The organism is Pseudomonas sp. GYB4201 (genome assembly GCF_056312595.1).
The window spans coordinates 165,322-222,544 of record NZ_JBWGIG010000006.1 but is presented as its reverse complement, the minus strand read 5'-3'; the positions used below and the strand labels follow the sequence as shown (position 1 = coordinate 222,544).

Here is a 57,223-nt window from a genome sequence, read left to right as displayed (position 1 = left end):
GCGGCCAGGCTGGCGATGCGCTCGCGCATGGGCAGGCGTTTGCCGCCGGCGCGGATGTCTTCGGACAGCAGCGGCACGCTGACCAGCTCGGCGCTGGCGATGACGCTGGCGTCGAACAGTTGCAGCACGATGCGGTCCCACTGGCCCTGGGCGTTGCAGTACAGCGCGTCACTGGCGCTGCACAGCTCGCCGGCGGTGGTGCACAGGCTCAGGGTGGCCTGGGGGAAGCGCTGGCGCAGTTGCCGGGCCACAGCGTCGAGGTCCAGGTGCGGCGAGATGAAACCGGCGATGAACGTGGGCGCCAGCTTCACGCCTTGCAGCGTGCTGCCTAGCGCGTTGAAGGTGCACAGCACGCTGGCGGTCCCGGGGGCGTTCGATGTGGCCTGGCGGAGAAAGCGGAAAGGGTTCATCGGGTTCGGGACCTTTGGGCGGCAGAATGTGGTTGAAATGCCTGATCATTGCATCGACCTGTTGCGCCAGGACTTGACCGGATCAGTACCAAGGTATGACAGCTGGTAGCTGAAACGTTTTACCCGGTGCATCAAGACGACGATTGCCGCTGGCGCGTCACGCATCAACCTTGACAAGAAAGGCTGGAAACCCGCTGCTGGCGCGCGCCAGGCAAGGCTTGTGCGTGTATCAATACGCTGACCGAAGTGGCAACTTCTGCCTCGAATGCTAGCCTCCAGTTCACGGATGCGCCTCGCAAGGAGTGAGGGTGTGAAGGGAATAGCGATCGCCGCGCTGTCGAGCCTGATGCTCGGCGGCCCGGCACTGGCCACGGAGCTGCAGGTCGAGGTGCGCGTGAATGTGCAGCGCGGCTGCGTGCTGCTGGGCCAGGTGCGCGACGCCGGCCCGCAACACCTGGGGCTGCTGGATTTCGGCAGCGCCGCGCGCCTGGATGACCCCGCCGGCCCACTGTCGGCGCAACTGCCCCGCACCCGCCTGCCGCGCCTGGAATGCAACCCCGACACCGCCTATCAGGTGCAGGTCGACGGCGGCCAGCATGGGGGCGTCGGCGACGTGCGTTACCTGGCCAGCGCCGCTGGCAACGCCATTCCCTACCGCCTCTACAGCGACCCGGCGCGCCGCGTGCCTTTTGCTGTCGACCAGCCGCTGAGCGGCCGCGTGCCGGCCACCGGCACCATCGAACTGCCGCTGTACGCCCGCATCGAACCGCTGGCCCAGGTGCCGCGCGCCGGGCAATACAGCGACCTATTAAAGGTGACCGTGACATGGTAGGGCACTGGCTGGCCGCCGTGCTCGCGCTGCCGTGGACCGGCCATGCGGTGGCCGCGGTCAATGGCGTCAGCGGGCAGATCCAGGCACGCCTGGTGATCACCGCCGGCTGCGAGGTGCAAAGCGCCGGCAGCACCCTGGCCACCGGCTCGCTGGGCGCCTTGGATTTCGGCGACCAGGGGCCCACCTGGAACGCGCCCATCGGCGCCAACGTCGCCAACGGCGGCAGCACCCTGCAGGTGGCCTGCAACCCGACGGTCACCGGCTTCAGCGTCACCATCGATGGCGGCGCCAACGGCGACGGCACCACCCGGCGCCTGAGCAACGGTAGCCGCACCATCCCATACCAGCTGTACCAGAACGCCGCCGGCACCGAGCGCTACAGCATCGGCGAGCAGAAGACCTTCGCCGTCAGCAGTGGCGGCCAAATCCCCATCCCGATCTTCGGCGCCGTGGTGGCCAACACCCGCGCGCTGCCGGCGGGCATCTACCGCGACACCCTGCGGGTGACCCTGAACTGGTAACACAAGCACTGGTAACACAAGGAGTGAATCATGCACGCACAGGCTTTTCGTTCTGCCGCCCTGTTACCGGCCCTGGCCTTGCTGGCCGCGCTGACGCCCGCCGCCCAGGCCGCCACCACGGTCACAGGGCAAGTCACCGCCAGCCTGGTGCTGACCAGCAGCTGCCTGGTGAACGGCGTGGCCGGCAGCACCAATATCAATTTCGGTAGCTTGAACTTCGGCACCACCAGCAGCCTGTTCACCCAGGCCAGCAGCCAGGTGCTGGGCGGTGGCGGCGGGGCCATGTCGATTCTCTGCTCGGCCGGCACCGTGCCGGTGGTCAAGGTGCGCGCCGGCAGCCATGACGGCCAGGCCACCGGTGGCGCCAGGGCGCTGGCCGACGGCGCCGGGCATTTCGTGCCCTACGACTTCTTCACCGACACCGGCTTCTCCAACCTGCTGGCCATCGACGGCACCATCAGCCTGGCCACCAGCACCGGCGTGGCGCAGACGGTCAACCTTTACGGCCGGGCCATCGGCGTCGCCGGGTTGCCGGCGGGCACCTACACGGACACGGTCGCGGTCGAGCTGACGTTCTAGCCATGGTCTGGCTCAAGGGGGCGCTGCTGCTGGCGAGCCTGGCGGCGCCCTGGCCGCTGGACGCCGCCACCACCAGCACCTTTCTGGTCAACGCCGCCATCACCAGCGGTTGCCTGGTGGTCGGCGGCGGCAGCAACTACGGCAGCCTCAACTTCGGCAGCTGGTCGGCGCTGGCCACCGGCACGGCGACGGCGGCGGTGCCCGGCACCGGGGTGAAGCTGCAGTGCACCCCTGGGGTGACCCTGAACATGAAAGTGGACGGCGGCCAGAACGCCGGCACCTCGCGCAACCTCAAGGCCGGCAGCGCGCTGGTGGCCTACCAGCTGTTTCGCGACGCGGCCTACAGCCAGGCGCTTGGCATCAGCCAGAGCGTCACCGTGGCGTACAGCGATTCAACCAACATCAGCCTGCCGATCTATGGCCGGCTGAGCCTGCCGGGCAATGTGCCGGCGGGCAGCTACAGCGATGTCTTGCAAGTGGAATTGTCCTGGTAAGCCGGGGCGCCCTCGAATGTTGCCGGTGGAGTGAGCGTATGTGGCGTTGGGGCAGTGTGTGTTGTGGGGTGCTGTTGCCGTTCACGGTGCAGGCGGCCAGTTCGGTACTGATCTGGCCCATCGACCCGGTGCTGGAGGCCGACCAGCAGGCCAGCGCGCTGTGGCTGGAGAACCGTGGCAGCGAGCCGGCCGATTTGCAGATCCGCGTGTTCGGCTGGAGTCAGAGCGGTTTCGATGACCAATACCAGAACCAGCGCGACGTGATCGGCAGCCCGCCGGTGGCGCACATCGCACCCGGCCAGAAGCAGCTGGTGCGGCTGACTCGCACCCGGGAAATACCGCCGGGCCAGGAGCAGGCCTACCGCATCATCATCGACGAGATTCCCGCTGCCCAGGCGCCGGGGCCGGACGGCCAGGGCAAGACTGCCGCGGCCATCCGTTTCCAGATGCGCTATTCAGTACCGCTGTTCGCCTACGGCGCCGGCCTGTGGAGCAAGCCCGACCCCAGCCGCGAGCGCGACCCCAAGGGCGCGGGCGTGCCGGCGTTGACCTGGAGAACGGTCAGCGAGGGCGGCAAGGACTTCGTCGAGATCCGCAACCAGGGCCCGGTGCACGCACGCCTCACGGACGTGGCGCTGCAGCAGGGCGCCCAGCGCCGGGCGTTGGGCGAGGGCCTGCTGGGCTACGTGCTGCCGGGGGCGAGCATGCGCTGGCCGTTACCGGCAACGGCGCAGGTCTCGGCGTTGCACGGCCGGGTCAATGGCAGTGACGCGCCGCAAGCCCTGGCGCCTGCGCGCTGAGCGGCGTTTTCGTGGTTGGCTTGACAAGGGAGATGCCCCATCGATCGGCACGGATGCCCCTCGACACTGACGTGGTTCACCCTGGGGTGGCTGTTGTACCCCTGTGCCACGCTGGCCGGGGAGCTGCCGCCGCCACCCACCGGCCAGGAGGCTGTGCCCGATGCGTCGCTGTACCTTGAACTGGTGGTCAACCAGATGAGCACGGGCCGCGTGGTGCAGGTGCAACAACGGGCCGGGCAACTCTACCTGCCGCTGTCGGACCTGCAGGCCGCGGGGCTGAAACTGCCGGGTGTGGCCGGCCCCGAGGTAGCGCTGGACAGCGTGCAGGGCCTGCACACCGACTACGACAGCCAGGCCCAGCGCCTGCTGCTGGACGTGCCGCCCGACTGGCTGCCGGCCCAGCGTATCGGCAGCAGCCAGGCCTACCCGCGCAGCCAGGCCATGAGCAGCTTCGGCGCGCTGCTCAACTACGACCTGTACCTGAACGACACCGACGACCTGGGCCGCTATTTGGCGGCGTACAACGAACTGCGCATTTTCGACAGCTGGGGCACGGTGTCCAGCACCGGGCAGTTGCGCCAGAGCCTGTCGGGCAATGCCTACGCGGACACCAGCCGTTTCCGCCGCTACGACACCACTTGGCGTTACAGCGACGACGAACGCCTGCTGACCGTGGAGGCTGGCGACCTGGTCAGCGGTTCCTTGCCGTGGAGCAACTCCGTGCGCTTGGGCGGGGTGCAGCTGTCACGGGACTTTTCCGTGCGCCCGGACCTGGTCACCTATCCGTTGCCAGCCTTTGCCGGCGAGGCAGCGGTGCCGTCGTCGGTGGACCTGTTCATCAACGGCTACAAGAGCACCAGCGCGCAATTGCAGCCCGGCCCCTACACCCTCACCAACATCCCCTACATCAACGGGGCCGGCGAGGCGGTGGTGGTGACCACCGACGCCTTGGGGCGGCAGGTGTCCACCACCTTGCCGTTCTACGTCACCAGCACTTTGTTGCAACAAGGCCTGATGGATTTCTCCGTGGCGGCGGGCAGCGTGCGCCGGGACTACGGCCTCAAGGACTTTGCCTACGGCCCCGGCGCTTCCACCGGTAGCGTGCGCTATGGCCTCAGCGACTACCTGACCCTGGAGGGCCACGCCGAAGCGGCGCAGTCCCTGAACCTGGGCGGCGTGGGCGGCAACCTGCGCCTGGGCAACCTCGGCGTGCTCAACACCGCCGTCAGCCAAAGCCGCTACGACGGCCTCGGCGGCCAGCAATACAGCCTGGGCTACCAGTACAACAACCCGCGTTTCAGCTTCAATTACCAACGCCTGCAACGGCGCGACGACTACGCCGATTTGACCCTGGTGGACGCGCCCTACACGCGCATGAGCCAGCGCAGCCAGCAGGCCACCCTCAGCGTCAACCTGGAGCGCTACGGCAGCCTGGGCGCCGGCTATTTCGACGTGCGCGCCGGCGACGATTCGCGCACCCGGCTGCTCAACCTGACCTGGAGCAAACCGCTGTGGGGCAACAGCAGCTTCTACCTGTCGGCCAACCATGAAATCGGCGCCAGCAACTGGGCCGTGCAAGCGCAGGTGACCATCCCCATCGACCTGCGCGGCAACCTCAGCGTTGGCGTCGAGCGCAACCAGCAGGGCCAGACCCAGCAACGAGTCAACTACAGCCGCGCGGTGCCCACCGAGGGCGGCGTCGGCTACAACCTGGGCTACTCGCGCGGCGACCAGCAGACCTACCGCCAGGCCGACCTGACCTGGCGCCTGCAGTCCGTGCAATTGCAGGTGGGCGCCTATGGCACTAGCGAGCAGACCACGCGCTGGGCCGACGCCGCCGGTTCGCTGGTGTGGATGGACGGCAGCCTGTTCGCCGCCAACCGCATCGACGACGCCTTCGTGCTGGTGAGCACCGACGGCTACAGCGGCGTGCCGGTGCGCTACGAAAACCAGCGCGTCGGCGACACCGACCGCAGCGGGCACCTGCTGGTGCCGTGGACCAGCGGCTACTACCGCGGCAAATACGAGATCGACCCGCTCAACCTGCCGGCCAACGTGCGCAGCCCATCGGTAGAACAGCGCGTGGCCGTGCGCCGCGGCAGTGGCTACCTGCTGGAGTTCCCGCTGACCCGGGTGGTGGCCGCCAGCCTGGTGCTGGTGGACGCCAACCAGCAACACCTGGCCCTGGGCAGCAACGTGCTGCACGAACAGAGCGGCGCGCGCACCGTGGTCGGCTGGGACGGCCTGGTGTACCTGGAAAACCTGGCGGCGCACAACAGCCTGGTGGTGGAGCGGGGCGACGGCAGCCAGTGCCGGGTGCAGTTCGACCTGGACGTGCAGCAGCAGGGCGAGGTGCCCCTGTTGGGGCCGTTGGTGTGCCAGTGAAGGCGTGTTTGGCGGGCCTGGCGCTACTGGCGGCCGGCACCGGGGCCCAGGCTGCCTGCGCGATCTCCACGCCAACGCCGCCCACCTTTGGCCAGGTCAGCTCGGTGCTGCTGCGCACCACGGTGCAGTCCACGTCCACCACCAATGGCGCGCTGACCTGTACCGGGTCGTTGCTGAGCCTGCTGGGCAGTAACGATCACTTCTACCTCACCGTGACCTCCAGCCAGGCCGGCCTGCAGGTCGGCAGCAGCGGCGCGGTGATCGGCTACACCGTCTACGCCAACGACAGCACCAGCTACCCGCTGACCCGCGGCGTGGCCTACGACTTTGCGCGCAACTCGATCATCGACGCCCTGGGCCTGCTGGCCGGCTCCTCGCCCAAGTCGGTGCCGCTGTACCTCAAGACCATCATCGGTAGCAACGTACCGGCGGGCATCTACACCGAAACCCTGAACCTGGCGTGGAGTTGGAACTACTGCTCGGGTATCGGCATTGGTGCCATCTGCCTGGGCCGCGACGTCGGTTCGGGCGCCACCACCCTGCAGGTCACCCTGCAAGTCACCAATGACTGCCAGATCACCGCGCCCAACCTCGATTTCGGCAGCGCGCCGCTGGTGCTGGGTTTTGCCACGGTGAACAGCAGCATCAGCGTGGCCTGTACCCTGGGCAGCGCCTACACCGTGGGTCTCAGCGATGGCGGCTACCCCCTGAGCGCCGGCGGGCGGCGGCGCATGATCTCCGGCAGCAACTACCTGGCCTACGACCTGTTCAAGAGCGCCGGCAGCGTGCGCTGGGGCAGCACCGGCGCGGCGCGGCGCAGCAGCAGCGACGCCGAGGTGAACCCGGGCAACGGCACGGGAACGGGGAGCCAGGTGTTCAACTTCAATGGCAAAGTGTACACCGACCAGGTGACGCCGCCGGTGGGGGGGTATCAGGACAGTGTGGTGGTGGATGTGGCGTTCTAGCGGACACCGGTCCCCTTAGCAGCTGCCGAAGGCGCGCGCCCTGACGCGGCCTGTGGCCGCTGCTACAGGAGCCGCGTAGCAGCGACTGTCTTGTGGGAGGACCTGTCTTGAAATGGCGTCGTCTGCATCGCGACTAAAGTCGGCTCCTACACTATTCGTGGTAGGAGCCGGCCTCGGCCGCGATGCAGGCGACGCGGTCTATGGGGTATCCGCATTCGCGTAGCAGCTGCCGAAGGCGGCGTCCGGCCACGCCGCGGTGTACCTGAAACCGCGCGCTGACGCGGCCTGTGGCCGCTGCTACAGGAACCGCGTAGCAGCGACTGTCTTGTGGGAGGAACTGTCTTAAATTGGCGTCGTCTGCATCGCGACTAAAGTCGGCTCCTACACTATTCGTGGTAGGAGCCGGCCTCGGCCGCGATGCAGGCGACGCGGTCTATGGGGTGTCCGCATTCGCGTAGCAGCTGCCGAAGGCGGCGTCCGGTCACGCCGCGGTGTACCTGGAAAACCGCGCGCTGACGCGGCCTGTGGCCGCTGCTACAAGAACTGCGTAGCAGCTGCCGAAGGCGGCGTCCGGTCACGCCGCGGTGTACCTGGAAAACCGCGCCCTGACGCGGCCTGTGGCCGCTGCTACAGGAGCCGCGTAGCAGCTGCCGAAGGCGGCGTCCGGCCACGCCGCGGTGTACCTGAAACCGCGCGCTGACGCGGCCTGTGGCCGCTGCTACAGGTTTTGCAGGGTCTTCGGCGCGATGTCGACCGGGGCCACCACGGCGTAGTTGTACCCAGGGCCCGACCAGTAGTCCGCCTGCAAATTGCCTTCACGCCGCGAACCGCGTGGCAGCAGGTTGTTGTCCGGGCCTGGCGGGCGGATGTAGAAGGTGACCCGCGCACCCTTGCCGTCCTGGTACAGCACCATGGCGGCCGGGCCCTGGTCGGTGCTGAGCAGCCGCGCGCCCACCGGTTTGAAGCCAGCCTGGCTGAGGTCGGGCAGGCGCTTGGCGTTGGTGAAGTTGCGGTCCAGCCAGGGTTGCAGGGCGGTGGCGTCGCTGACCTTGAAGTCAGCGGGCAGCACGTCTTTCTGCGCGAACAGGCGGTAGGCTTGCAGGGCATCGGTCATGGGCGCCACGCTGGGGTGGCGGGCCTCATGGGCCTGCCAGCCGCCCAGGCCGCCCAGGCCCACGGCCAGCACCAGCACGGCGGCGCGGGCCAGGTGTTGCTGGTAGCGGTGGCGGCGGCGCACGCGCAGGGTGGCCGGGTCCAGCGCCGGGTTGTCGGCCAGAGGCGAACTGCCCAGCACCGAGCGCAGCAGGCGCGCATCTTTCTGCCAGCCTTTCACCTGGGCGGCGGCCTCGGGGTGGCTGTTCAGCCAGGTTTCCAGGCGCTGGCGGTCGGCGGGGTTCAGGCGCAGGTCCACGTAGGCGTGGAGGTCGTGTTCGGTTGGCGGCAAGGTAATCATTTCAGTATCCGCAGGGCAGGGCGATGGATCTCGCCTTCGTTGAGCTGGCGCAGCGCCTGGCGGGCGCGCGACAGGCGCGACATGACGGTGCCGATGGGCACCTGCAACACGGTGGCGGCCTCCTGGTAACTCAGGCCTTCCACGGCCACGGCGTGCAGCAGCGCGCGCTGCTCATCACTGAGGCGGTCGAACGACTGCAGGGCCGATTGGGCCATGACCGTGCGCTCCACCGACGGCTGATAGTCGTCGCGGCCGGTGAAAAATTCCAGCAAGCGCGCGTAACGGCGCGCGCGCCGGTGGTTGTCGACAAACTGGCGGTAAAGGATCTGGAACAGCCAGGCGCGCAATTCACCCTCGGCATCCTTGCTGGCGCGCCGGCTCAAGGCCTTTTCCAGGCAACTCTGCACCAGGTCGTCGGCGCTGCTGGGCTCGCGAGTCAACGACAACGCGAAACGGCGCAGGCGCGGCAACAGGATACGCAATTGATCATCAAACTCGTTCATGGCGGCCTGCACGGTGGGGCTCTGTTTCAAGATTAGCAAGACGAATGACGGGGCGTTTTATTCCAGCTTGCCTAACCTCAAATTATTCAGCGGCGGGACAGGGAATAAATCCCGCTGGCCTTCGTCTCATAGCACCCCACCGATTCTGGAGTCGCTCATGCCTGATCCAACGCCCCCACCCTTGACCCTGTTCGACAAGGCCGTGCGCCTGTTGGGCATCGCCGCGATCCTGGCCGTCGCCGTGGCCGCCTTTGCCTATGTCAGCGGGCGCCTGGACCCGGACCGGCTCAAGCCCCGCGACCTGGTCAACGCGCTGCAGACCAACAACGGCGTGCACCCCGGTTACCGTCGCAACCACGCCAAGGGCGTGTGTGTGATCGGCTATTTCGAGGGCAACGGCCAACTGCAGGCGCTGTCCAGCAGCAGCGTGTTCGCCCAGGGCCGCACGCCGGTGGTCGGGCGTTTCGCCTTGCCCAGCGGCAACCCCTATGCGCCGGACAGCAGCGTGCCGCTGCGCAGTTTCGCCCTGCGCTTCAACTTGGCCAACGGGCAGCAGTGGCGCACGGGCATGAACAGCATGCCGGTGTTCCCGGTGGGCACGCCCGAAGCCTTCTACGCCATGCTCAAGGCCGGCACCCCGGACCCGGCCACCGGCAAGCCCAAGCCTGACGCCATGCCGGCGTTCTTCGCCGCCCACCCCGAGACCGGACCGTTCCTGGCCTGGGTCAAGGGTGCCAAGCCGTCGGCCAGCTACGCCACGGAAACCTATAACAGCATCAACGCCTTCTACCTCGACAACGCCGACGGCCAGCGCCAGGCCGTGCGCTGGTCGGTGGTGCCCGAGGCGACCGACAGCACCCCGGCCGGCCCCAACGCCGGCGCCGATTTTCTCCAGGCCGACCTGGCCCAGCGCCTGGCCGGTGGCCCGCTGCGCTGGACCTTGCGCATGACCCTGGCCGAACCGGGCGACCCGGTGGACGATGCTAGCAAGGCCTGGCCCGCCGGGCGCAAGACCGTGGACGCCGGCACCCTGGTGGTGGAGCGCATGCAGCCGCAGATCACCGGCCAGTGCCGGGACGTCAACTATGACCCGACCATATTGCCCAGCGGCATCGAGGCGTCAAACGACCCACTGCTGGCCGCGCGCTCGGCGGCCTACGCCAGCTCGTACCTGCGCCGCACCTCGGAAGTCGATCAACTCAGCGCCAATGCGCCCGCCGCGGAGGCCAAGCCATGAAAGCCCGCCCTGAACATTTCGCCCCGGCTGCCCGGGTATTGCACTGGGTGATGGCGATCCTGCTGATTGCCATGCTGTTCATTGGCGTGGGCATGGTCAGCACCGTGTCCGAGCGCCATGAGTGGCTGCTGCACCTGCACAAGCCCCTGGGCATCGCCATCCTGGCGCTGGTGATCGTGCGCCTGCTGGTGCGTTGGTGCACCCGCCAACCGCCACTGCCGGCCGACCTGCCGGGCATCCAGAAGCTGGCGGCCAAGCTGTCGCACTGGCTGCTGTATGCCTTGATGTTGGTGCTGCCACTGGTGGGCTGGGGCATGCTCTCGGCGGCCGGCGACCCGATAATGCTGGGCGCCTCGCTGCACCTGCCGCCGATACTGCCGGCCGAGCCGCATACCTATGCGCTGTTGCGCAAGGCCCACGGGTTGCTGGCGTACCTGCTGTTCCTGACGGTGCTGGCGCACCTGGGCGCGGCGCTGTACCACGGCTGGATCCGCCGCGACGGGGTGTTGCAGAGCATGACCTCGGGGGACAAGGCCAGTCGCCCATGACGCGGCCTTCGGCCGCTGCTACGAGGTCAATCCCGTAGCAGCTGCCGCAGGCTGCGTCCGCAGTTACCGCAGGCCGCTGACCATTTTCGCAATCACGCTCAACACGTCCTTGCCCAACTGCGCCGAGCGCTTGCCCGACCAGCCGGTGATCGCGTCGGGGTTGTCGTCGTGGTCCTTGAACGGCATTTCCAGGGTCAGCGACAGGCAGTCGAACTTCGCCCCCACGGCGTTGCACGCCAGGGTCATGTTGGCCTGGCCCGGCTCGTCGCGCGTATAGCCGTGTACCTGCTGGAAATCCGCGGTCTGCTGGCACAGCAGGTCGCGGAAGCGCTGCTCGAGCTGGGCGATGCGCGGGGTGTACTGCGGGTTGCCTTCGCAGGCGGCGGTGAACACGTGGGGAATTTCCTCGTCGCCGTGGGCGTCGATGAACAGGTCCACGCCGTACTTCTGCATCTGCTGCAGGGCGAAGAACACCTCGGGGCTGAACTCGGCGCTGGCGTCCTGCCAGGCGCGGTTGAGGTCCTTGCCCTTGGCGTTGGTGCGCAGGTGGCCGTGGAACGAACCGTCGGGGTTCATGTGCGGGATCAGGTACAGGTCGGCTTCGGCCAGCAGCGCGTTCAGCTCGGCATCGTCACGCTGTTTCAGGCGCTCGATGATGCCTTCCATGAACCACTCGGCCATGTGCTCGCCGGGGTGTTGCTGGGCAATCAGCCAGACCTTTTTCTTGCCTTCGCTGCCGTCGCCCTTGCGCAGCAGTTGCAGGTCGCGACCCTCGGCGCTCTTGCCCACCGCCAGCAACTGCAGGCCGGCCTGGGTCACGGCCTCGCTGATCAGCCAGTCGTGGCGTTCACGGCTATAGGGTTCGAAATAGGCGAACCAGGCCTGGGGCTGTTCGGGCTCGAAGCTGAAGGTCAGCGCCTGGCCGTCGAACTGGCTGGGCACGCGGAACCAGGTCTTCTGGTCGTAGGAAGCCACGGCGTTGTAGCCGGCCCAGGCGTTCTTGTAGGAAGACTGCCCGGCGTTGGTCAGGCTGAAGCCATGGGGCTGGCCAGGCGCCAGGCCATCGACCTTGAAATGAAACCACTGGAAATGGTCGCTGTGGGTGTCCGGGCGGATCGCCAGGCGCACCTGCCGTGGGTCGCTGGCGTCGAGCAGCTGGATGTTGCCGCTGTCGAAATCAGCGCTGAAGGTGAGGGGGGCCGCGGCCATTGTTCGCTTCCTTATAAAGTCGAGGACGCTCGTACTTTACACGCAAGCGTGGCGCCAGTCAGATCCAGCCGGCCAGCCCGCCCAGCAGCAGTGCCCCCAGCAGCGCCATGCCCCAGCCCAGCAGGCCGGTGTGGCGGCGGCGATGCTGCCAGCCCGACTCGCCCAGGTGCCTGGCGGCGGCCAGCAGTTGCCGCCAGCGCAGTTCGGTGGCGTGGAAGGCTTGCAGGTGGGTGGCGTCGGCGTCCAGCCAGCGGCGGAAGTCGATGCGTTCGCTGGCGGTGGTGTGCGGGTTCTGCAGCTTCACGTACCAGGCGCTGGCCGCCTGGCTGCCAGCGGGGCTGCGGCATTGTTCGAGCGCCTGCAGCATGTCCCGTTCGACGTGCTCCACGCTCAGGTCCAGGCGCTGGGCGATGGCCGGGTAGGGCAGGTCATCCAGGCGGCTGAGCAGGAACACCTGCTGCACGCGGCGGGGCAACTTCTTCAGGCGCAGGTAGAGCGCATCCTGGCCCTGGTCGACCGGCTGGTGCTGGAAAAGGTTGTGCAGGGGCGTGAGCAGATGGGTCATCGAAACGTCCTCCTGGCCGCCATGGGCCTGGTCGATTGCGGGCTGCGAACGCATCCGTGAGGGGGGCGTCTTCCCTGACGCAGGCGCAGCTTAGTGTATTTGAGAGTTATTCTCAAGAAACGATTTGCCACAATTCCGGCTAAATAGCTGATTTGCTAGCTGAAAATTAGCGATGAGCGCTTTCCTCGAGCAATAGTCCTTTGCTATCATGCGCGCCATCGAATTCAAGCAACACCCTTCTTCATTAGCCTGAAGAAACTAAAAAAAAGACCCGGCAAAAAGCCGGGTCAAAAACCGTGATTAGCCTGATGAGGAGATAATTCGAAAGTCCGACCTAAGGCCTTTCGGATTACCCAACCGATCTCGCGATCAGTTGTCTCAATAATAATCGTTATCATTTGCAAGTCAAATGATTTCTTGCCGCGTTTGTGAAAAATTATTTCGCTCAATCCAGCGGCAGTTCCGTGGTGCGTTTCACCTCGCTCATGGCGATGTTGGAATGCGCCTCCTGCACATGCGGCTTCTGCAACAGATGGTCGCGCAGGAAGCGTTCGTAGGCCCCAATGTCCTGGGCCACCACCTTGAGCATGTAATCCATCCCGCCGGCCATGGTGTAGCACTCCAACACCTCCGGGTAGCCGGTGATCGCCTCCTCGAACTCCGCCAGGTAGCGCCGCCCGTGCCCCGACAACTTGACGTTGACGAACACGGTCATGGTCAAGCCCAGCTTCTGCGGGTTGAGCAGGGCGACCTTGCGCTCGATCAGGCCTTCCTCCTGCATGCGGTGAATGCGCCGCCAGCACGGTGACTGCGACAGTTCCACGCGCTCGGCGATTTCGGCGGCCGACAGGTCGGCGTCGTGCTGGATCAGGCGCAGGATGCGGCGGTCGAGGGCGCTCAGTTTGGACTGCATGATCATTTCCCTTTTCTTGTTTTTGGCGCAACGTTCATGCGCCATAACAGCAGAAATGCCCGAATTTAGAAAGAAAAAGCCTCACTCCGAAAGGCATATTTTTAGCCACTGACTGATGAGTCATGGCCGCCATAAAAATAACAGGAGTGCCGCATGTCCCTAGCCGACGTCCGCCTGGACGACAAGTACCGCCTCGCCACCGGGCACCTGTACCTCACCGGTACCCAGGCCCTCACGCGCCTGCCCATGTTGCAGAAACAGCGCGACGAGGCCCGTGGCTTGAACACCGCAGGCTTCATTTCCGGTTACCGGGGCTCGCCCCTGGGCAACCTCGACAAGAGCCTGTGGGAAGCCCGCGACTACCTGCAGAAACACGCCATCCATTTCCAGCCCGGCGTCAACGAAGAGCTGGGCGCCACCGCCGTGTGGGGCAGCCAGCAGGTCAACCTGTTTCCCCAGGGCAAGTACGACGGCGTGTTCGCCCTGTGGTACGGCAAGGCGCCGGGGGTGGACCGCTGCGGCGACGTGTTCAAGCACGGCAATTCGGCCGGCGTGGCGCCCCACGGCGGCGTGCTGGTGCTGGCCGGCGACGACCATGGCTGCAAGTCCTCGACCATCGCCAGCCAGAGCGAGCACACCTTCATCGCGGCGATGATCCCGGTGCTCAACCCCAGCAACGTCCAGGAGATGCTCGACTACGGCATCATCGGCTGGGAGCTGTCGCGCTACAGCGGCTGCTGGGTGGCCATGAAGACGATTGCCGAGAACGTCGACTCCTCGGCGGTGGTGGAGGTCGACCCGCTGCGGGTGCAGACCTGCGAGCCCGCCGATTTCGTCCTGCCCGAGGGCGGCCTGCACATTCGCTGGCCCGACCCGCCCCTGGCCCAGGAAGCGCGCTTGAACACCTACAAGATCTACGCCGCCCGCGCCTTTGCCCGCGCCAACCAGCTGAACAAGGTGGTGCTCGATTCGCCGCAGCCGCGGCTGGGCATCGTCACCACCGGCAAGTCCTACCTGGACGTGCGCCAGGCCCTGGAAGAGCTGGGCCTGGATGAAAAGCTGTGCGCCAGCGTGGGTATCCGCGTGCTGAAAGTCGGCATGAGCTGGCCGCTGGAACCGGTGTCGGTGCACGACTTCGCCCAGGGCCTGGACGAGATCCTGGTGGTGGAGGAAAAGCGCAGCGTCATCGAGGACCAACTGACCGGCCAGCTGTACAACTGGCCCGTGGACAAGCGCCCGCGCGTGGTCGGCGAGTTCGACGAGGAAGGCCGCTCGCTGCTGCCCAACCTCAGCGAGCTGACCCCGGCGATGATCGCCCGAGTCATCGCCAAACGCCTGGCACCCATCTACAGCAGCCCGCAGATCGAGGCGCGGCTGCGTTTCCTGCAAGACAAGGAACAGGCCCTGCAGGCCCCTCTGCACAACGTGCAGCGCACCCCGCATTTCTGCTCTGGCTGCCCGCACAACAGTTCCACCAAGGTGCCCGAGGGCAGCCGCGCGCTGGCCGGCATTGGCTGCCACTACATGACCATCTGGATGGACCGCGAGACCGATACCTTCACCCAGATGGGCGGCGAGGGCGTGACCTGGATCGGCCAGGCGCCGTTCACCGAGACCGCCCACGTGTTCCAGAACCTGGGCGACGGCACCTATTTCCACTCCGGGCACCTGGCGGTGCGCGCGGCAGTGGCGTCCGGGGTCAACATCACCTACAAGATTCTCTACAACGACGCCGTGGCCATGACCGGTGGCCAGCCAATCGACGGCATCCTGCGGGTCGACCAGCTCAGCCGCCAGGTGTTCGACGAGGGCGTGCAACGCATTGCCCTGGTCAGCGACGAGCCGGACAAATACCCCAGCCGCGCCGGCTTCGCGCCGATTACCACGTTCCATCACCGTCGCGACCTAGACGCAGTCATGCGCGAGTTGCGCGAGTTCAAGGGCGTGTCGGTGATCATCTACGACCAGACCTGCGCCACGGAAAAACGCCGCCGGCGCAAACGCGGGACCATGCCCGAGGTGAACAAGCGCGCGCTGATCAACCCGGCGGTGTGCGAAGGGTGTGGCGATTGCGGGGTGAAGTCCGGCTGCCTGTCGGTGCTGCCGCTGGAGACCGCCCAAGGGCGCAAGCGCGAGATCGACCAGCACGCCTGCAACAAGGATTTCAGCTGCGTGGAAGGCTTCTGCCCCAGCTTCGTCACCGTGCACGGCGGCCAGCTGCGCAAGCCGCAGTTGCCCAGCCGTGACCAGGCCTTCGCGGCGCTGCCGGCGCCGGTGCTGCCGAGCCTGGAGCGCCCGTTCAATATCCTCCTGCCCGGCGTCGGTGGCACCGGCGTGACCACCGTGGGCGCCCTGCTGGGCCTGGCGGCGAACCTGGAAGGCAAGGGCTGCAGCGTGCTCGACCAGGCCGGCCTGGCGCAGAAGTTCGGCCCGGTGGTAACCCACATTCGCATCGCCGCGCGCCAAGAAGACCTGTTCGCCGTGCGCATCGCCGCCGGTGATGCCGACCTGCTGCTGGGCTGCGACCTGCTGGTGGCGTCAGGGCCTGACGCGCTGGCGAAGCTGAGCCTGGACAAGTCCCACGCCGTCATCAACAGCCAGCAGACGCCCACGGCGGCGTTCACCCGCGACCCGGATGCGCAGTTCCCGGCGGCGGCCATGACCCAGGCGATCAGCGACGCGGTGGGCGCCGACAAGACCCATTTCGTCGAGGCCACGCGCCTGGCGGTGGGGCTGCTGGGGGACAGCATCGCCAGCAACCTGTTCATGCTCGGCTACGCCTACCAGTTGGGGCTGATTCCGCTGACGGCCGAGGCCATTGAAAAGGCCATCGAACTCAACGCCGTGGCGGTCAACCTCAACCAGCAGGCGTTCCTCTGGGGGCGCCGTGCGGCCCATGACGCACGGGCGGTGGAAGCGGTGCTCAAGCCAGCGGTGCAGGTGCCGGTGGAGCAGACCCTGGACGAGCGCCTGGCCGCCAACGCGGCGACCCTGCGCGCCTACCAGCACCAGGCCTATGCCGACCGTTACCTGGCGCTGGTGGAGCAGGTGCGCGCCAGCGAAACCCGCCAGGTGCCAGGCCAGCCCTTGGCGCTGACCGAGGCCGTGGCTCGCTACGCGTTCAAGCTGATGGCCTACAAGGACGAATACGAAGTGGCGCGGCTATATAGCAACGGCGAGTTCACCCGCCAGTTGCAGGGGCAGTTCGAAGGCGACTACCGCCTGGAGTTCCACCTGGCGCCGTCGTGGCTGGGCAAGAAGGGCAAGCGCAGTTTCGGCCCGTGGATGCTCAAGGCGTTCGGGCTGCTGGCGCCGTTCAAGTTCCTGCGCGGCACGGCGCTGGACCCGTTCGGCTACACCCAGGAGCGGCGCCAGGAGCGGGCGTTGATCGAGGCTTACCAGGCTGACATCGCCTTGATTCTTCAGCACCTGACCCCAGCCAACCGTCACACCGCGCTGAGCCTGGCACGGTTGCCCGAGCAGATTCGCGGGTACGGGCATGTGAAGGACAAGGCGGTGGGCGTGGCCGAGCAAGAAGCGCAGCGCTTGCGCCAGTGTTTGCGCGACGGTGAGGCTGCGGTGGTGAAGCTTTACGAAGTGGCTGCCTGAAAAGAGACGCGGCCTGCGGCCGCTGCTACGGGGATTTCCTGTAGCAGCGGCCGAAGGCCGCGTCCAATCACCCGGGTTGCATCTCTACCAGCACATCCCCCTCCGCAACCATCTCGCCCTCCTGGCAATGCAACGCCTTCACCACCCCCGCCTCCGGCGCGCGAATGCTGTGCTCCATCTTCATGGCCTCCAACACCACCAACGGCGTACCAGCCTCCACCTGCTCACCGACGCCCACCAGCACCCGCACGATGCTGCCGTTCATGGGCGCGTTCAGTCCACCTTGCTGGCCGTGGCTGGCGTCGGCTTCGGCGATGGCGTCAACGCAGGTCACCGGGTGAACTTCGCCGTTCCAGCGCAGGTACAGGGTGGCACCGCGCAGGAAGGCTGGCGCCGCAGGCGGGGACGGTTGCAGGTGCACCACCTGACGCTGGTCGCGGCACCGCAGGTGCACCACCGTCTGTGCTGGCAAGCCCAGGCGCAGGCCATTGGCCGCGGCCCAGGCGTCACTGCCGGTCGGCCGCACGAACGCGGCAGCCGCGGCTTGCCAGAACGCTTCTGGCAGTTCGGCCGAAGCGGGCAGCAGCTCGGCCTGGTGACGGGGAATGAAGCCGGTGTCCAGTTCGGCCGCAGCGAACGCCGGGTGGCCGATGATGCGCCGCAGGAACGCCAGGTTGGTGCGCACGCCGCCCACGGCGAACTCATCGAGCATGGCCAGCAGGCGCAGCCGCGCCTGTTCGCGGGTCTCGCCCCAGGCAATCAGCTTGCCCAGCATGGGGTCGTAGAACGGCGACACGCTGTCGCCCTCGCTGACGCCGCTGTCCACCCGGCGGCCGGGGCCTGGGGCGCTCTCCTGGTACAGCGCCAGGGTGCCGGTGGCGGGCAGGAACTCGTTGTCCGGGTCTTCGGCATACAGCCGCACTTCCATGGCGTGGCCGTGCAGCGGCACCTGGGCCTGGGTAATGGGCAGCGGCTCGCCCTGGGCCACGCGAATCTGCCAGGCCACCAGGTCCAGGCCGGTGATGGCCTCGGTGACTGGGTGTTCCACCTGCAGGCGGGTGTTCATCTCCATGAAGAAGAACTCGCCGCGGGCGTCCAGCAGAAACTCGACGGTGCCGGCGCCGACGTAACCGATGGCTTGCGCGGCCTTCACCGCGGCCTCGCCCATGGCCTGGCGCAATGGTGGGGAGAGGCCTGGCGCCGGGGCTTCCTCGACGACTTTCTGGTGGCGACGCTGGATCGAGCAGTCGCGCTCGTTGAGGTACAGGCAGTGGCCGTGCTGGTCGGCGAACACCTGGATTTCCACGTGGCGCGGCTGCAGCACGTATTTTTCCACCAGCATGCGCGCATCGCCAAACGACGACTGCGCCTCGCGCTGCGCCGAGGCCAGGGCGCCGGCCAGTTCGCTCTCGCGCTCGACCACCTTCATGCCCTTGCCGCCGCCGCCAGCGGTGGCCTTGAGCAGCACCGGGTAGCCGATGCGCTGGGCGGCGGCGCGGAAGGTCTCCAGGTCCTGGGCCTGGCCGTGGTAGCCGGGCACCAGCGGCACGCCGGCGGTTTCCATCAGTGCCTTGGCGGCTGACTTGCTGCCCATGGCGTCGATGGCCGAGGCGGGTGGGCCGAGGAATATCAGACCGGCCTGTTCGATGGCGCGGGCGAATGCGGCGTTCTCCGAAAGAAACCCGTAGCCGGGGTGGATGGCCTGGGCGCCGCTGCTGCGGGCGGCGGCGATGATCTTGTCGATGGCCAGGTAGCTGTCGCTGGCCTTGCTGCCGCCCAGGTCCACGCGCACATCTGCCTCGCGGCTGTGGCGGGCGTCGCGGTCGATGGCGCTGTGCACGGCCACGGTGGTCAGGCCCATGGCCTTGGCGGTGCGCATCACCCGGCAGGCGATTTCACCGCGGTTGGCCACCAGCAGGGAGGTGAGGGTGGTCATTGTGGTTGCTCCTGCCAGGCCGGGGTGCGTTTTTCCAGGAAGGCGCGCAGGCCCTCCTGGCCCTCGCCGCTGACGCGAATGCGGGCGATGGCGTTCTCGCAGTAACGCCGCACGGCGGCGGTGGTTTCGCCGTGGGCGACTTCACGCAGCAGCTCTTTGCAGGCGCGCATGGCCTGCGGGCTGTTGAGCAGCAGGTTGTCCACCCAGTGCGCCAGGCGCTGTTCCAGTTCGGCGCTGGCGCAGGTCTCGGCCAGCAGGCCCAACTCATGGGCGCGCTGGCCATCGAAGCGTTCGGCGGTCAGCGCGTAGCGCCGCGCGGCGCGTTCGCCGATGGCCTTGACCACGAAGGGGCTGATGACCGCAGGGGTCAGGCCAATGCGCACCTCCGACAGGCAGAACTGCGCATCCACCGTGCCCAAGGCCATGTCGCAGCAGCTGATCAGCCCCAGCGCGCCACCGTAGGCCGCGCCGTGGACCACGGCCAGGGTCGGCAGCTTGAGCTTGCCCAGGTTGTACATCAGCTCGGCCAACTGGCGGGCATCGTCCAGGTTGGTGTTGAAATCCAGCTGCGCCGACGCCTGCATCCAGGCCAGGTCGGCGCCGGCGCAGAAGTGCTTGCCGCGGCCGCGGATCAGCAGGAAGCGCAGGCTGGCGTCGGCGGCCACGCTGTCCAGCGCCAGGATCAGTTCGCGGATCATCTGCGCGTTGAAGGCGTTGTTTTTTTCGGGGCGGTTGAGCCACAGGGTGGCGAAACCGCGCGGGTCGCGGGTCAGTTCCAGGGTATCGAAATCGTTCATGGTCACATCCGGAAGATGCCGAAGCGGCTGGGTTCGATGGGCGCGTTGAGGGCGGCCGACAGGGCCAGGGCGAGGATGTCGCGGGTCTGCGCCGGGTCGATCACGCCGTCGTCCCACAGGCGGGCGCTGGAGTAGTAGGGGTGGGCCTGGCGGTCGTATTGTTCGAGGATCGGCTGCTTGAGCGCCGCTGCTTCCTCGGCGCTGAAGCTGCCACCGGCGCGTTCGCTCTGCTCGCGCTTGACCTGCACCAGCACGCCGGCGGCCTGTTCGGCACCCATCACGCCGATTCGCGCGTTGGGCCACATCCACAACAGGCGTGGGTCGTAGGCGCGGCCGCACATGCCGTAGTTGCCGGCGCCGAAGCTGCCACCGATGATCACGGTGAACTTCGGCACCCGCGCGCAGGCCACCGCGGTCACCAGCTTGGCGCCGTGCTTGGCGATGCCGCCGGCCTCGTATTTCTGCCCGACCATGAAGCCGGTGATGTTCTGCAGGAACAACAGCGGGATGCCGCGCTGGCAGGCCAGCTCGATGAAGTGCGCGCCTTTTTGCGCGGCCTCGGCAAAGAGGATGCCATTGTTGCCGAGGATGGCGACAGGCATGCCGTGCAGGTGGGCGAAGCCGCACACCAGGGTGGTGCCAAACAGCGCCTTGAACTCATCGAACACCGAGCCGTCCACCAGCCGCGCGATCACTTCGCGCACATCGAAGGGCTGCTTGGCGTCGGCCGGGATCACGCCGTACAGCTCGTCGGCCGGGTAGAGCGGGGCGATTGGCGCCTGGCACTGCAGCTGGCCCAGCTTGCGCCAATTGAGGTTGGCGACGCAGCGCCGGGCGATGGCCAGCGCGTGCTCGTCGTTGTCGGCGTAATGGTCGGCCACGCCGGAGACCTTGCAGTGCACGTCCGCGCCGCCCAGGGCCTCGGCGGTCACCACCTCGCCGGTGGCGGCTTTCACCAATGGCGGCCCGGCGAGGAAGATGGTCGCCTGCTCGCGGACCATGATGGTCTCGTCCGACATGGCCGGCACGTAGGCGCCGCCGGCGGTGCAGGAGCCCATGACCACGGCGACCTGGGGGATGCCCTGGGCGCTCATGGTGGCCTGGTTGAAGAAGATGCGGCCGAAGTGCTCGCGGTCGGGGAACACCTCGTCCTGGCGCGGCAGGTTGGCGCCGCCCGAGTCCACCAGGTACACGCACGGCAGGCGGTTTTCCTGGGCGATGGCCTGGGCACGCAGGTGTTTCTTCACGGTCAGCGGGTAGTAGCTGCCGCCTTTGACCGTGGCGTCGTTGGCGATGATCATGCATTCCACGCCTTCGATGCGGCCGATGCCGGCGATCACGCCAGCGGCCGGCACGGCTTCGTCGTACACCTCATGGGCGGCCAGTTGGCCGATTTCCAGGAACGGCGAGCCGGCGTCCAGCAGGCGGTTGATGCGCTCGCGGGGCAACAGCTTGCCGCGTGAGGTGTGGCGTTGCTGGGCCTTGGCGCCGCCGCCTTCGTGCACCTGGGCAAGCAGGCTGCGCAGGGCGCCAACCTGTTCGAGCATGGCCGCGCTGTTGGCGATGAAGTCGGCGGCGCGCGGGTTGAGTCGGGTGTGCAGGGTAGCCATGGGGCGCGCTCCGTCAGCGGGTTTCGTTGAACAGCTCGCGGCCGATCAGCATGCGGCGGATCTCGCTGGTGCCGGCGCCGATCTCGTACAGCTTGGCGTCGCGCAGCAGGCGCCCGGCGGGGAATTCGTTGATGTAGCCGTTGCCGCCCAGGATCTGAATGGCGTCCAGGGCCATCTGCGTGGCGCGCTCGGCGGTGTACAGGATCACCCCGGCGGCGTCCTTGCGCGCGGTCTCGCCGCGCTCGCAGGCCTGGGCCACGGCGTACAGGTAGGCGCGGCTGGCGTTGAGCTGGGTGTACATGTCGGCGACCTTGCCCTGGATCAGCTGGAACTCGCCGATGCTCTGGCCGAACTGCTTGCGGTCGTGGATGTAGGGCACGATCAGGTCCATGCAGGCCTGCATGATGCCGGTGGGGCCGCCCGAGAGCACAACGCGCTCGTAGTCGAGGCCGCTCATCAGCACCTTCACGCCGCCGTTCAGCACGCCGAGGATGTTCTCTTCCGGCACCTGCACGTCGTCGAAGAACAGCTCGCAGGTGTTGGAGCCGCGCATGCCCAGCTTGTCGAACTTGTTGCTGCGGGTGAAGCCGGCCCAGTCGCGCTCGACGATGAAGGCGGTGATGCCGTGGGCGCCTTTTTCCAGGTCGGTCTTGGCGTAGATCACATAAGTGTTGGCGTCGGGGCCGTTGGTGATCCAGGTCTTGCTGCCGTTGAGCACGTAATGGTCGCCACGCTTGTCGGCGCGCAGCTTCATCGACACCACGTCGGAGCCGGCGTTGGGTTCGCTCATGGCCAGGGCGCCGACATGCTCGCCGCTGATCAGCTTGGGCAGGTACTTGAGCTTTTGCGCGTGGCTGCCGTTGCGGTTGATCTGGTTCACGCACAGGTTGGAGTGTGCGCCGTAGGACAATGCCACCGACGCCGAGGCGCGGCTGATTTCTTCCATGGCCACCACGTGGGCCAGGTAGCCCAGGCCCGCGCCGCCATATTCTTCCGGCACGGTAACACCCAGCAGGCCCATGTCGCCGAACTGGCGCCACAGGTCGGCGGGGAACAGGTTGTCACGGTCGATCTGCGCGGCGCGCGGGGCGATCTGGGCGGCGGCGAAGGCCTGCACCTGGTCGCGGAGCATGTCGATGGTTTCGCCCAGGGCGAAATTCAGGGTCGGGTAGCGCATGGGTGGCCCTTCATGGATTGTTTTTATGGAATGAATGCTGACCTTTACGTTAACGTAAACCCGCTGGCGCGGGCTGTCAAATCGGTGCGGTGGGAAGGGGGGGAATAAATCGCGGAAAGCACTGAGGGGAGCCGAAGCTCCCCTCAAGGTCTTGTTGCTTGCTCTTTTTTTATTATTGAGGGGCGGCCTGTTGTTGTTTTTGGCGACCGTGACCCTTTACCGCTGTTTCGTGTGACCCACATCCTGGGTCAAGAGCAAACGTATTTTTTTGAGCGCTGATTCGCCTGTCACCGGTACGTCGCTGCCTCGGGGCAGTTTTGTTGTTCTGTGTACGGTGTGGGGCAAGCCCCGGTGGCGCATCCTCTCCAAAAAAATCTGTTAGCTTCGCCTCTGCCGCGATTGTTCTTGTTATGCCAGAGCCGTTACGTGTTGTTTTTATTGGGTACTGCAGTTTTATTGTTTTTGTTGTACGAGAGATATAGCAGGTCCCGTGCCAACTTTTCAAAACCCAATGAATTCGGGGCTTTCGCCGTTTTCAGGAATTTTTCACCGGGTTTTCACACCCCCAATGTGTTTCCCTGTTACCCGTTTCGTGGGGAAGTGTGCGGGTGAGGTGACACTTTGTCGCACCCCGGTGCGGGATGTCAAATCCGCCCGAACAGCGGCGCACACGGTTTTTCGTAGCAGCGGCCGCCAGGCCGCGCCATGGGCACTGCGGTTCAGCGGGTAAACGGAGGGAGGCGGACGCAGCCTTCGGCAGCTGCTACGGGGGAAGGGAATGCCGGAAAGCACTGAGGGGAGCCGAAGCTCCCCTCAAGGTCTTGTTGCCTGCTCTTTTTTTATTATTGAGGGGCGGCCTGTTATTGTTTTTGGCGACCGTGACCCTTTACCGCTGTTTCGTGTGACCCACATCCTGGGTCAAGAGCAAACGTATTTTTTTGAGCGCTGATTCGCCTGTCACCGGTACGTCGCTGCCTCGGGGCAGTTTTATTGTTATGTGTACGGTGTGGGGCAAGCCCCGGTGGCGCATCCTCTCCAAAAAAATCTGTTAGCTTCGCCTCTGCCGCGTTTGTTCTTGTTATGCCAGAGCCGTTACGTGTTGTTTTTATTGGGTGGTACTGGGTTTTTTGTTTTTGTTATGCAAGAGATAAAGCAGATGCCGTGCCAACTTTTCGAAACCCAATGAAAACGGGGGTTTGGTCGCTCAAAGGCACGCGGGTGTCGGAAAAGGAACGCTCAAAGTGTTTCCCTGATACTCGGAAAACGCGGGAGGGGTAACACCCCTCAGCCACACCGGCGCGCTTGTGCTACCCGCGAGCCGTTGGCGCGGCCCAGCTGCTGGCTGATGCGCTCGCCCACGGCAATTACCCGGTCCAGGTCGATGCCGGTATGGATACCCAGGCCCTGCAGCAGGTACAGCACGTCCTCGCTGGCGACATTGCCGCTGGCACCTTTCGCGTACGGGCAGCCGCCCAGGCCGGCCACGGAGCTGTCGAACACACTCACGCCTTCCAGCAGCGCCGCATAGATATTGGCCAGGGCCTGGCCGTAGGTGTCATGGAAGTGCCCGGCCAACTGCGCCAGCGGTACCTCCCGGGCCACCGCCTGGAACAGGCTGCGGGTAGCGCCGGGCGTGCCGACGCCGATGGTGTCGCCGAGGGAGACTTCCCTGCAGCCCATGGCGTGCAGCTCGCGCGCCACGGCGGCCACCTGGGCGGGGGCGATGGCGCCTTCGTAGGGGCAGCCGAGCACGCAGGACACGTAGCCGCGCACCGGTACGTTGGCGGTCTTGGCCGCTGCCATCACCGGCGCGAAGCGTTCCAGGCTCTGCGCAATGGAGCAATTGATGTTGCGCTGGGAAAAGCTTTCGGATGCCGCAGCGAACACCGCCACCTCATCCGCGCCGGCGGCCAATGCCGCCTCAAAGCCCTGCAGGTTGGGCGTCAGCGCGCCGTAGGTCACCCCTGGCACGCGCTGGAGGCTGGTGAACACCTCGGCAGAGCCGGCCATCTGCGGCACCCACTTGGGCGAGACGAAACTGCCGGCCTCTATATAGGCATAGCCACAGGCGGCCAGTTCGTTCACCAGCCGCGCCTTGTCGATGACACTGATGGGGCTGGCCTCGTTCTGCAGGCCGTCGCGGGGGCCGACTTCGACCAGGCGCACGCTGTGGGGCAGGGCCATGGTGTTACTCCTGGGCGGTAACAGGGTGGGCGCCGAGCTCGGCCAGGGCCTGGGTGCAGCGCTCCTCGGCGGTGTCCAGTTCCAGTTGCATCTGCTGGATGTCCAGCAGTTGCTGGGCAAGCTGCGCGCGGCGCTCGGTGATCTTGGCGAGCATGCTGGCCAGCTGCTTGTGGTTGCCGCTGGGGTCGTACAGCTCGATCAGCTCGCGGCACTCGGCCAGGGAGAAGCCGATGCGCTTGCCGCGCAGGATCAGTTTCAAGGTGACCTTGTCTCGGGGCGAATAGATACGCTCCTGGCCACGCCGCTCGGGGCTGAGCATGCCTTGCTCCTCATAGAAGCGGATGGCGCGGGTGGTGATGTCCAGTTCGCGGGACAGGTCGGAGATGCTGTACGTCATGGTCGGGCTCGACAGGGTGGTTGACGTCAACGTAAACCCTGCTTGACGTTAACGTCAAGCAGGGCCGTTAGGTAATTACCACCTTGCGCGTCGGGCAGTCGGGCCCAATGGGCGCTCATTCCCCTGCAAGGACTGCAGCCCATGACCGATCTACCGCTTGCTCCCCCCGCGCTGCTGTTTGGCGCCTTTGCCGAAGAAGTCGACCCGTACTGGCGTGAATGGCAAGTCAGCCAGCAACAGGCGGCCATCCGCGCTACCGTGGGTGACAACGCCGACCTGAAATCGGCGCAATGGCGCACGCTGCGTGCTTACCAGCAGGCCATTGGCGCGGCCCGGCAGGCCTGCCTGCTGGCTGCGCGACCATTGATTGGCCGCACCGACGCCTGGGCCGAGCTTGCCCCCGGGCATATCCTCTTCGACACCCTCAGCGCGGCCCACGCCAAGGCCCTGCGCGCCGAATTCGACATGATGCAGGCGCTGGGGCAGCTCAAGGGCGAGCAGGCCAGCCGCCTGGAAGCGTTGCTGGACCACCCGGACGATGCCGAACGGCCCGCCGGTAACACCCTGATCGCCGATGTGGCCTTGCTGGGCGCCGATGGCAACGATGTGCTGGCCGGGGTCATGGTCATTACCCATGCCAGCGCCGTGCATGACACCGGCGGCACCTGGGGCGTGCAGGTGTACTGGCCCGGCACCCACGGCGGCCTGGCGTATTTCGATTCGCTGGACGCCTTCCAGGTGGCCGTGCTGGAGGGCCTTGCCGAGGCCGACCCCACGGTGCATGCGCAGGTGTCGTTTTCTTACGCGCCTATTGTGGGCCACGCCTTCGAGGTGGGCCTAAAGCGCCAATGGCGCCAGTTACACCAGCATGCCCAGGCCATCGGGCAGGGCGCGCGCTTCTACGCCGATGCCGACACGCCGGAGGCGTCGATGCAGCGCTGGCGCCGGGACGCCTTGTTAGCGCTGGAGGCACCCCGCCACGATGCGCGCGACCAGGCCTTCCTGGACCTGTTGTTCGAGCACGAGACCCTGGCCCTGGCCGAGGGCTTGCCGACCTGGTTGCGCGGGCTGGCACCGCAGGCCCAGGAAGAGCTGAGCCAGCGCCTGGCTGACTACCTCGCCGCCCTGGACGAGGCACAGGTGCTGCTGGCCCGCGACGTGCCGCCGCGCGACGAGTTCGCCGGTGCAGCCCTGGCGCAGCGCCTGCAAAAGGACTTCGGCCTGCAGCCGGAAAACCTGGTCATCGACCTGCCCGTCTCGGTATCAATGGTGCGCGAGACCGTCCCCGGCTCAGGGGCGCCCGGCACCCCGGTAAAGATGATCACCCAGCCCAGTGAGGCTCGCGAGCAACTGTCCCTCGCCCAGTTGGCGCTCGCCGGCATAGACGAAGAAATCGCCAGGCGCCTGCATTTTGCCCGGGTTGAATCGCGCGGCGTGGCGGCCAGCGTGGCGCTGCCGACGCTGGTGCAACTCAAGGCCCTGTTCGAGGAACTGGACCTGCCGGCTCGCTACGAGCGCAGCCTGCGCGATGCGTTCAAGGGGTTGCCGGGCGAAAGCCAGGAAGCCATCCAGGCCCGTCGCACTGCATTGCTGGCGCCCTGGCAGGCCAGCCTGCGGCTGCACGGCCAACTGGCCCTGCGCCGCTCGCGGCTGGATGCACCGGCGCTGGCGTTGCTGGACGACCCTGAGGCCGGGTTGCATTGGGTGCTGTTCAAGGGCACCGGCACCCCCGCTGGCAGCGCCTTGGCCGGGGTGGCGTTGATCAACGACCCGGGCACCGGGCTGACGGTGCTGTACCTGCCGGACGCACCCAATGGCAAGGTGCTGACCCAGCACGAGAGCATGGCCGAGGCTTGCCGCCGGCTGGTACAGATGAGCCTGGAGTCGCGCATGGTCGACTACCTGGCGGCGTTGCCCGGCAGCGGCCTGGCCAGCGACCACGGCGCCTACATACGTGAGGCCCAGCTCCGCAACTTCGATGGCTGGCTGGTGCCCGGCGAGCGCATCGGGGTGGCCAGCAGCGTCGCCGAGTACCAGCTGAACCTGCAGATGGGCCGCCTGATCAGCCATCACCGCGCCACCGCGCGTACCCAGGACCAGCTGTGGCTGGAAGCCGCCGCGCGCAGTCACGACAGCATATTCATGGTCCTCAAGGTGCTGGTCGGCTTGTTGCCATTCGTCGGCTCCGTGGTGGCGGTCTACGACGCTTTCGACAGTGCTGTCGAAGCGGTCAAGGCGTTCCGCCGTGGTGAGGGGGCGAACGGTCTGCTTGAGCTGGAAAACATGCTGGCGTCCCTGGTGGGCGCGGCCATGGACATACTGCCTGGTACCGTGGCAGGCGGCGTTGGCAATGTGAAGGGGCTGCGTGCCAGCGTCCGTGCCCGCCAGGCCCAGGCAGTGGCGCGCCTGGCGCCGCTGGATGGCCCAGGCCATGTGTCGGCGTTTCGCGGTTATGAAAGCGACCTGGCGATTGCCTTGTTACAGACAGCCGAGCAGGGGGTCTACAGCCATGCCGGTGGGCAGTACATCCTGCGCGGTGGGCATGCGTACGCGGTGCAATGGGACGCCACTTACCACACCTGGAGGTTGCGCGGCACCGCGGTGAAAACCTACCGCCAGCCAGTCAGGCTGGATGCCCGTGGTCAGTGGCAAACCCACGGCGCAATTTCCGGGCGCCTGGTGGACGGCGGGCTGGAGGGAGGCGGTGCGGCGGTCAGCGCGGTGGCCGACAGCCTGGTGGAACGCCTGCCCCTGGCGATCCAGGCGCGGCTGCCGCGATGGTTGGGGGATGCCCTGGTGCGTCAGCAGCGGCGGATTTACAGCCGGCTGATCGCGGATGAGAGTGCCACCAGTCAACGACTGCGCGCCACCGAAGCGGCTCGTTCACGCCTTGCTGCCACCGCCGGCGTACCCGATGAGCCGCTGCGCAAGGCGGTGGTCGATCTGGCCATTCGCGAGATCGAGGCCTGCGAGCGCTACCTTGCAAGCCTCGCGGAGCACCGCGCGTATCTGCCGGAAGGGATCTATCGCCGCTCCTACCAGGGCGCCCGTTACCAGAGCATGGACCGCATGCAATTGCTGGTGCGCATGGGCAAGGTCCGCCGCAAGGTCTTGCGCGATGAGTTTGGCGTGCGCCAGGCGGGGCACCAGACCCTCATCGACGCGGCAGAACGCGGGGAGCTGACCCTGGGCGCCTTTACCGATGCCATGAACCGCACGCTGGGGGCCACCCAGGAGGTGCGGATCAAGCTGCTGGAAATTGCCGACTTCATTCATGAATGGAGCGCAAGGTTTGAGCGTGAGTGGCACAGCGCGTCGCTGGATGCGCCGCGGCGGGCGGAAATCGAGCGGCTGATGCGCGAGGGCGGCTACGATTACCGGCCCAGGCTGGACGGTGCGGTCAAGGCAGAAATACTGCTCAAGCTGGTGCTCAAGCCGCAGTTGTCCACTACCCCGGAGCGCTTGCGGTTGGGGCAACTGGTCGTGCGCGACGTGCAGCAGCTCGATGTCCTGCTCGCCACCTGGCGTGATACCGAGGTGGTCGACCTCACTGCGGCCCAGCGCCAGCGGGTGCTGTCACAGTTCGCCACGGCCACGGAATTGTTCCGCTGGCGATTGGAGGAGTGGACCAGTATCTACAGCCAGTACATCGACCTGCGGTACCAGAAGCGCCTGCTCAACCACCTCAAGGCGCTCGTCGATGAAGCCACTCGCGGCCTTGGGGCCAACCCCGAGCGCCCACGCCGCCCGCAGCCGGACGGCGGGGCGCGCAGGCGGGTGTTTGAAACCGTGGAGGACGAGGTATTGATCGGCACCGAAAGCGGCACGGGCGCCCAGCGCTCCATGGTCGTGGAGCTGGGCGACGGCGCGGTGCACCACTACGACCTTGAGGCTGACAACCGCTGGGCCCTGCGCCAAGCGGCAGCCACCCAGGCGCGCCTGGCAGACCTGCAGGCGCAGGCACGGGTGCAACTCGACAGCAGCGAGGCCCTGGTGCTGCGCGCCGAAGGTTACGCGCGGCGTGGCATGGCCCTGGCGAGCATCGATGACCTGATCAGCAACGAAGGCCGTGGGCTGATGGAACTGGCGGCGAGCATCGAACGCCTGTCCACTGCCGCCGATGACACCGTGTTGCTGGTGGAACGCTTGCGCGTGCGGGGCACGGAGCTGGTCGCCCAGGCCACGCGCCTGCGCATTCGCCTGACCAAGGCCATGCCACACCCCACCATGGCCCACGCCGAGTACCTGCTGGGCCAGCAGGCCATTCGCCTGGAGCGGCGCACCGGCCGGGTGCCGGAGCTGGACACTGCACAGTTCCTGCAGGAATACGTGATAGTCGACGTGGCCACCGGGGGGGACCTGTGGGTGGCGCATTTCCACTACGGCAAGCTGCGCTACGCTTTCGACAACTTCACCGCCGCCCATGTGAAACGGGCTGACCAGGCGCGGTTGGGCGCCCAGTGGGAAGCGCAGAACGCACCGGCGAAAGTGTGGCGCAGCCCCATCCGCCCCGCCCAGGCCCGCCAGCACTTCCAGCCGCTCGAGGTTTAAGCCATGCAGGCCGTCAGCGCCCGACGCTGGCGGCCTGGGGCAGGTGGTCGGCGCGGGTCACCAGTTGGCCCAATTCGATCATCTGCTCGCGCATCCAGCGGTTGGCCGGGTCCTGGTCGGTGCTTTCGTGCCAGTACAGGTGGGTTTCCACCGGCGGCACGTCGTTCACCGGCAGCGCCACGTAGTTGAGGTCGTGGCGGCGGGCGAAACGCTCGGGCACGGTCATCACCATGTCGGTCTGCTGCAGCACCTGGGAGGCCATCAGGTAATGCTGCGAGCGCAAGGCAATCTTGCGTTGCAGGCCCATCTTGCCCAGCGCCAGGTCCACGTAGCCCAGGCCGTTGCGGCGGCTGGAGATGTGGATGTGGGTGAGCGCGAGGTAGTCGTCCAGGGTGATCTTTTCCTTGTTCAGCGGGTGGCCCTTGCGCAGGGCGCACACGTACTGGTCTTCCATCAGCTTGACGTGGCGCACCTGCGGGTCGGTGTTCAACGGCGCGTCCACGGCGAAATCCAGGCGCCCGGCGGCCAGTTCCTTGGTGGTCTCGCGGCGCTTGCACAGGAAGCTTTCGATGACGACGGCGGGTGCCAGGCGGCGCAGGCGCTGGAACATCGGCGGCAGGATCACCGCCTCGGTGAGGTCGGTCATGCTGATGCGGAAGGTCTTGCTGGCCTGCAACGGGTTGAAGATGCGGCTTTCCTGCACCGACACGCGCAACAGGGACAGGGCGTTGCGCACCGGGCCGATGATGTTCTGCGCCATGGGCGTGGGCACCATGCCCTGGGCGGTGCGCACGAACAGCGGGTCATTGAAGGTTTCGCGCAGCCGGGCCAGGGCGTTGGACACCGCCGGCTGGGTGATGCCGACGATCTGCCCGGCGCGGGTAAGGTTGGCCTCGGTGTAGATGGCGTCGAAGACGATGAACAGATTCAGGTCGACCTTGCTCAGATTCATGTGGCAGCGCTCTTGTTGTGGTTGTGCCGATGCATCGCGTCATCCTATATCGGTGATGAATGATAATAGACGCCGAGAATAGGTTAGATAAATCTTGGTGCCTGTTCTAGCATCGAATCCATGCCCACGACAACCCTTGCTCAAAGGTAGCTGCCCCATGGATTTCGCTTATTCGCCCAAGGTTCAGGAATTGCGTGAACGCGTGACCGCGTTCATGGATGCATACGTTTACCCCGCCGAGCCGGTGTTCGAACGCCAGGTGGCCGAAGGCGACCGCTGGCAGCCCACCGCCATCATGGAAGAGTTGAAAGCCAAGGCCCGCGCCGAAGGCTTGTGGAACCTGTTCCTGCCTGAGTCGGAACTGGGCGCCGGGCTGACCAACCTGGAATATGCGCCGCTGGCCGAGATCATGGGCCGCTCGCTGCTGGGCCCCGAGCCGTTCAACTGCTCGGCGCCCGACACCGGCAACATGGAGGTGCTGGTGCGCTACGGCAGCGAGGAGCACAAGCGTCGCTGGCTGGCGCCGCTACTGCGTGGCGAGATCCGTTCGGCGTTCGCCATGACCGAGCCGGACGTGGCCTCGTCCGACGCCACCAACATGGCTGCCCGCGCCGAGCGCCAGGGTGACGAGTGGGTGATCAACGGCCGCAAGTGGTGGACCTCGGGCGCCTGCGACCCGCGCTGCAAGATCCTCATCTTCATGGGCCTGAGCAACCCGGACGGGCCGCGCCACCAGCAGCATTCGATGATTCTGGTGCCGGTGGACACCCCCGGGGTGAAAATCGTGCGGCCGTTGCCGGTGTTTGGCTATGACGACGCGCCCCACGGCCACGCCGAGGTGCTGTTCGACAACGTGCGCGTGCCTTACGACAACGTGTTGCTTGGCGAAGGGCGCGGTTTCGAGATCGCCCAGGGGCGCCTGGGCCCGGGCCGTATCCACCACTGCATGCGCTCCATCGGCATGGCCGAGCGGGCGCTGGAGCTGATGTGCAAGCGCTCGGTCGAACGCACCGCCTTTGGCCGGCCGCTGGCACGGCTGGGCGGCAACATCGACAAGATCGCCGACTCGCGCATGGAAATCGACATGGCCCGGCTGCTGACTCTCAAGGCGGCCTACATGATGGACACCGCCGGCAACAAGGTGGCCAAGAGTGAGATCGCGCAGATCAAGGTGGTGGCGCCCAACGTGGCGCTGCGGGTGATCGATCGCGCCATCCAGATCCACGGTGGCGCCGGCGTCAGCGGGGATTTCCCGCTGGCCTACATGTACGCCATGCAGCGCACCCTGCGCCTGGCCGACGGCCCGGATGAAGTGCACCGCGCGGCGATTGGCAAATACGAGATCGGCAAGTACGTGCCCAAGGAGCTGTTGCGCAGCGCGCGCGAGCAAGGTTGACCTGACCGGTGTAGCAGCAACTGTCTTGGCGCAGATTGCTGCGGCTATCTCTGCGGCAACGCGAAATCCTGCGCACACCGCCCCCGTAGCAGCGGCCGCAGGCCGCGTCCCAGGCACCGCGCGGGCCAGGACGCGGCCCATGGCCGCTGCTACAGATCGCACACCGCACCCGTAGCAGCGGCCGCACTCAATACACCCACACCTCCACCCGCCGGTTCTTGATGCGACCTTCGTCCATGTCGTTGGTCGCCACCGGCATCTCTGCCCCCAGCCCGCGAATGTCGCGCAGCACCACGCCGCTGCGCGCCAGCTCGCGGCGCACGGTCATGGCCCGCAGGCGCGATAGCAGCAGCGCGCGGGCGCTGTCGTCCTTGGCATCGCCGAAGCCCACCAGGGTCACGTCCTTGAAGGTCTTGCCGCGCGCGCGCAGGTAGGCCAGCACCCGCTGCACGTCGGCCATGGCCTTGTTGTCGAGGCTGGCACTCCCCTCGGCGAAGCGGAAATTCACTGACAGGCGCTGGGCCTCGGCCGCCAGCTGGCGATAGTCGGCGGGCATGTTCGCCGTGGCGGGCACCTGGATGGCCTGCACGGTCTGCGAGACGAAACCGTAGCGGGCGACGATGGCCTGGCCCTTGTCGCTCTGGGTGAAACGCACCAGCGCCTGGGCCCAGGGGTTGTTGCGCGCCGGCGGCAGGTAGAAATACAGGCGCCGCGACAAGGGGTAGTCCTCGGTGGCGATCAGGCTGATGGTGGGCGCCATGGCTTGCGCGGCGCCGTCGCCGATGGCCAGGGCGCGGGCCTGGCGCACGTAGGGCAGGCCGATGAAGCCGATGCCCTGGGGGTCGTGGCTGACGTCGTCCGACAGCTGTTCGCTGGACTCCAGGCGCAGGGCCTGGGGCGCCAGGTTCTTGCCGCGCGGGGTCAGCACCAGCTCCTTGAACGTCTCCCAGGTGCCGGACTGGTCATCGCGTGCGTACAGGTGAATGGGCCCGTGGCCCAGGCCCACCTCGGCCCAGTCACGCACCTCGCCGGCGAAAATCCGCGCCAGTTGCTCGGTGCTCAGCTGCCGCAAGGGGTTGTCGGGGTGCACGATCACCGCCACGCCATCGATGGCGATCACCTGCTCGGCCTCGGCGCACTTCAGGTCGCCCAGGCGGTCCAGGGCCACCAGTTCGCTGTCCTTGATGGGCCGTGAGGCGGCGGCCAGGTCGGCCTCGCCATGCTCCAGCGCACTGAAGCCGGTGCTGGAACCATGGGCGTCAATCTCGATGCGCAGCTGCTGGCCATCCACGGTCACGGCCGACACCTGCTGTTCGTTGGCGTGGGCGCCGGGCTCCACCTTGACCTGCTTCAACCCCTGGTCCTGCAGCATCGCCTGCACCAATGCCGGGCCCAGCTCGGCGCCGATGGTATTGGAACCCTGGATACGCAGGACCGGCACCTCGGCCCAGGCCGTCAGGGGCAGGGCCAGGCAGATGAAAAACAGCAGGCGGGGGAGGCGGGGCATCGTCGCAGGCACCGGGGAGGCCGAAGGGGTGCCGGGGAGAATAAGACAAGCAGGTTACCAGTATGTGAACAAGCAGGACGCCTGGGTTTGCTCCCCGACGTGACCTGGCGGCTTGTAGCCGCTGCCGCCAGGCTGCGCTGGCCCTGGTGTTCACTGGAGATCTCCAACGTGAATAAGGGCCGGCGTCGCCTTCGCCAACGGCTACCGAGCTATCGCGGTACGGATCGCACTCAGCTCAACTTCAACCAGATCGGCGCATGGTCCGACGGCTTTTCCATCCCGCGCAGTTCATAGTCCACGCCGGCATCCGCCACCCGTGGCAGCAGGCCGTGGGAGGCCATGATCAGGTCGATGCGCAGGCCGCGCTTGGGCTCGTCCTCGAAGCCGCGGCTGCGATAGTCGAACCAGCTGAAGCGGTCGGCGACGTCGGGGTTGAGGTGGCGGAAGCTGTCCACCAGGCCCCAGTTCTTCAGGCGCGCCATCCACTCGCGTTCCTCGGGCAGGAAGCTGCACTTGCCGGTCTTCAGCCAGCGCTTGGCGTTGTCCGGGCCGATGCCGATGTCGCAGTCCTCGGGGGAAATGTTCACGTCACCCATTACTACCAGCGCCTGGTCGTTGCTGAACTGGCCTTCCAGCAGCGCCTGCAGGTCGGCGTAGAAGCGCTGCTTGGCCGGGAACTTGGTGGGGTGGTCGCGGCTTTCGCCTTGGGGGAAGTAGCCGTTCATGATGGTCACCGGGTTGCCGTTGGCGTCGGCGAAGGTGCCCCAGATGAACCGGCGCTGGGCGTCTTCTTCATCGGTGCTGAAGCCCTTGTGCAAGGCCAGCGGCGCCTGGCGCGACAGCAGGGCCACGCCGTAGTGGCCCTTCTGGCCGTGGTAATGCACGTGGTAGCCCAGGGCTTGCACCTCGGCGAGCGGGAACTGCTCGTCGCTGACCTTGGTTTCCTGCAGGCCGATGACGTCGGGCTGGTGTTTTTCGATCAGCGCCGCCAGCTGATGGGGCCGGGCGCGCAGGCCGTTGATGTTGAACGAGACAATCTTCATGGAGGCGGCAGTCCTGGGTAAAACGCCGATGCTAACGGATGGGCCGGGTTGGGGCCAGCATGGCGAGCTGGGGCCGGCACTGCTAAGGTCCAGTTGGATGGAACCTCGCGACCCTGCCGTACCCCAATACAAGAACGCGCCGCACTCAAGCGGCGCCGTGTGCACAGGAGCTTGACCATGTCCCAGTCTGCCACCGAGACAGCCCAGGTAGTCATGCTGGACGGCGGCTACGCCAGCGAGGTGCGTTCGCTGCTGTACCACGCCTATCGCCACGAACCGACCTTCGCCTACGTGTTCGAGGCCGACCGCGCAGGCTACGAGCAGCGGGTACGGGCCACGGTGCGCGAACTGGTCAAGCAGCATTTCTTCCAGGACCTGCCCGGCATCGGCCTGCTGCATGAAGACCGCCTGGTGGGCGTGGCCCTGATTGCACCGCCCCAGCGCCGCCTGGGCATCACCGAAAGCTGGGCCTGGCGCCTGGGCATGCTGCTCAGCACCGGCCTGGGTTGCACACGCCGCTACCTGGAATACTACCAGTCGGTACTGGCCTGCCTGCCCAGCGAAGCTGTGCATGTGCTGCCCCTGCTGGCGGTGCACCCGCAGTACCAGGGGCATCACTTTGGCGAGCAGTTGCTCACCGCCGTGCACAATTGGTGCGCCGACGACGAGCATTCCGACGGGGTCGTGCTGGACACCGGCAACCCCCGTTACCTGGCGTTCTACCAGCGCCAGGGTTACGAGGAAATTGGCGAGATTGCCGTGGGACCGGTCCGTGAACATGTGTTTTTTCATGCAAGCCCGCAACATTTGGAACACATTCGTGTCTAGAATCAGAATCTTGCGAGGGCCGATCCGCTCTTAAAACGCCGCTTTACCGTGATAGCATCCGCGCCATGAAGTTTTCAGGACGATTTACCCGCGGTCTGGTGTTGCTGTTCACGAGTTTTGCCGCGCACGCGCAAAGCGAACTGGTGGTACAGGTAAAACCAGCCAATTCCGAGCTCAAGGCCAATGTCGAAGGCTACATCGGCAGCCTCGGCGACCGTGACGCCGAAGCCCTCGAGCGTTTCAGCCACGGCGCCGAAGAGCAGGCCGCCAAGGCCGCCCAGGCCCTGGGCTACTACCAGGCGCACATTGCCAGCCGGGTGAAGGACGGCGCGAACCCGCAACTGGTGCTGAGCATCGAGCCGGGCGAGCCCATTCACCTGCGCAACGTCACCATCCGCCTCGAAGGGCCGGCCAGCCAGTTCAAGGGCTTCCGCCTGCCCAACAGCGCTGACCTGCGCCCCGGCGCCGTGCTCAACCACGGCCATTACCAGGACGCCAAGCAGTTGATCCTCAACCAGGCCTCGCGCTACGGCTATTTCCAGGGCCATTTCACCCAGCAGCGGCTGGCCGTGGACCCGGTCGCCGGCGTGGCCGACATCGAGCTGGTGTACGACAGTGGCCCGCGCTTCACCCTCGGTGCCGTGCATTTCGAAGGCGACACGCCGTTCGACGACGACCTGCTGCAACGCATGGTGCCGTTCAAGCCCGGCACCCCCTATGACTCGCAGCTGGTGGCCGAACTCAACCAGGCCCTGCAGTCCAGCGGCTATTTCGAAAGCATGCGCGTGGACGCCGCGCCCACCTCCGCCGAAGGCCAGGTAATACCGGTGGACGTGCAACTCAAGACCCGCAAGCCGCGCACCATCGGCATCGGCCCTGGCTACTCCACCGACGTGGGGCCACGGGTGAAGGCCAACTGGACGCGCCACTGGGTCAACTCCCACGGCGACAGCTACGGCACCGAGGCCGAAGTGTCCGCACCGCGGCAGAACATCGGCCTGTGGTACGACCGCCCCCTGGACCCACCGCTCACCGACAAGCTGCGCTGGGCCGCCGGCTACCAGTACGAGGAAATCGCCGACACCGACAGCCTCAGCAAGCTGCTGACCGTGGGCCCCGAATGGCACAGCAAACTGCCCAGCGGCTGGCAGCGGGTGATCTCGCTCAAGTGGCAACGCGAAGAGTACCGCCTGGGCAACGACAGCGGCCTGAGCACGCTGCTGATGCCGGGCATCAGCTACTCGTACCTTAAAAGCGACAACAAGGTCGACCCGCACAACGGCTACCGCCTGCAGTTCGACACTCAGGTGGCCAAGGAAGGGCTGGGCTCGGACGCCAACCTGGTGCACGGCAACGTGCTGCTCAAGGGCCTCACCACCCTGGGCGAGAACCATCGCCTGCTGGGCCGCGTGCAGTTCGGCGGCAGCCTCACCAACGGCTACAAGGCCATCCCGCCGTCGCTGCGCTTCTTCGCCGGTGGCGACCAGAGCGTGCGCGGCTACGATTACCAGACCCTGTCGCCGGAAAACTCCGATGGCGACAAGATCGGCGGCCGCTACCTGGTGGCCGGCAGCGTCGAATACCAGTACTCCATCGCCGAGAAATGGCGCATCGCAACCTTCGTCGACCAGGGCAACTCGTTCAACAACCTGGAGCTGCCCAGCCTCAAGACCGGCGTCGGCGTGGGCATCCGCTGGGTGTCCCCGGTGGGCCCTATTCGCGTCGACCTGGCGCACGCCCTGGAAGACCCGGGCGGCTTCCGCATTCACTTTTCCATAGGGCCTGAGCTTTGAACCGGGTGTTGAAACGCGGCCTGCTGTGGGCCGGTGGCGGCGTGGCCGTCGTGGCAGGGCTGGTGGTGGCGGGCGCCGTGCTGGTGCTGGAAACCACTGGCGGCAGCCGCTGGGCCCTGGCCCAGGTGCCGGGCCTTGCGGTGGACAACTTCCGTGGCCACCTGGGTGGCCACTGGAGCGCCGACGAGGTGCGCTGGGAGCAGGGCGGCACGCGCCTGCTGCTCAAGACGCCGTTGCTGGAGTGGTCGCCCTCGTGCCTGTTGCACCTGACCCTGTGCATCGAACGCCTGGAAGTGGAACAGATCAGCCTGACCCTGCCGCCCAGTGCGCCGTCCGAAAACAGCGGGCCGCTGCAACTGCCGGACCTGAAGCTGCCGATCAAGCTGCAAGTCGGCGAGATCTATTTGGGCAGCCTGTCCATCGACGGCAGCGAGCAGGTGCAGAAGCTCAAGCTGGCCGCCCAATGGACCGCCGATGGCCTGCGCATCGATTCGCTGCACGCCCAGCGCGATGACCTGGCCCTGGACCTGAGCGGCACCATCGCCCCGGGCGGGCGCTGGCCGCTCAAGGCTACCGCGCAGCTGCAACTGCCCAAGGTGGGCGAGCAGCCGTGGCAGCTGGCGCTGGACATCGACGGCAACCTGCTCGACAGCCTGCAGCTGCACGGGCAGAGCAGCGGCTACCTGCCGGCTACTGTCACCGGCGAGCTGCAGCCGCTGGCCGACAACCTGCCGGCGCAGCTGCATATCGTGTCCGCGGCGTTCAAGGCAGCGCCGAGCCTGCCCGACACGCTGCAACTCAACCAGCTGGACTTGAGCGCCAAGGGTGACCTCAAGGCGGGCTACCAGATCGTCGGCAGGGCGCAGTTGCCCGCCGAAGGCGAAGCCATGAACCTGGCCCTGACCGGCGTCGCCGATGCCAAGGGCGCCAAGGTCCAGGGCCTGCAACTGGGCGCCAACGACAACCAGCGGGTCAAGCTCGACGGCCAGCTGAGCTGGCAGGGCGGCCTGAGCGCCGACGCGCGCCTGGACTGGCTGGACTTCCCCTGGCACCACCTGTACCCCGACGTCGCCGAGCCCCAGGTCAGCGTGCACCGCTTCAGCACCGAAGTGGCGTACCGCAACGGCAAGTACATGGGCAATTTCAGCGGCGACTTCAACGGCCCCGCCGGCGCCTTCAGCCTGGCCAGCCCGTTCAGCGGCGACCTGGGCGCGGTGTTCCTGCCCCAGCTCAACCTTGCGGCCGGCAAGGGCACCGCCAGCGGCAGCCTGAAGCTGTATTTCGCCGATGCCGTGCGCTGGGACGCCGCCCTTGACCTCAGTAACCTGGACCCTGCGTTCTGGGTCGCGGAGCTGCCCGGCAACCTGGCGGGCCCCTTGCGCAGCAAGGGCGAGCTGGCCGGCGGCAAGCTGCAGCTGGACGCCGACCTCGACCTCAAGGGTCGCCTGCGCGGCCAGCCGGCGGTGCTCCAGGCCAAGGCCCAGGGCGCCGACCAGCGCTGGACCCTGGCCAACCTCGACATCCGCCTGGGCGACAACCACATCAACGGCAGCGGCAGCCTGGACCAGCGCCTGGCCGGGCGCATCGACCTCGACCTGCCACGCCTGGGCCAGCTGTGGCCGCAGTTGCAGGGCCAGTTGAAGGGCCGCATCGATGCCGCCGGCACCTTGCAGGCGCCCCAGGGCGAGTTGGCCCTCAAGGGGCAGGGCCTGGGCCTGGGCGACAACCGCCTGCAGGCCATCGACCTGGCGGCCACGCTCAGCAAGGCCCAGCAGGGTACGTTGGCCCTGACGGCCTCCGGCATCCGCGCCGGCGAAACCGCCCTGGGCACGCTGACCGCCAAGGCTGCCGGCGACCTGCGCAAGCAGCAGCTGCAACTGGACCTCAAGGGCCCGCAACTGGTGCTGGCCACCGCCCTGGACGGCACCCTGGACAAAGGCAACTGGCGCGGCCGCCTGGCCAGCGCCGACATCCAGGCCGGTGGCCAGGAGTGGCGCCTGGCCGGCCCCGCCAAGTTGGAGCGGCTGGCCAACGGCACCCTCAACCTGGGCGCCCATTGCTTCCAGTCGGGTGGCGCCAGCCTGTGTGGCGAAGACCAGCGGCTGATGCCCGAGCCCAAGCTGCGCTACCACCTCAAGAAGTTCCCGCTGCAAAGCCTGGCCCAATGGCTGCCCAAGGACTTCGCCTGGCAGGGCCTGCTCAACGCCGACCTGCAACTGGACCTGCCCGCCAGCGGGCCCAAGGGCCAGGTGCTGGTGGACGCCAGCGGTGGCACCTTGCGCCTCAAGGACAAGGACCAATGGCTGGACTTCCCCTACCAGACCCTGCGCCTGAGCAGCACCCTGGGCCCGCGGCGCATCGACACCCAGCTGCAGTTCCAGGGCGAGCGCCTGGGGCAACTGCAGGTGAACGCACGCATCGACCCGCTGGCCCGCAACAAGCCACTGAGCGGCGATTTCCGCCTGCAGGGCCTGGACATCGGCATCGCCCGGCCGTTCGCGCCCATGGTCGAGAAACTCGCCGGGCGCCTGGACGGCAGCGGCCAGCTGGCCGGCACCCTGGTGGCCCCGCAGGTCAACGGCACGGTCAAGCTCAGCGGCGGCGAGATCGCCGGCGCGCAGCTGCCGGTCAGCTTCAACGACCTGCAGGTGCAGGCACAGATCGCCGGCGAGAGCCTGCACCTGCAGGGTGACTGGAAAAGCGGCAAGGCCGGCCAGGGCAGCCTCGGCGGCCAGCTGCAGTGGGGCCAGGCGCTGGCGGCGGACATCAGCCTCAAGGGCACGCGCCTGCCGGTCACCGTCGAGCCCTACGCCGAGCTTGAGGCCGCACCGGACCTGCACATCGTGCTGGCCGGCGACAAGCTGGCGGTCACCGGCAAGGTGTTGATCCCCACGGGGGCCATCACCGTGCGCGAGCTGCCGCCGTCCACGGTCAAGGTCTCGGAAGACACGGTGATCATCGGCCACCAGGCACCGCCTGCGGCCGCGCCTATGGCCATGGCCATGGATATCAACGTCGAGGTGGGGCAGGACAAGCTGACCTTCACCGGCTTCGGCCTGAGCGCCAACCTGGCCGGCCACCTGCATATCGGTGACAACCTCGACACCCGCGGCGAGCTGAACCTCAACGACGGCCGCTACCGCGCCTATGGCCAGCGCCTGACCATTCGCCGCGCGCGGTTGCTGTTCGCCGGGCCCATTGCCCAGCCGTACCTGGACATCGAAGCCATTCGCCAGACCGATGACGTGATCGCCGGGATTCGCCTGAGCGGCAGCGCCGAGCAGCCGACCACCGAGGTGTTCTCCGAACCCACCATGAGCCAGGAACAGGCGCTGTCCTACCTGGTGTTGGGGCGCCCGTTGAGCACCACTGGCGAGGACAACAACATGCTCGCCCAGGCGGCGCTGGGGTTGGGGTTGGCGGGGAGCTCGAAGGTGACCGACACGCTGGCCAAGGACCTGGGCATCCAGGACTTCCAGCTCGACACCCAGGGCAGCGGCACCACCACCAGCGTGGTGGCCAGCGGCAACCTGTCGGAGAAGCTCACGTTGCGCTATGGCGTGGGGGTGTTCGAACCCGCCAACACCATTGCCTTGCGCTACAAGCTGAGCAAGAAGGTGTACGTTGAAGTGGCCAGCGGCGTGGCCAGCTCATTGGATATTTTCTACAAGCGCGATTTCTGACCGCTGCCTTCGGCGAACCCGTAGCCGCCGTGGGCGGCTACGGGACCTGCTGCCATGGCTTACGACGGGTCTGCCAGGGCCGCGGCTTCCTGGCGACGGATGTTGCCGATTTGCCGTAGGCTAAGGCCGTACTTGTCCGCCAGCTCACTGCGTGAACTGCCCTTCGAACTTTCCTCCTGGATCTGCCGGTTGCGCAATTGCCGGCTGAAGTGATCGGCCTTGGGAATCTCAAGCGCCAGCCCGGCGAAACGTTCAATCAGCCGTGCCAGTGCTTCGGGCGGCAGGTGCTTGGCCAGCGCCGTGCGCTGCGCGTGCTTGGGAATGTACTTGGGACGCCCACCGTACAGGCAGGTGAGGTGGTAGGCGTTCTCCACGCCAATGCAGTCGATCAGGCGTTGCAGCGAATGGGGCAGTTGGCTGATATCGACTTGCTTGAGGTCATTGATGTCCATGCTGACGTCCTTGTAATGGCGAAGGAGCTGGATGCCCTTCCAGGTAGGGGGTTGTGCCAGGCAAATTCTAAGGCGTATCGCGCGCAGCTACAGACGGCAACGGTGATGCGTGCGGTAGGAAAATGGGCGTTGTGGTGTAGTGCGAATCGGCGTGTGGGCGGGGAGAGGTGCAGAAACAGGCGTTGTGGCGTTTAGCCGCTAACGCGAGGGTGCTGGAAGCATGGGGGCGGAATAGATAAGGCTGCCACGGGCATGGGAAAAGCGAGCCCGCAGGCTCGCTTCTGGAATCAGCGTCCTTGCATGAAACCGGGGCCGCCACCATGGCCGCCACCGAAACCGCCGCCACCGCCACCGCCGTGGCCACCGCCGCCACCGCCTGGTGGCATGAACATCCAGCAACCGCTCAGCGATGCGATCATGAGAAGGGGAATCAGCAGAGTGATTCGACGCAACATGGGTAAATCCTCATAGAGTGAAGCACCCGTCCACAAAGCAGGATGGGCACTGTACTATGAGACCCTGAAAACCCCGGCGCATCCCCGCGATCGGGTATGTGCTTGGTGTGGCTGTTGACACCCATTCGATACAAATGAACCAGGAAGTACCCCCATGACCCAGAAGCAACGCCTGATCTATTCCGTCTTCATTTCCATCGCCGTGCTGGCCATCATGCTGGGCCTGTCGTGGATGCAAAAAGACGGCCTGATCAGCGAGAAACTGTTCCAGTACATCGCCATTGGCGTCGCCGTGGTAGTGGTCGTGTTGAACGGCATCATGCGCCGCAAGGTCAAGCCCTGACGGCAGGTCCATGACAACAACGTAGCCGCTGCCGCAGGCTGCGCTGGCCTTATGCCTCGCTGAAGATCTTCTGGGTTCAAACGGGCCAGCGCAGCCTGCGGCAGCGGCTACACCCGTGGAGATCAATGCGGGCGCAGCATGCCCAGGGCGTGCTCGCTCAGGCCGTAGGTCTTGTCGGCGTGCATCTCGATCACGCCTTCGCTGCCCAAGCGCTTGAGCACCTCGCGCACGCTCAGGAACGACAGCGGGATGTCCAGCTCCTGCAGGTGCGTGTGCACCGCCCGCACGCCAATGCTGCGGCCCTCGCGCTCGGCACCCAGCAGGGCGTCGATCACCTTCAGGCGGATCAGGCTGGTGCGCAGGCCATACGCCTTGAGCAGTACCTTGATCTGGCTGTTGCTGCAGCGCTCGGGCAAGGGCTGTGCCGCGGTTTGCGGGCGCGCCGCGGCCAGGGCGGGGGTGGGCATTGGCGAGTTGTGCATGGGAAAACTCCTGTTCCAGAGCTGGTCCGGTGAAATATCGCTCCTACGTATAGGACGAATGGACCGCTTGAATCATGAACCCCCAACTGTGGAAAATTCGTGATTTCCCCGTGTACAGGTTGGAAAAGATTCACATCAAGGCTGGGCAGGAATGCTGTTGAGCACCGTGTTGCCTTCGTTGTTCTGGGTCAGGTAGATGGGCAGCACCTTGGGCAGGCTGGCCACCAGGTTGCGGATGCGCGTGGTGTCGTACATGCCGCCGATGCGGATGTGTGCGCTGTGGTCGTCGCCCAGCACCAGGGGTTTTTCCAGGTAGCGGTTGATCAGCGGCAGCGCATCGGCCAGCGGCAGGTTGTCGAGGATCAGCTTGCCGTCGCGCCAGGCCAGGCTGTTGTCGCCGGCGTAGGTCTGGCTCAGCTGTGGCTCGTAGTCGCCGGCCTTGTAGCGCGCCTGCATGCCCGGGCCCAGGCGGAAGCCGCCGTCCGGGTCGGCGTTGATGCTGCTCACCAGCACCGAGCCTTCCACCAGGGTCACGCGCACCTGATCCTGGTATTTCCACACGTTGAAGCGGGTGCCGGTGACCTTGATGCGGCCCTCGGCAGCCTTGACCACGAAGGGGTGCTGGGCGTCGTGGGTGACCTCGAAGAAGGCCTCGCCGCGGCTCAGGCGCACCTGGCGGTGGTCCTTGAAGTTGGTGTAGCTCAGCTCGCTGTCCAGGTTCAGCTCGACGCGCGTGCCATCGCCCAGCACCACGTGGCGCAGGGCGCCCTGGCTGGTCTCGTGCTGGTACGCATCCGGCAGCCAGCCGGCGCTCCAGCCGGTGTAGGCTGCCAGGGGTAGCGCCACGGCGCTGATGGCCGCCGCCACGGCCCAGCGCCGCAGGGCAGGACGGCGCGTGGGGATTGCCACCACCACCGCAGGCCCAGGCCGCGGCAGCTGATCGGACAGGGTCCAGATCTCTGCCATGGCTGCATATTCCCGGGCGTGCAAGGGGTCTTCGCCCAGCCACTGTTCGAACTGCGCGCGCTCCTGGGCCGAGCAATCCTCGGCGTGCAGGCGCATGCACCACTGGGCGGCGGCCTCGGTGATGGCGTCAGAGTGGTCAGGGGTGGCGGGCATTTCGATGGCAGGCTCCAGAATCAATGCGCCATTCTAACCCCTGGCCTCGAATGGCTGGAACCCGCAATCATGGCAATTCGCTTATAGACCCGCACTTATTGTTTATCGAGGCCCCCTGCTGCCGTGGCCAGGGGGCTTGCGCAAGCGGGTTACCAGAGCTCACGCCCCAGCGTCGTTGCCAGCAGGGTAACGGAGTCAGCGTTGTCGAGAATAACCTGGGCGCGGCGCAATGGGTCCAGCATGAACACCATCCGTGCCACGTCGAGGTCCGTGGCGCCGGTGTGCTTGTACACCCGCTCCAGGCCCTTGCCGTCCGCGTCGGCCAAGTCACGAAGCACGCCGCTCGTTCGGTCTTCCACCTTGAACAGTCGGTTATGAGGCGTCTGCAGCGACAGGCCGCGTCGGTGCATGTTCAGCTGCTGGATGAAGAATTGCTGCCCGGCGCTGGTGTTGTACAGGGTATCGACCGGCGGGTAGCCGGAGTTCAGGTAGGCGATGTCGGTGGTGCGGTTGGTCTGGTGTGACACTTCATGAATCAGAGTGGTGGCCTGGGCGTGAAGCAACGGGTCGATCACGCTCTTGAGCGGATCGACGTTGAGCAGGATGCTGAAGTCCAGCTGGAAGAACTGCTCGGTCAGGAAGATGCGCCGGTGGTGATCGCCGCGAAACACGAAACCGTGAGTGCGGGTGTAGCCTGGTCGATTCAGGCCGAATATCAGCCGTCGGGAATTGAGCGGTTCCAGCGACCGGTCCTGCAGCCCCGACAGCACGCTGGTCAAGGCACGGCGCACCTGGTGCAGCAGCTTCGGGGTGGTGGCGGCTACGCCAAACGCGTCCATCAACAGTGATTCGGTGCGGGCAGGCAGCGACTTCTCCGGCTGGCGGGCATTGAGGTTCTCCAGCGCTGTCATCAGGTACGTGGACGCTTGGGCGTGGGCGGTGCAAACCTGCTGGGCCTTGGCGGGGTCGCCCGTGAACAGCTGCTCCATGCCTTTGTACTGGGTGATGAAAACGCGATTGATCTGCTCGTCAGTGCCATGCTGGTCGAGGATGCGCAGGATGTTGTAGCCGTTGCTCAATGGCGGCACCGAGATCACCAGTTCCCAAGCCCCGGTCGCCTGCCATTCGATGCGTGGCCCCTCGCGCTGGTCGCGGGTGAGGAACCATTGGCCGTTTTCTTCACGCACCTTGCACACGCGCCCCTGAATCACCACGTAGAACTGCTGGTTGTACCGGTACACGTTGCGGCTGGCGTCGAAGGTCATGCGCCGCAGGTCCACCTCATGGGCCTCGAACAGGCTGATGCGCTCTATTTTCGCTGCCTCAAGGCGGAAGTTCGGGATAGCCGGCAGGGTTGGCGCGCCGCGCGGGGCGGCGGGCCACAGGCGGCGGCCAACGCCCATCATGTGTTCGGCAGAGTTATCCGAGCCGGCCAGCAGCCCCAGCGCGGCGACGAAATCGGTCAAGGCCTCGCCCCAGCGTTGCCGGGATGCAGCGTTGATCGAGGCCTGGAACCAGTTCTCGCTCTGCCACAGGTTGAGCAGCTTGGCCAGCGAGCCTGGCAACAGGATCGAGCCCTGCTCGATGCCCAGGGTCATCAGGTAGCGGAAGGTTGCCCAGTTTGCTTCCTCGGTGGTCACCGTGGCCGTCTTGTTGACCCGTTTCAATACCACCAGGTTGTCCTGGAACAGGTAGTGCAGTGCACTGCCGGTAACCGGGGTGGCGGAGTAGACCTGGGTGCCATCGGGCCGCAGTTCCACGTCCAGGGGCGATTCACCCAGCATGGGCAAGTGGGGGTGGTTAAACCCGTGGCGTGCGTAACGGTTGCTGATGGCCGGGTCCAGTTGGGCGATGACTTCGGCCTGCATGGCCGTGTCGGCGCGCAATTTGGCCAGCAGGTCGTCGGCGTTGGCGTATTCACGGAACACCGACTCTTCGTGGTAGGGGGTGTAGAGCACCAGCGGCCCGTGGGTGATGTCCTTGGGACCGATCAGGTGCATGCCTGTCGCGGTGTCCGGGTCAAGGTAGCTGGCGGCTTGAAACTGCAGGGGCCGGATCACCACATCGACGCCGGCCAAGGGTTGCCGCGCCAGGTCATCGGGCATGGTCAGCACGGTGGCCACGTAACGGTACGCGGTGTCGCTCAGGCTCTTCGCCAGTTTTTGTTGAAAGGCGGTGGTGAGCAGCTCTGCCGTCAATTGCCTGCAGTATCGCAATTGCCGCGTGGCGTAGTCGGCATCGTCTGGGCTCAGGCGGTTAGCCAGCAGTTGGCGGTACTGGCTGGCTGCGTCGAGGCTGGCCACCATCTTGCGCACGTAGTCGCTGTCCAGCCCCGCTGGCAGTGGGCTGGCGTCGGCCATCTCGAGGATCGCGGGCGTGCCCGGCAGCAGGGTCAACTGGTCGATGGCGGCGGTGGTCAGGGTCTCGCGGTGCACCTGGGTAGCGGCAGGCAGTTGCGAGGGGATCTCACCGGCCCCTACCATGCCGGGGGTGTAGTGGCGCAGGGTGATGAGCACGTCGTCCGGGTTCGGCGCCTTGTCGCCCAGGTCCTGTTGCAGGCGTTCCATCACCCGCCCACGGGTGAAGGACTTGAGGTCGGGAATGTCGAACAGATAGTCCTCGCCCAAGGCCTGCAGGCGCGCGCACGTGCCAACCAGTGCGGTATAGGTCGTGAGCGCCTGGGTGGAAGCATCGGTGAGCCAGCTTGGCAGGGTCGTCTTCAGGTGCCAGTAATCCAGGGCGGTATCCAGCCCCTGCAGGTGAGTGGTCAGGGCGTCCTTGACCGCGTTGAGGTGCACGTAGCGGCGAACCAGCTCACCGCTGAAGCGCAGCGTGCAGCCCAGCTGATAGGCACTGCGGGTAGCCTGGCGTTGGCGACGGCGTTCATCGAGCTGCAACCGGCGTGGCAGCGAATCGGTGATCGGCCAGGTCGCCAGGCTCAGGGCCAACTCGGGTGTGCGGCTCAGGGCTCGGCTCAGTGCCTCGTCATCGTCAGGCGGCAACAACGACAGCCAGTCGACGTTCAAGGGTGGGTTGCGCAGGCGGTCCCCCAGCGATTGCAGCAGCAAGGTGCGGGTGCTGAATACCTCCACGCCTGCCAGCACCGACCAGAGCACCACCTGGCCAGAATCATCGCCGTCGGTGTGTACCACGAACACGTTGCTCAGCACCGCCTCGGGCCGGTCGTTGAAGCGCACGCTGACGCCGTGGGCCTTGGCCTGGCCTGCGCCAGTGGGGCGTTGATGTTCCAGTGGGTAGTCCAACACCTGTTGCAACTGGTCGAGGGCGCCGGCCGCAAGCTTGCCAAAACGCCGTTGCATGCCCAGCTCCAGGCGCAGCAGGCCCTCGCGGATCTGCCGGGATTCGGCTTGGGGCCAGGCCCACAGGCCTTGCAGGCGCAGGCCGCGGTCGGCTTCCAGCACCGTGGTAAAGGTCTTGTCCAGGCGTGAGCCTGCGTGGTTCAGCAGCGCTGTCACCAGGCTTTTCGGCAGTGCCTGGAGCACCCCGCCATGTTGCTCCTGGGCCGCTGGCAGCCAGCGCGGGCGCCCTTCGGGGCGGCTGACGCGCTCTACCAGGACGTCCGCCAGGCTCACCCACAGCGGTTGCTCGTCCCCCGTTGCGCTCAGGTCGAAGGTCACTGACTGGCTCGACAGGTGTGCGCTGATCACGCTCAAGGCCGGGTCCAATACATCGGCAGCACTTTCCTCCAGGTCGGCAATACCACCGCGCAGGGCTTGGTGGCGGTTGTTGAATTCGTGCAGTTGCTTCATCCACTGGGCGGTCTGTTTCAGCGCGCCGGGCCGCGCCAGCAGCACGCCTTGCTGCAACAGCGGCACCGGCCGCCAGCGTCGCGTGGGGTCCAGGTTCAGCAGGCGCTGGTCGACCAGCCCCCGAACGTCCAGCGCCTGGTCGACCAGCACCATGGCGCGGCCGGGGCTTGCGCCGCGTTGCAGCAGGCAGCTGCGCAGGTTGCGCGCCTGGCACTGGGCGATAGCGTCCATGCAGGCCAGCAGCGGTGTGGCGCCCAGGGGTGGGGTCAACAGCTGCGGGCGCTTCACTGCTGCCCATGCCGCATGATCGGCTTGTGCCACGGCGGCCGGCGCTTCGGGTAGCGCGGTCAGGTAAAGCATCAGCGACATCCGGCTGGCATGGCGCTGCAGTTCGCCTTGGCCATCGTAGACATACACCGAGGGCCCGGCAGGGTCGGCGATCAGCAGCGCGCCTGCCACGTTCACCAGTGGGGTGGTCTGGCCGTGTTCTGCCAGGGTCAGCCCAAGGGCCTGCCCGTTGGTCAGGGCCGCACGCAGCCAGGGCCAGTGCTCGTCCAGCAGTTGGCCGTTGGCTCGTGCCTGCAGCAGGGCCTGGTAGAAGGCCGCGCCATAGAGTTGGGCCAGGGATGCACGCTGGGGTTGCCAGGCCTGCTGCAGCGCCGCGACATACGCATCGGGCAGGGCGGTGAAGCTCTCGTCCAGCGTGGCTTGCAGCGCAGTGCGAGTCTCGTCGCTCAGCGGCTGGTCGTCGTGGGGCAGCCAGTTGAGCTGCTCGTCGCTGGCCAGCGGTTGGCTGGCGAACACTTGCAGGTGGTATTCGGCCAGGGTCTGGGTCTGCCTGACCGTGCCATCGTGCTGGCTGATGCGTTGCAGCCAGACGTTGTCGGCGTCGGTGGCCTTGTCGGAGAAATGGGCTGCCAGGGTTGTTTCCGCGCGTTTGTGCAGCTGGCCGTCCAGGCTGGGCAGTTGCCCGAACCAGCGGGCTGCTTCGGCCAGGTGCTCGGCGCGTTGCAACACGTAGGTGGCGCTGATGTTGTCGAACAACGGCTGTTGCACCTGCTCCAGTTCAAACTGCGCCTGCGGCGCACCTTGTAATGCGCGCAGGCGAGTCTCCAGGGCCGTGCGGTCGGTAAAGGCCTGGATGCCGTCCAGCAGCGTCCACAGGTACACGGAGGGGTTTGCCGGGTCGGGGTGGCTGAACACCATGGCGCCTGCCAGCTGTGGGTCCAGGCGCTGGTCCGGGCCCAGCAGGGGTTGGTCGACGCGCAAGGTATCAGGCGATTTGTCGGCCAGCAGCAGCCAGTCGTATTCCACCTGGCTCAGGCGTTCGTCCCTGAAGGCTCGCCTGACGTTGCTGACAAACCGGCTGCGCAGCAGATCGGGGTGGAAAAACGGAACATGGACGATAGGGGTAGGCATGACGGCTCCAATTGCCGTGAAATGGACGCCCAAAGTAGTTTTTCCATGCCTGTAGGCGGCACTAGATGTGTAGCACCGCCCCTGCGGCGCCGGTGCTATTGACAGCCGCGTGGAGGCGGTGCGATTAATCGGCTATTCCCGTGCAAGGAGCTTGTGATGCCTGCTGTCGACCTTCCAGACGCCACGACGTTGGCCTTCGACCAACTGGTGCAGTTGCTAAGCCAGATCTTCCAGCGCCATGGGGCCTCGGCCTCGGTGGCCCAGGTGCTCGCGCACAACTGTGCCACCGCCCAGCAGGACGGCGCCCACAGCCACGGCGTGTTCCGCGTGCCGGGCTACGTGTCGTCCATGGCCAGCGGCTGGGTGGACGGTGCAGCGGTGCCGGTGGTCGAAGATGTGGCGTCGGGATTCGTGCGTGTGGACGCTGCGCGCGGCTTCGCCCAGCCGGCACTTGCAGCTGCGCGGCCGTTGCTGGTGGCCAAGGCCCGTGAGGCCGGCATCGCGGTGCTGGCGATTCGCAATTCACACCACTTCGCCGCGCTGTGGCCCGATGTCGAGCCCTTCGCCCGCGAGGGGCTGGTGGCCTTGAGCGTGGTCAACAGCATGACCTGCGTGGTGCCCCATGGCGGCCAGAAACCCCTGTTCGGCACCAACCCCATCGCCTTCGCCGCGCCCTGCGAAGGTCATGACCCGATCGTCTTCGACATGGCCACCAGCGCCCTGGCCCACGGCGACGTGCAGATCGCTGCGCGCCAGGGCGTGGCGGTGCCGCCCGGCACTGGCGTGGATCGCCACGGCCAGCCGACCACCGATCCCAAGGCGATCCTTGACGGCGGTGCGCTGCTGCCGTTCGGCGGGCACAAGGGATCGGCGCTGTCGATGATGGTGGAGCTGTTGGCCGCTGCGCTGACTGGCGGCAACTTCTCCTTTGGTTTCGACTGGAGCCAGCACCCGGGGGCGCAAACGCCGTGGACCGGCCAGCTGATCATCGTCATCGACCCCAGCAAATCCGCCGGCAACGACTTCGCCGCGCGTAGCCGCGAACTGGTGGAGCGCATGCAGGAGGTGGGCGTAACGCGGATGGCCGGGGAGCGGCGTTATCGCGCCCGGGCCAGAGCGCAACAGGAAGGGGTACGGATTGGCGTGGAAGAGTTGGCGCGCCTGCAGGCGCTGGCGCTGCGTGAATGACGCGGCCTGCGGCCGCTGCTACGGGGGTTGGTGTGTAGCAGCTGCCGCCAGGCGGCGTCCTGCGCGCCCGTTACGAACGGCGGCCCAGCAGCAGGCCCACCACCAGGCCGAAGCCGGCGGAAATGGCCACGGTCTGCCACGGGTGGCCACCGATGTATTCCTGGGTGGCTTCCACCACTGGCTGGGCACGGTCGCGAGCGCCGCTCACCGACTCACGGGCTTGCTTGAGCTTCAGGCCAACCTGTTCGCGCCAGGTCTCGGCTTCTTCCCCCACCAGTTCCGCGCCATTCTTGAGCAGGGCTTCGGATTCCTCGATCAGCGCCTGCAGTTCACTGAAGGCTTGATCCTTGATCTGATCGGCGGCTTGCGAGGCAGTTTTACGGGCCATATGCGTTGCTCCTGGTAATTGATGGCAGTGAACAATGGATTGCAGCAGTGGGCGAAAGTTGCAGCGGTGTTCAGGTCCGCCTGCCCGACAGTGTAAGATAGCGGCCAATTTTCACGCTGCAGGGTTATCCCATGAGTTTCAATCTGGCCAACATGAGCCTCGCCGAGCGGGCGATGATCGAGGACGAGAAATCCCGCCTGTTCGACCTCTGGCAGTCCAACCTGGGCAAGGCCAAGGCCGACGCCGCGCGCCTGATCAGCGAGAAGTCCAAGCGCAAGGGCCGCTGGGCCGAATGGGTACGCGCAGAGCTTGATGGCATGTCGCCGCCCGAGTACGCCAACATGGTGCGTGCCGAGGTCAACCGGCTAATGGCCGCCAACAAGTAACGCATCGCCCACGCACGCACTGATGGCCTCGCGCACGCGCAGCAGCGCCGGGTCGATCTGCGCGTGGGTGCGCCAGCCCATCTCGATGGGGTAGCGCGGCAGGTTCAGCGGGCAGGGCAGGGTCGCCAGCCCGCACACCTGGGCGATGCGCCACGCGGCGTGGGCCGGCACCGTGGCAATCGCCCGCGAGCCCTTGAGCAGGTAGGGCAGGGCGGCGAAATGGGTGGTCGAGGCCTGCACCTGACGGGTGCGGCCCAGGGCCGCCAGGGCTTCGTCGATGATGCCGATGAAGCCACCCGAGGAAATCAGGATCTGCTCGCGGGCAACGAATTCGTCCACTTCAATCTCGGCCTGCCCAGCTGCCAGGCTGGCCGGGTCCACCAGGCTCAGGTAATCGCCTTCGCCCAGCACCTGGCGGCTGAGCATGCGTTCGTTGAAGCCGCCGGCGGTGATGGCCAGGTCCAGGGTGCGCTCGCTCAGGGCCTGGGCGACGATCTGCGTGTGGGTTTGCCGGAAGATCAGGCGCAGCCCCGGCGCCCGGCGCTCCACTTCCTCGATCAGTGCGCGGCCGAAGGCAATCTCGAAATCATCCGACAGCCCCAGGCTCACCGCGCGGCCGCGGTAGTCGCTGGCGTTGGGGTCGAGCAGGGTCAGGCTCTGCCGGCACTTGTTCAACGCCTCGCTGATCAGCGGCTTCAACTGATTGGCCCGCAGGGTCGGCGCCAGGCCGCGCCCGGTGCGCACGAATAGCGGGTCACCATACACCTCGCGCAGGCGGCGCAATGCCGCGCTCACTGCCGACTGGGTCACGCCCAGGCGCAGGGCCGCACGGCTGGCGCTGACTTCGTCGTGCAGGGCTTCGAAGACTTTCAGCAGGTTGAGATCGACGTCGACGATATTCATCTGGTTCATATCATTCAGAATTGAATGGGGCTTTATTCATGATTCACCAGCCGCCGACAATGTGCAAACAGTCCTGCACACGGAAGCTACCTGCTATGTCGAAATCCATCGTTGCCGCCCTGCAAATCGGCGCCTTGCCCGGCGGCAAGGCCGACACCCTGGCGCACATCCTCAGCTACGAAGACGCCATCCGCGACGCTGGCGCCCAGCTGGTGGTCATGCCCGAAGCGCTGCTGGGCGGCTACCCCAAGGGCGAGACCTTCGGCACCCAACTGGGCTACCGCCTGCCCGAGGGCCGCGACGCCTTCGCCCGCTACCACGCCAACGCCATCGACGTGCCCGGCGCCGAAACCGAGGCCCTGGCCGGCCTTGCCCAGCGCACCGGCGCCAACCTGGTGCTGGGGGTGATCGAGCGCAGCGGCCATACGCTGTTCTGCACCGTGCTGTACTTCTGCCCGCAACAAGGCCTGGTGGCCAAGCACCGCAAACTCATGCCCACCGGCACCGAGCGGCTGATCTGGGGCAAGGGCGACGGCTCAACGCTGCCGGTGGTGGAAGGCGCGGCCGGGCGCATCGGTGGTGCGGTGTGCTGGGAAAACTACATGCCGCTGCTGCGCATGGCCATGTACGCCAAGGGCGTGGACATCTGGTGCGCGCCCACGGTGGATGAGCGCGAGATGTGGCAGGTGACCATGCGCCACGTGGCCTGCGAGGGGCGTTGCTTCGTTGTCAGCGCCTGCCAGGTGCAGGATTCGCCTGCGGCCTTGGGCACCGAGGTGGCCAACTGGCCGTCGGAAAGGCCGCTGATCAATGGTGGCAGTGTCATTATCGGGCCGTTGGGGGATGTGCTAGCGGGGCCCTTGGTGGGGGAGCGCGGGTTGCTGGTGGCTGAAATCGACAGTGAGGATTTAGTGCGTTCTCGCTATGATTTCGACGTGGTTGGGCACTATTCGCGGCCGGATGTGTTTGAGTTGGTGGTGGATGAAAGGGCGCGTCCGGGGGTGAAATTTATTTAAAGTGAGCCAAGAGCCACACCGCGTTCCGCTGTTGATCTTGATCCCGTGCGGCCGTTGATCTTGATTGTGTGCCCCATAAAGCGCCAGGGCCGACTGGAGGCGTCGGCCGAGCGGTCCCTGGCGTAGCCGGGGAAGACGGAACCGGAGGCGCTTCTATTCCGGGCCGTCGTCCGCTTGGGCGACGCTGGAAGGAGGGGACCCGCAGCGAAGCGTAGGGACCAAGCAGGGGCAAGCCTTTTTTGGTTATTTTTTGACTGGGCCGGCACACCGGGCGTTTGTCAAAAAGTGACTCGTCGTAAGGCCGAAAACGTGATTTTGCATCACCCGTAGTAATGGATATGTTCGCGGATTCTGGATCCCGCTTCGGCGATTTCGAACATATCCATTTTCGCGGGGATACCACTGACCGTTTCGCCCTTACGGCGACTCACTTTTTTTCAAACGCCAAAAAAAGTAAGCAAAAAACGCTTGCCCCTGCTTGGGCCCTCCGCTGCGCTACGGGTCCCCTCCTTCCGGCGCCGCTCAACGGGCAGACGGCACCCGCTATAGAAGCCTGCGGGTTACCGTCTCTTCGGCCTGCGGCCTCGGCCCTTCGGGCAGCCCGTTGATCGACGCCTCCAGTCGGCCCGGGCGCTTTACGGGGCATACAATCAAGATCAAGAGCCAGATCAAAAGCAAAATCAAAAGCCAGATCAAAGGCTTGTTCATGGCGATTAGCCGCTCCTTCGGGGGGTAGATGCTGGCCCAATGCAATAATTTCACATCCCATTCGACTAACTGTCATTAAACCGAAATATTCAAAGCATTAAATCGTCACGGCCAAACCCGTGTGGGTAGGACCCACTCAAACCAATTTGCCGAGGTGTTGCCGTGACGCTGCTGAATAAAAATCGTCTGTCGCTTTTGCTGGCCTCCCTGTGCCTTTCGGGCCTGGCCCACGCGACCGATGTAACCGGTGCGGGCTCCAGCTTTGTTTACCCAGTGCTGTCCAAGTGGTCCCAGGACTACAGCAAGCAGAAAGACAACCGCATCAACTACCAGTCCATCGGTTCGGGCGGCGGCATCGCCCAGATCAAGGCAGCCACCGTTGACTTCGGCGCATCGGATGCCCCGCTCAGCGCTGACGACCTGAAAGCAGCCGGCCTGGGCCAGTTCCCCAGCGTCATCGGCGGCATCGTGCCGGTCTTCAACGTCGAAGGCGTGGAAGGCGGCAAGCTGAAGCTGGACGGCCAGACCCTGGCTGACATCTTCCAAGGCAAGATCACCAAGTGGAACGACAAGGCCATCGAGGCCCTGAACCCAGGCGTCAAGCTGCCTGAAACCGCCATCACCGTGGTGCACCGTTCGGACGGCTCGGGTACTTCGTTCAACTTCACCAACTACCTGTCCAAGGTCAGCCCAAGCTGGAACGACCAGCTGAAGTTCGGCACCACCGTGGCTTGGCCCGTGGGTGTGGGCGGCAAGGGCAACGAAGGTGTGGCTGCCTACGTGAAGCAGATCAAGGGCTCCATCGGCTACGTCGAATACGCCTACGCCCTGCAGAACAAAATGGCCACTGCCCAGCTGAAGAACGCCGCCGGCAAGTTCGTCGAGCCTAACGCCAAGGCCTTCCAGGCTGCCGCCGATACCGCCGACTGGGCCAGCGCCAAGGACTTCAACCTGATCATGACCAACGCCCCGGGCGACAACGCCTGGCCGATCACTGCCACTACCTGGATCATCATGTACAAGCAGTCCAAGAACGCCGAGCAGAGCAAGGCCGCCTTTGACTTCTTCAAATGGTCCCTGGAAAACGGCCAGCAGCAGGCCAGCGCCCTGGACTACGTAGCACTGCCGAACTCGCTGGTGCAGAAGATCGAAGGTTACTGGAAATCCGATTTCGCCCATTGATGTGAAGTAAACCGGCGCGCCCCCGCCGGACCTCGGGTCCGGTGGGGGCGTACGCCTTGCGAGTGGATTGCCATGACAGATAACACCCAATACATGACCTCGACCAGCTCTACCACCGATGCCAGCGAAGCCCGTGCGGCACGCGACCATCGCCACGACATGTGGTTCCGGCGCACCATGATGGGTGCCGGCATGCTGGTGCTCGTGCTGCTGCTGAGCATCGCCGGCTCTACCCTGTGGGGCGGCAGCGAAGCGTTTCGCACCTTTGGTTTCGGCTTCCTGACCAGCACCCAATGGGACGTGGTCAACGGCCAGTTCGGCGCCGTCGTGCCTGTTTTCGGCACACTGGTGACCTCGCTTTTGGCGTTGCTGATCGCCGTTCCGGTGAGTTTCGGCATCGCCATTTTTCTTACGGAAGTGGCGCCCATGTGGCTGCGCATGCCGATTGCCTCGGCGATCGAGCTGCTGGCCGGTATCCCGTCGATCATCTACGGCATGTGGGGGCTGTTCATCTTCGGCCCGTTCATGGCCGCGCACCTGGCGCCGTGGATCAACGACCACCTGGGCGCACTGCCCGTGGTCGGCGCGCTGTTCCAGGGCCCGCCCCTGGGTATCGGCATGCTCACCGCCGGTATCGTGCTGGCGATCATGATCACCCCCTTCATCACCTCGGTGATGCATGAGGTGTTCCGCAGCGTGCCTACCACGCTGAAGGAATCGGCCTACGCCCTGGGTAACACCACCTGGGAAGTGGTCTGGGACATCGTGCTGCCCTACACCCGCTCGGCGGTGGTCGGCGGTATCTTCCTGGGCCTGGGTCGCGCCCTGGGCGAGACCATGGCGGTGACCTTCGTGCTGGGCAACGCCCACCAGTTCTCCGCTTCCTTGCTGATGCCCAGCAGCTCGATCGCCTCGGTGATCGCCAACGAGTTCAGCGAGGCCTACACCGACCTGCACCGTTCGGCGCTGATCGCCCTGGGCTTCCTGCTGTTTGTCGTCACTTTCGTGGTGCTGGCGGCTGCCCGCCTGATGTTGATGCGCTTGTCGCGTAAAGAGGGACTATGAACGACAACGAGCGGCTGTACCGTGTTCGCCGCCTGAAGAACCGTATTGCCATGGCCCTGAGCTGTGGCGCCACGGCCTTTGGCCTGCTGTGGCTGGTGTGGATCCTGATCACCACCCTGATCAACGGCTTCAAGGCGCTGAACCTTGCCTTGTTCACCCAGATGACCCCGCCACCGGGCACCGAGGGCGGTTTGGCCAACGCCTTCTACGGCAGCGCCCTGATGTCGGTGCTGGCCCTGCTGATCGGTACGCCGATTGGCCTGGCCGCTGGTATCTGGCTGGCCGAGTTCGCGCGCCACTCCAAGCTGGGCAACACCGTGCGCTTCATCAACGACATCCTGTTGTCGGCGCCGTCCATCGTGCTGGGCCTGTTCATCTACACCGCGGTGATCCTGCCGCTCAACCACCTCACCAACCACCAGGTGGGCTTCTCGGCGTTCGCCGGTGCCCTGGCCCTGGCGCTGCTGGTGATTCCGGTGGTGGTGCGCACCACCGATGAAATGCTGCAACTGCAGCCCTCGACCATGCGCGAAGCCGCGCTGGCCCTGGGTGTGCCGCAGTGGAAGCTGACCCTGCAGATCGTCCTGCGCGCCGCCAAGGCGGGCGTGGTGACCGGTGTGCTGCTGGCCCTGGCGCGTATCACCGGCGAAACCGCGCCGCTGCTGTTCACCGCGTTCGGCAACCAGTTCTGGAGCAGCAACCTGCTCAAGCCGATCGCCAGCGTGCCGGTGGTGATCTTCCAGTACGCCATGAGCCCCTTCGACGACTGGCACGCCATCGCCTGGGCGGGTGCCCTGGTGCTGACCCTGTTTGTCCTGGCCCTGAGCCTGCTCTCCCGATTGATCCTTTTGCGCAATAGGTCTCACTAATGACAAGTCTTGCCCAGGAACGCACCAAAATCCGTGTGCGCAACCTTGAATTTTTCTACGACCAGCAGCGCTCGCTGAAATCCATCGACATGGACATCCCCGAGAAGCGCGTGACCGCCATCATTGGCCCGTCCGGCTGCGGCAAGTCCACGCTGCTGCGCGTATTCAACCGTATCTACGCGATGTACCCGAAACAGGAAGCCAAGGGCGAAGTACTGCTCAACGGCGAGAACATCCTGGCCCCGAACTATTCGATGAACCGCCTGCGCAGCCACGTAGGCATGGTGTTCCAGAAGCCGGTGCCGTTCCCGATGTCGATCTACGACAACATCGCCTACGCCGTGCGTCACCATGAGAAACTGGGCCGCCGCGAAATGGACGACCGCGTCGAACAGGCGCTGCACGGTGCCGCCCTGTGGGGCGAGGTGAAGGACAAGCTCAAGCAGAGCGCCCAGAGCCTCTCCGGTGGCCAGCAGCAACGTCTGTGCATCGCCCGCACCATCGCCCTGAAGCCTCAGGTGTTGCTGCTGGACGAGCCGACCTCGGCGCTGGACCCGATCTCCACCGGCCGCATCGAGCAGCTGATCACCGAGCTCAAGGA

The 57,223-nt window shown here is 66.1% G+C and carries 46 protein-coding genes (2 of these 46 running past the window's edge); 23 read left to right on the top strand and 23 right to left on the bottom strand.

Annotated elements, in window-relative coordinates; genetic code table 11:
- On the bottom strand, positions 1-410 hold the start of the coding sequence (locus tag AC0Z2B_RS08175) for a methyl-accepting chemotaxis protein (protein WP_476295861.1). 1,621 nt of this gene lie to the left of the window's left edge; only the first 410 of its 2,031 coding nucleotides appear in the window; its start codon is at positions 408-410; its stop codon lies off the left edge, out of view.
- Between the two features lie 346 nt (positions 411-756).
- Here AC0Z2B_RS08175 and AC0Z2B_RS08170 point away from each other — a divergent pair, with 346 nt between their 5' ends.
- The 7 genes from AC0Z2B_RS08170 to AC0Z2B_RS08140 all read left to right on the top strand — a co-directional run bounded on the left by AC0Z2B_RS08170 (position 757) and on the right by AC0Z2B_RS08140 (position 6,986).
- Entirely contained in the window at positions 757-1,242 is a 486-nt protein-coding gene (locus tag AC0Z2B_RS08170) for a spore coat protein U domain-containing protein (RefSeq protein WP_473006883.1), read from the top strand.
- On the top strand, positions 1,236-1,763 hold the full coding sequence (locus AC0Z2B_RS08165; protein ID WP_476295860.1) for a Csu type fimbrial protein: 528 nt from the start codon (positions 1,236-1,238) through the stop codon (positions 1,761-1,763). Before AC0Z2B_RS08170 ends, AC0Z2B_RS08165 begins: the two co-directional genes overlap by 7 nt.
- Before the next feature lie 30 nt (positions 1,764-1,793).
- A complete protein-coding gene (locus AC0Z2B_RS08160; protein ID WP_416425287.1) occupies positions 1,794-2,342 on the top strand; it encodes a Csu type fimbrial protein in 549 nt (182 codons plus the stop codon).
- 2 nt (positions 2,343-2,344) lie between these two features.
- Positions 2,345-2,836: a Csu type fimbrial protein gene (locus AC0Z2B_RS08155; RefSeq protein WP_476295859.1), complete on the top strand. Its 492-nt coding sequence runs from the start codon at positions 2,345-2,347 to the stop codon at positions 2,834-2,836.
- Between the two features lie 38 nt (positions 2,837-2,874).
- Positions 2,875-3,636, top strand: a complete 762-nt coding sequence (locus AC0Z2B_RS08150) for a fimbrial biogenesis chaperone (RefSeq protein ID WP_476295858.1) — start codon at positions 2,875-2,877, stop codon at positions 3,634-3,636.
- Between the two features lie 93 nt (positions 3,637-3,729).
- Positions 3,730-6,021: a fimbria/pilus outer membrane usher protein gene (locus AC0Z2B_RS08145; protein WP_476295857.1), complete on the top strand. Its 2,292-nt coding sequence runs from the start codon at positions 3,730-3,732 to the stop codon at positions 6,019-6,021.
- Entirely contained in the window at positions 6,018-6,986 is a 969-nt protein-coding gene (locus AC0Z2B_RS08140) for a Csu type fimbrial protein (protein WP_476295856.1), read from the top strand. Before AC0Z2B_RS08145 ends, AC0Z2B_RS08140 begins: the two co-directional genes overlap by 4 nt.
- Positions 6,987-7,704: 718 nt before the next feature.
- Here the strand turns inward: AC0Z2B_RS08140 and AC0Z2B_RS08135 are convergent.
- Together AC0Z2B_RS08135 and AC0Z2B_RS08130 are read right to left on the bottom strand one after the other, a co-directional pair.
- Positions 7,705-8,439: an anti-sigma factor family protein gene (locus tag AC0Z2B_RS08135; RefSeq protein ID WP_476295855.1), complete on the bottom strand. Its 735-nt coding sequence runs from the start codon at positions 8,437-8,439 to the stop codon at positions 7,705-7,707.
- The gene (locus AC0Z2B_RS08130) at positions 8,436-8,942 is read right to left on the bottom strand and encodes a sigma-70 family RNA polymerase sigma factor (protein WP_416427420.1); all 507 of its coding nucleotides are present in this window, start codon (positions 8,940-8,942) and stop codon (positions 8,436-8,438) included. Before AC0Z2B_RS08130 ends, AC0Z2B_RS08135 begins: the two co-directional genes overlap by 4 nt.
- A 157-nt stretch (positions 8,943-9,099) precedes the next feature.
- Here AC0Z2B_RS08130 and AC0Z2B_RS08125 point away from each other — a divergent pair, with 157 nt between their 5' ends.
- Together AC0Z2B_RS08125 and AC0Z2B_RS08120 are read left to right on the top strand one after the other, a co-directional pair.
- Entirely contained in the window at positions 9,100-10,179 is a 1,080-nt protein-coding gene (locus tag AC0Z2B_RS08125; RefSeq protein ID WP_476295854.1) for a catalase family peroxidase, read from the top strand.
- Positions 10,176-10,727 carry a cytochrome b gene (locus AC0Z2B_RS08120; RefSeq protein WP_476295853.1) on the top strand — a complete coding sequence of 184 codons (552 nt, stop codon included), beginning with the start codon at positions 10,176-10,178 and terminating at the stop codon, positions 10,725-10,727. Before AC0Z2B_RS08125 ends, AC0Z2B_RS08120 begins: the two co-directional genes overlap by 4 nt.
- A 63-nt stretch (positions 10,728-10,790) precedes the next feature.
- On the opposite strand, the gene AC0Z2B_RS08115 is transcribed toward AC0Z2B_RS08120, so the two are convergent.
- The 3 genes from AC0Z2B_RS08115 to AC0Z2B_RS08105 form a co-directional block, all read right to left on the bottom strand.
- The gene (locus AC0Z2B_RS08115) at positions 10,791-11,936 is read right to left on the bottom strand and encodes a M14 family metallopeptidase (RefSeq protein WP_476295852.1); all 1,146 of its coding nucleotides are present in this window, start codon (positions 11,934-11,936) and stop codon (positions 10,791-10,793) included.
- A 58-nt stretch (positions 11,937-11,994) separates the two neighbouring features.
- A complete protein-coding gene (locus tag AC0Z2B_RS08110) occupies positions 11,995-12,501 on the bottom strand; it encodes a sigma factor-like helix-turn-helix DNA-binding protein (protein ID WP_476295851.1) in 507 nt (168 codons plus the stop codon).
- 445 nt (positions 12,502-12,946) lie between these two features.
- On the bottom strand, positions 12,947-13,414 hold the full coding sequence (locus tag AC0Z2B_RS08105) for an Lrp/AsnC family transcriptional regulator (RefSeq protein ID WP_416425277.1): 468 nt from the start codon (positions 13,412-13,414) through the stop codon (positions 12,947-12,949).
- Between the two features lie 153 nt (positions 13,415-13,567).
- On the opposite strand from AC0Z2B_RS08105, the gene AC0Z2B_RS08100 reads away from it, so the two are divergent.
- Positions 13,568-17,023 (top strand): indolepyruvate ferredoxin oxidoreductase family protein, encoded by a 3,456-nt coding sequence (locus tag AC0Z2B_RS08100; protein WP_476295850.1) that lies wholly within the window; start codon positions 13,568-13,570, stop codon positions 17,021-17,023.
- A gap of 67 nt (positions 17,024-17,090) precedes the next feature.
- On the opposite strand, the gene AC0Z2B_RS08095 is transcribed toward AC0Z2B_RS08100, so the two are convergent.
- The 6 genes from AC0Z2B_RS08095 to AC0Z2B_RS08070 form a co-directional block, all read right to left on the bottom strand.
- Positions 17,091-18,959 (bottom strand): acetyl/propionyl/methylcrotonyl-CoA carboxylase subunit alpha, encoded by a 1,869-nt coding sequence (locus AC0Z2B_RS08095; protein WP_476295849.1) that lies wholly within the window; start codon positions 18,957-18,959, stop codon positions 17,091-17,093.
- On the bottom strand, positions 18,956-19,756 hold the full coding sequence (locus tag AC0Z2B_RS08090) for a gamma-carboxygeranoyl-CoA hydratase (RefSeq protein WP_416425274.1): 801 nt from the start codon (positions 19,754-19,756) through the stop codon (positions 18,956-18,958). Before AC0Z2B_RS08090 ends, AC0Z2B_RS08095 begins: the two co-directional genes overlap by 4 nt.
- A 2-nt stretch (positions 19,757-19,758) precedes the next feature.
- A complete protein-coding gene (locus tag AC0Z2B_RS08085; protein WP_476295848.1) occupies positions 19,759-21,366 on the bottom strand; it encodes a carboxyl transferase domain-containing protein in 1,608 nt (535 codons plus the stop codon).
- Between the two features lie 13 nt (positions 21,367-21,379).
- Positions 21,380-22,543, bottom strand: a complete 1,164-nt coding sequence (locus tag AC0Z2B_RS08080; RefSeq protein WP_476295847.1) for an isovaleryl-CoA dehydrogenase — start codon at positions 22,541-22,543, stop codon at positions 21,380-21,382.
- 1,284 nt (positions 22,544-23,827) lie between these two features.
- Positions 23,828-24,727, bottom strand: coding sequence for a hydroxymethylglutaryl-CoA lyase (locus AC0Z2B_RS08075; protein WP_476295846.1), 900 nt, complete (start codon positions 24,725-24,727; stop codon positions 23,828-23,830).
- 4 nt (positions 24,728-24,731) lie between these two features.
- Positions 24,732-25,124 carry a MerR family transcriptional regulator gene (locus tag AC0Z2B_RS08070; RefSeq protein ID WP_476295845.1) on the bottom strand — a complete coding sequence of 131 codons (393 nt, stop codon included), beginning with the start codon at positions 25,122-25,124 and terminating at the stop codon, positions 24,732-24,734.
- A gap of 141 nt (positions 25,125-25,265) precedes the next feature.
- Here AC0Z2B_RS08070 and AC0Z2B_RS08065 point away from each other — a divergent pair, with 141 nt between their 5' ends.
- A complete protein-coding gene (locus tag AC0Z2B_RS08065) occupies positions 25,266-29,675 on the top strand; it encodes a hypothetical protein (protein ID WP_476295844.1) in 4,410 nt (1,469 codons plus the stop codon).
- A 13-nt stretch (positions 29,676-29,688) separates the two neighbouring features.
- On the opposite strand, the gene AC0Z2B_RS08060 is transcribed toward AC0Z2B_RS08065, so the two are convergent.
- The gene (locus tag AC0Z2B_RS08060; RefSeq protein ID WP_476295843.1) at positions 29,689-30,627 is read right to left on the bottom strand and encodes a LysR family transcriptional regulator; all 939 of its coding nucleotides are present in this window, start codon (positions 30,625-30,627) and stop codon (positions 29,689-29,691) included.
- A gap of 157 nt (positions 30,628-30,784) precedes the next feature.
- Between AC0Z2B_RS08060 and AC0Z2B_RS08055 the strand changes: the two genes are divergently transcribed.
- On the top strand, positions 30,785-32,023 hold the full coding sequence (locus AC0Z2B_RS08055) for an acyl-CoA dehydrogenase (protein WP_476295842.1): 1,239 nt from the start codon (positions 30,785-30,787) through the stop codon (positions 32,021-32,023).
- Between the two features lie 187 nt (positions 32,024-32,210).
- On the opposite strand, the gene AC0Z2B_RS08050 is transcribed toward AC0Z2B_RS08055, so the two are convergent.
- Positions 32,211-33,530 carry a substrate-binding domain-containing protein gene (locus tag AC0Z2B_RS08050; RefSeq protein WP_476295841.1) on the bottom strand — a complete coding sequence of 440 codons (1,320 nt, stop codon included), beginning with the start codon at positions 33,528-33,530 and terminating at the stop codon, positions 32,211-32,213.
- Between the two features lie 230 nt (positions 33,531-33,760).
- Positions 33,761-34,573: an exodeoxyribonuclease III gene (gene xthA, locus AC0Z2B_RS08045; RefSeq protein ID WP_416425266.1), complete on the bottom strand. Its 813-nt coding sequence runs from the start codon at positions 34,571-34,573 to the stop codon at positions 33,761-33,763.
- 177 nt (positions 34,574-34,750) lie between these two features.
- Between xthA and AC0Z2B_RS08040 the strand changes: the two genes are divergently transcribed.
- The 3 genes from AC0Z2B_RS08040 to AC0Z2B_RS08030 all read left to right on the top strand — a co-directional run bounded on the left by AC0Z2B_RS08040 (position 34,751) and on the right by AC0Z2B_RS08030 (position 40,877).
- Positions 34,751-35,401: a GNAT family N-acetyltransferase gene (locus tag AC0Z2B_RS08040; protein WP_476295840.1), complete on the top strand. Its 651-nt coding sequence runs from the start codon at positions 34,751-34,753 to the stop codon at positions 35,399-35,401.
- A gap of 65 nt (positions 35,402-35,466) precedes the next feature.
- Positions 35,467-37,194, top strand: coding sequence for an autotransporter assembly complex protein TamA (locus AC0Z2B_RS08035; RefSeq protein WP_416425264.1), 1,728 nt, complete (start codon positions 35,467-35,469; stop codon positions 37,192-37,194).
- A gap of 8 nt (positions 37,195-37,202) precedes the next feature.
- A complete protein-coding gene (locus AC0Z2B_RS08030) occupies positions 37,203-40,877 on the top strand; it encodes a translocation/assembly module TamB domain-containing protein (RefSeq protein WP_476295839.1) in 3,675 nt (1,224 codons plus the stop codon).
- A gap of 59 nt (positions 40,878-40,936) precedes the next feature.
- Here the strand turns inward: AC0Z2B_RS08030 and AC0Z2B_RS08025 are convergent, their stop codons facing one another.
- Positions 40,937-41,329 carry a Mor transcription activator family protein gene (locus tag AC0Z2B_RS08025; RefSeq protein WP_416425262.1) on the bottom strand — a complete coding sequence of 131 codons (393 nt, stop codon included), beginning with the start codon at positions 41,327-41,329 and terminating at the stop codon, positions 40,937-40,939.
- A 287-nt stretch (positions 41,330-41,616) separates the two neighbouring features.
- The gene (locus AC0Z2B_RS08020; RefSeq protein WP_473003129.1) at positions 41,617-41,784 is read right to left on the bottom strand and encodes a hypothetical protein; all 168 of its coding nucleotides are present in this window, start codon (positions 41,782-41,784) and stop codon (positions 41,617-41,619) included.
- Positions 41,785-41,938: 154 nt separating this feature from the next.
- Between AC0Z2B_RS08020 and AC0Z2B_RS08015 the strand changes: the two genes are divergently transcribed.
- Positions 41,939-42,127 carry a hypothetical protein gene (locus AC0Z2B_RS08015; RefSeq protein ID WP_416425260.1) on the top strand — a complete coding sequence of 63 codons (189 nt, stop codon included), beginning with the start codon at positions 41,939-41,941 and terminating at the stop codon, positions 42,125-42,127.
- 122 nt (positions 42,128-42,249) lie between these two features.
- On the opposite strand, the gene AC0Z2B_RS08010 is transcribed toward AC0Z2B_RS08015, so the two are convergent.
- From AC0Z2B_RS08010 to AC0Z2B_RS08000, 3 genes are all read right to left on the bottom strand, one after another.
- Positions 42,250-42,609 (bottom strand): fe2+ zn2+ uptake regulation protein, encoded by a 360-nt coding sequence (locus AC0Z2B_RS08010; protein ID WP_473003127.1) that lies wholly within the window; start codon positions 42,607-42,609, stop codon positions 42,250-42,252.
- 135 nt (positions 42,610-42,744) lie between these two features.
- The gene (locus AC0Z2B_RS08005; protein WP_476295838.1) at positions 42,745-43,728 is read right to left on the bottom strand and encodes a FecR family protein; all 984 of its coding nucleotides are present in this window, start codon (positions 43,726-43,728) and stop codon (positions 42,745-42,747) included.
- Between the two features lie 149 nt (positions 43,729-43,877).
- On the bottom strand, positions 43,878-48,917 hold the full coding sequence (locus AC0Z2B_RS08000; RefSeq protein WP_476295837.1) for a hypothetical protein: 5,040 nt from the start codon (positions 48,915-48,917) through the stop codon (positions 43,878-43,880).
- A 156-nt stretch (positions 48,918-49,073) separates the two neighbouring features.
- Between AC0Z2B_RS08000 and AC0Z2B_RS07995 the strand changes: the two genes are divergently transcribed.
- Entirely contained in the window at positions 49,074-50,105 is a 1,032-nt protein-coding gene (locus AC0Z2B_RS07995; protein ID WP_476295836.1) for an Ldh family oxidoreductase, read from the top strand.
- 70 nt (positions 50,106-50,175) lie between these two features.
- Here AC0Z2B_RS07995 and AC0Z2B_RS07990 read toward each other — a convergent pair whose 3' ends face one another.
- Positions 50,176-50,493 (bottom strand): ElaB/YgaM/YqjD family protein, encoded by a 318-nt coding sequence (locus AC0Z2B_RS07990; RefSeq protein ID WP_416425255.1) that lies wholly within the window; start codon positions 50,491-50,493, stop codon positions 50,176-50,178.
- Between the two features lie 131 nt (positions 50,494-50,624).
- Here AC0Z2B_RS07990 and AC0Z2B_RS07985 point away from each other — a divergent pair, with 131 nt between their 5' ends.
- Positions 50,625-50,879: a hypothetical protein gene (locus AC0Z2B_RS07985; RefSeq protein ID WP_416425254.1), complete on the top strand. Its 255-nt coding sequence runs from the start codon at positions 50,625-50,627 to the stop codon at positions 50,877-50,879.
- On the opposite strand, the gene AC0Z2B_RS07980 is transcribed toward AC0Z2B_RS07985, so the two are convergent.
- Positions 50,859-51,791 carry a LysR family transcriptional regulator gene (locus AC0Z2B_RS07980; protein ID WP_416425253.1) on the bottom strand — a complete coding sequence of 311 codons (933 nt, stop codon included), beginning with the start codon at positions 51,789-51,791 and terminating at the stop codon, positions 50,859-50,861. The two genes, AC0Z2B_RS07985 and AC0Z2B_RS07980, sit on opposite strands and share 21 nt — an antisense overlap.
- A gap of 86 nt (positions 51,792-51,877) precedes the next feature.
- Here AC0Z2B_RS07980 and AC0Z2B_RS07975 point away from each other — a divergent pair, with 86 nt between their 5' ends.
- The gene (locus AC0Z2B_RS07975; protein ID WP_476295835.1) at positions 51,878-52,798 is read left to right on the top strand and encodes a carbon-nitrogen hydrolase family protein; all 921 of its coding nucleotides are present in this window, start codon (positions 51,878-51,880) and stop codon (positions 52,796-52,798) included.
- A 543-nt stretch (positions 52,799-53,341) separates the two neighbouring features.
- Here the strand turns inward: AC0Z2B_RS07975 and AC0Z2B_RS07970 are convergent.
- Complete coding sequence (locus AC0Z2B_RS07970) at positions 53,342-53,506, bottom strand: hypothetical protein (RefSeq protein WP_476295834.1); 165 nt, start codon at positions 53,504-53,506, stop codon at positions 53,342-53,344.
- Between the two features lie 162 nt (positions 53,507-53,668).
- On the opposite strand from AC0Z2B_RS07970, the gene pstS reads away from it, so the two are divergent.
- From pstS to pstB, 4 genes are all read left to right on the top strand, one after another.
- Positions 53,669-54,688, top strand: a complete 1,020-nt coding sequence (pstS, locus tag AC0Z2B_RS07965; protein WP_416425251.1) for a phosphate ABC transporter substrate-binding protein PstS — start codon at positions 53,669-53,671, stop codon at positions 54,686-54,688.
- Between the two features lie 72 nt (positions 54,689-54,760).
- A complete protein-coding gene (gene pstC, locus AC0Z2B_RS07960) occupies positions 54,761-55,753 on the top strand; it encodes a phosphate ABC transporter permease subunit PstC (protein ID WP_416425250.1) in 993 nt (330 codons plus the stop codon).
- Positions 55,750-56,622: a phosphate ABC transporter permease PstA gene (gene pstA, locus AC0Z2B_RS07955; RefSeq protein WP_416425249.1), complete on the top strand. Its 873-nt coding sequence runs from the start codon at positions 55,750-55,752 to the stop codon at positions 56,620-56,622. The genes pstC and pstA overlap by 4 nt, the downstream gene beginning before the upstream one ends.
- Positions 56,622-57,223, top strand: the 5' portion of a protein-coding gene (gene pstB / locus AC0Z2B_RS07950) for a phosphate ABC transporter ATP-binding protein PstB (protein ID WP_416425248.1). Its footprint extends 172 nt past the window's final position; 602 of the gene's 774 nt are visible here — the first part of the coding sequence; it begins with the start codon at positions 56,622-56,624; its stop codon lies beyond the right edge, outside the window. Before pstA ends, pstB begins: the two co-directional genes overlap by 1 nt.

Coding starts and splice junctions, on each gene's coding strand:
- AC0Z2B_RS07990 (WP_416425255.1), bottom strand. CDS start 50,493: ATGGCCCGTAAAACTGCCTCGCAAGCCGCCGATCAGATCAAGGATCAA.
- AC0Z2B_RS08150 (WP_476295858.1), top strand. CDS start 2,875: ATGTGGCGTTGGGGCAGTGTGTGTTGTGGGGTGCTGTTGCCGTTCACG.
- AC0Z2B_RS08055 (WP_476295842.1), top strand. CDS start 30,785: ATGGATTTCGCTTATTCGCCCAAGGTTCAGGAATTGCGTGAACGCGTG.
- AC0Z2B_RS08025 (WP_416425262.1), bottom strand. CDS start 41,329: ATGGACATCAATGACCTCAAGCAAGTCGATATCAGCCAACTGCCCCAT.
- AC0Z2B_RS07985 (WP_416425254.1), top strand. CDS start 50,625: ATGAGTTTCAATCTGGCCAACATGAGCCTCGCCGAGCGGGCGATGATC.
- AC0Z2B_RS08010 (WP_473003127.1), bottom strand. CDS start 42,609: ATGCACAACTCGCCAATGCCCACCCCCGCCCTGGCCGCGGCGCGCCCG.
- AC0Z2B_RS08090 (WP_416425274.1), bottom strand. CDS start 19,756: ATGAACGATTTCGATACCCTGGAACTGACCCGCGACCCGCGCGGTTTC.
- AC0Z2B_RS08065 (WP_476295844.1), top strand. CDS start 25,266: ATGACCGATCTACCGCTTGCTCCCCCCGCGCTGCTGTTTGGCGCCTTT.
- AC0Z2B_RS08080 (WP_476295847.1), bottom strand. CDS start 22,543: ATGCGCTACCCGACCCTGAATTTCGCCCTGGGCGAAACCATCGACATG.
- AC0Z2B_RS08100 (WP_476295850.1), top strand. CDS start 13,568: ATGTCCCTAGCCGACGTCCGCCTGGACGACAAGTACCGCCTCGCCACC.
- AC0Z2B_RS08070 (WP_476295845.1), bottom strand. CDS start 25,124: ATGACGTACAGCATCTCCGACCTGTCCCGCGAACTGGACATCACCACC.
- AC0Z2B_RS08125 (WP_476295854.1), top strand. CDS start 9,100: ATGCCTGATCCAACGCCCCCACCCTTGACCCTGTTCGACAAGGCCGTG.
- AC0Z2B_RS08160 (WP_416425287.1), top strand. CDS start 1,794: ATGCACGCACAGGCTTTTCGTTCTGCCGCCCTGTTACCGGCCCTGGCC.
- xthA (WP_416425266.1), bottom strand. CDS start 34,573: ATGAAGATTGTCTCGTTCAACATCAACGGCCTGCGCGCCCGGCCCCAT.
- AC0Z2B_RS08095 (WP_476295849.1), bottom strand. CDS start 18,959: ATGACCACCCTCACCTCCCTGCTGGTGGCCAACCGCGGTGAAATCGCC.
- AC0Z2B_RS08075 (WP_476295846.1), bottom strand. CDS start 24,727: ATGGCCCTGCCCCACAGCGTGCGCCTGGTCGAAGTCGGCCCCCGCGAC.
- AC0Z2B_RS07970 (WP_476295834.1), bottom strand. CDS start 53,506: ATGAACAAGCCTTTGATCTGGCTTTTGATTTTGCTTTTGATCTGGCTC.
- AC0Z2B_RS08035 (WP_416425264.1), top strand. CDS start 35,467: ATGAAGTTTTCAGGACGATTTACCCGCGGTCTGGTGTTGCTGTTCACG.
- AC0Z2B_RS08165 (WP_476295860.1), top strand. CDS start 1,236: ATGGTAGGGCACTGGCTGGCCGCCGTGCTCGCGCTGCCGTGGACCGGC.
- pstC (WP_416425250.1), top strand. CDS start 54,761: ATGACAGATAACACCCAATACATGACCTCGACCAGCTCTACCACCGAT.
- AC0Z2B_RS08085 (WP_476295848.1), bottom strand. CDS start 21,366: ATGGCTACCCTGCACACCCGACTCAACCCGCGCGCCGCCGACTTCATC.
- AC0Z2B_RS07975 (WP_476295835.1), top strand. CDS start 51,878: ATGTCGAAATCCATCGTTGCCGCCCTGCAAATCGGCGCCTTGCCCGGC.
- AC0Z2B_RS07980 (WP_416425253.1), bottom strand. CDS start 51,791: ATGAACCAGATGAATATCGTCGACGTCGATCTCAACCTGCTGAAAGTC.
- AC0Z2B_RS08000 (WP_476295837.1), bottom strand. CDS start 48,917: ATGCCTACCCCTATCGTCCATGTTCCGTTTTTCCACCCCGATCTGCTG.
- AC0Z2B_RS08155 (WP_476295859.1), top strand. CDS start 2,345: ATGGTCTGGCTCAAGGGGGCGCTGCTGCTGGCGAGCCTGGCGGCGCCC.
- AC0Z2B_RS08005 (WP_476295838.1), bottom strand. CDS start 43,728: ATGCCCGCCACCCCTGACCACTCTGACGCCATCACCGAGGCCGCCGCC.
- AC0Z2B_RS08120 (WP_476295853.1), top strand. CDS start 10,176: ATGAAAGCCCGCCCTGAACATTTCGCCCCGGCTGCCCGGGTATTGCAC.
- AC0Z2B_RS08110 (WP_476295851.1), bottom strand. CDS start 12,501: ATGACCCATCTGCTCACGCCCCTGCACAACCTTTTCCAGCACCAGCCG.
- AC0Z2B_RS08135 (WP_476295855.1), bottom strand. CDS start 8,439: ATGATTACCTTGCCGCCAACCGAACACGACCTCCACGCCTACGTGGAC.
- AC0Z2B_RS08130 (WP_416427420.1), bottom strand. CDS start 8,942: ATGAACGAGTTTGATGATCAATTGCGTATCCTGTTGCCGCGCCTGCGC.
- pstA (WP_416425249.1), top strand. CDS start 55,750: ATGAACGACAACGAGCGGCTGTACCGTGTTCGCCGCCTGAAGAACCGT.
- AC0Z2B_RS08050 (WP_476295841.1), bottom strand. CDS start 33,530: ATGCCCCGCCTCCCCCGCCTGCTGTTTTTCATCTGCCTGGCCCTGCCC.
- AC0Z2B_RS08040 (WP_476295840.1), top strand. CDS start 34,751: ATGTCCCAGTCTGCCACCGAGACAGCCCAGGTAGTCATGCTGGACGGC.
- AC0Z2B_RS08115 (WP_476295852.1), bottom strand. CDS start 11,936: ATGGCCGCGGCCCCCCTCACCTTCAGCGCTGATTTCGACAGCGGCAAC.
- AC0Z2B_RS07995 (WP_476295836.1), top strand. CDS start 49,074: ATGCCTGCTGTCGACCTTCCAGACGCCACGACGTTGGCCTTCGACCAA.
- AC0Z2B_RS08105 (WP_416425277.1), bottom strand. CDS start 13,414: ATGCAGTCCAAACTGAGCGCCCTCGACCGCCGCATCCTGCGCCTGATC.
- AC0Z2B_RS08060 (WP_476295843.1), bottom strand. CDS start 30,627: ATGAATCTGAGCAAGGTCGACCTGAATCTGTTCATCGTCTTCGACGCC.
- AC0Z2B_RS08020 (WP_473003129.1), bottom strand. CDS start 41,784: ATGTTGCGTCGAATCACTCTGCTGATTCCCCTTCTCATGATCGCATCG.
- AC0Z2B_RS08170 (WP_473006883.1), top strand. CDS start 757: ATGCTCGGCGGCCCGGCACTGGCCACGGAGCTGCAGGTCGAGGTGCGC.
- AC0Z2B_RS08015 (WP_416425260.1), top strand. CDS start 41,939: ATGACCCAGAAGCAACGCCTGATCTATTCCGTCTTCATTTCCATCGCC.